Source organism: Streptococcus sp. V869 (genome assembly GCF_054353515.1).
Genome location: NZ_JBTHHW010000003.1, coordinates 1 through 57,671, shown reverse-complemented (window position 1 = coordinate 57,671; position 57,671 = coordinate 1). Strand labels below are relative to the sequence as shown.

Genomic DNA, 57,671 nt, shown 5'->3' with positions numbered 1-57,671 from the left:
TTTGAATTTGCATGAGCAAATATTGCAATGGATACAAGTTGTCACTCTTGATGTAAAGTAGAGCATTAAACCAGTCGTTCCAGAATCCAAGTGCTGTCAAAAGTGTGATAGTCGCAATCCCTGGAAGAGAAAGTGGTAAACAGATTTGGAAGAAGATCCGAGCCTCACTAGCCCCGTCGATACGAGCTGATTCGAGGATTGCTTCTGGGATGGTCTTCTTGAAGAAGGAACGCATCAACATGATGTTGAATGGTGATAGAAGCATTGGAACAATCAAGGCCCAAATGGTATCACCAAGGTGAAGCAACTGAGTTACCACAATGTAGCCTGGTACCAAACCAGCATTGAACAACATACTGAGAAGAGCGAAGACTGTAAAGAATTTACGATACTTAAATGTTGAACGTGAGATGGCATAAGCGTATGTTGTTGTGATGAATACGTTTGTCAATGTACCGACAACTGTCACAAAGGCTGAAATAAAGAGCGCTTGTAAAATTTTGTCTTTAAACTGAGCCAAGAATTGGAACCCATCTACACCAAACTTCGATGGGAAGAAACTATAACCATATTGAACAATACTTTTTTCGTCTGTAATTGAGATAATGATTACAAAGATGAAAGGCAAGATACAAGAGAAGGCCAGCAAACCAGATATGATACTAAAGAAGATATCTGCTTTTTTGCTGAAGGAGTGTATGCCAACATTATCAATTTTTTCTTTTTGAATTTTTTTTGCCATATGCTCCTCCTTTCTAGAACAGTGCTGAGTTAGGATCAACACGTCTTGCAAGTAAGTTTGATAGGATAACGAGAATCAAACCGACGACTGACTGATAGAGACCGGCTGCTGAAGCCATACCGATATCTGCTGTCTGAGTCAATCCGTTAAAGACATAGACGTCCAATACGTTTGTTACACTATAGAGCTGACCAGCATTGTGAGGGATTTGGTAGAAAAGACCGAAGTCTGCACGGAAGATATTTCCGACTGCAAGGATGGTCAATACTGTCACAAGCGGTGTCAACTGAGGGATGGTTACATTACGGATACGTTGCCATTTGCTGGCACCATCCACTGTCGCTGCTTCGTAGTAAGTTGGGTCAATACCCATGATCGTTGCGTAGTACATCACACTACTATATCCAAAGCCTTTCCAGATACCTAGGAAGAGGAGGAGGTAAGGCCAGATACTGACATCAGCGTAGAAGTTAATACCCTTCATCCCTAGAGCTTCTAAGGTATGGTTGATAAGCCCTTTATCGATATTTAGGAATGCATCTGTAAAGAAACTGATGATAACCCAAGATAGGAAGTAAGGGAACAACATAGATGTTTGGTAGATTTTAACCATTTGCTTAGAGCGAAGTTCACTAAGGATAATGGCGATACCAACTGACACAATCAAACCGATAAAAATAAATCCAAGGTTGTAAAGAACAGTGTTTCGAGTGATGACAAAGGCATCTTTCGAACTAAACAAGAATTTAAAGTTATCTAGTCCGACCCATTTACTATTTATAATACTGTGGACGAATCCTTCACCAGTCATATGGTAGTCTTTGAAGGCAACCACATTCCCAAAAACTGGAATGTAGAAGAATAAAATCAACCAAATTGTTCCTGGTAAAACCATTAAGAGAAAAATCCAATTATCTCTTAAAGTTTTTGAAAACTTATTCATAATTTCCTCCCTTTTTATTTTTCTAAAGCTTCATAATCTCACATTTTTGCATTTGATAACGTTTACAAAAATAGTATACTCTTATTTTTAGGACAGTTTAAACTACAAATTATAGAAAAAACTCCACAAATTATTTTATGTGGAGAACTTTTTTATATGAGAAGTGTGTTTCACGGGAAACTTTCTTCCTGAATAGAGTTTTTCTAGGTCGTATAAATAGTCGAAGCTGTCGCAATGGTATGCCACTGGTTGGCCGTTGTAGCTGCGAAGTCCTTATCCCCGTAGAAATCGTTAAATGGCAAGATCTCTACTTCTAGTTCGTCGATACGAGAAATTGAACCAGCTAGATAGTCTTCAATGCGGCTTTCCGCTCTCTTGATCCGTTGCAAGAGTCCTCCCATACGGATGTCTACGGTATCCAAGCCAAAGACCTTGTTTTCTTTCAACCATTGCTGACTAAAGAGCTTGTGGAAGGTTTCAATCTGGCTTCTGAGTTTTGGTAATTCTTCCCTAGCGATTTGTTGCAAGCTCTCTTTATCATCTGCTTGATAGGCTTGACGGATACGTCGTCCCACATCAACCTTGACACTTAAAATAGCATTCAACTGGGCCTGAGTTTCAAAGAGATAAGCATAGTTTCCTGCTTTTTCTTTAATAGCAACAAGAGTCTCAGCTGACTGGGCAAAGTGAGGTTTGTCCTGTTCAGGAGTCATGTGCTTATCAAGAATTGGGCAAAGGACATCTTGATAAAAGACATAACGGTTGGGATTGATACCACTTAGATTTCCTGGTAGATCTGGCAAGAGGTTGGCTAGGTCGATTTGCATGAAGTCCTCAACCGATAGACCGGTATTGATCTTGAAATGAGCAGATAAACGGTCTAAATCATTGCGGTAGCTAAGTTCTGCCCAGATTTGCAAGCTTGGTAGGATGGAAAACTGGGCTGTTTCACCACCATTGTCCCCCCAGCCAGTCACAATAACTTCCTTAATCTGATTGGCACGGCAAGCCTTATTGGCTTCTACTGCAATGAGACGGCTGAAATGGTTGTGGGGCGTAAAACCAATCCACTTCCAAGCACCACCTGCAAAGGCGATATCCTGGCTAATCTTATGGTGGTTACTGAAGTTGCGGTTGTATTTTTCTTCGCTATCTTGGTAATAATCCCAGTAAACCAAGGTGACACGGTCTTTGAGACGGTCAAGGTAAACACGAGTCTCCTCTGGAATCTCCACATCACGGTCGTACTGGCCATCTGCTGACATAAGCTTGAAGAACATATCGCTCCACATCTGGCAGTGGAAACCATATTTGTCTGCAATATCCAGCACGCGCTCCAAGTGTTGGCACATGAGGAGACTACGATCAACCACACCGTTCAGGATAAGGTAACGTCCCAAACCAACTAGGTGAGCTTCGTCCATTCCGATATTGACCTTGCGAGTTTGTAGTTTAGATAACGTCGCAAACATACCGTCAATCAGGTCGTAGACTTTTTCTTCACCGATGAGAAGAATGTCTTCTACATCGCGGAGTTGCTGGACTTCTTTGACACCCCATTTGACAAAGGCTGATAAGTGGGCCAGGGTTTGGATACATGGGACAAAGGTCATGTCAAACTGCTGGGCGTATGCTTCGATTTCCTGTAATTCCTCAGTTGAATAAGCCCCACGGAAATAACCAAAGTAAGGTTGTCCTTCAATTTGATAAGTGTCTTCCATGTAGAGCTCAAAGGTTGAATAACCCATCAGAGCTAAGACTTCAATCATCTGCTTGGCAGATGCGACATTGAGCACGGCATTGCGCGAACAGTCAGCCATATAGGCTAAATCTTCGTAAGCAGCCTGTTCTTCAATCTCTACTTTGTCTCCTTCTGTTAAAGCTGTTGCTAGCACAGACAAGGCACGGTAGAGTTGATGAGGTTTACGGTAGGTCAGTTGATACTGCCCATTCTCACCCTTGATAGAGATAGAAGCTTGGTCAGACTGAGCAACTGCCACTTCTACATCCGGTAGAGAAATGTGATTTTTTAAGACTTCGATAGCTTGGGCTTGTTTGGGACTAAGTCCTGTAAAACTTACCATTGGTTTTCCTCCTGTAACCAGTTGACAAGGGCACCGTAGAGATTGGCATCTGCATGATAGGTGCAAGCTTGAATGACTGGAGCGATAGTATATTCTTCATATCTTTCCACAAAGGCGTCTACTGCTTTTTGAACGCCTTTGATAAAATCTGGGTTTTGACTGATAGAACCTCCCAGACTAATGACATCTGGGTCAATGAGATACTGGATATTGAGCAGGCCTTGAGCTAGGTTACGATTCATGCGCTCAATGGCTTCCTGGCAAAGAGCATTGCCGGCTGCCGCTTCTTGATAAACCTTGCGTCCGTCCCAATCAGACTGACCAGATTTTTCAATGACGTAGCGAACCATGTTTCCTGTAGAAGCTAGTAGCGACCAGTTATTGAGTCTTTCTGCGGGCTCGATGGTTGTCATGTAGCCAAACTCACCGCCCAAACCATGACGACCACGGTGAAGCTTGCCATTGATAATCATAGCGCCACCAATTCCTGTACCAATCACGACACAGGCTGCATTTTCAATCTCAGGGTGAGCCAGTAATTCGCTGAGTCCAACACAGTTGGCATCATTTTCTAAATGAACAGGTAGTTTGTGATGAGCAAGGGCCTCATACCAAGAAAAACCATGGATGTAAGGAATGGCGCTAATTCCCTCAATCACCCCGGTTTCTTGATTAACGGCACCTGGCACACTCATAGCAATCCCACGATAGTCTTGTTCTGACAAACGTTGGTCCAACCAAGCAAGCAACTCTTCTAGAGTCTCTGGCGTCGGTGTGCTGATCTTATCTAAAATCTTTCCATCAGGAGTTAGACTAGCAAACTTAATGCCAGTTCCTCCAATATCAATGGTTGCAAGGGTCATGGCTTTCACCTGTAAAAAGGAGCGAATCAGCAGTTGGTTCTTACTTTTTCGCTCCTCCTTTCTGTTTATGTTATCTTTTCGAAATTAAATTTCTTCTTTTTTGATCAATTCTGTACGAATTTCCTGTGGTGCCAATAGTCCTGAATGAACTGGATATGGGCGTTCCAATAAGTCAAGAATGGTTTGTTGTTTGTCAGACACGCGAACATTTTCTTGACTCATATTGTAGTAACGAAGGACATAACCTTCTTCATTCTCAGCCACCTTAAAGGCTGTTGGGCATACTTGTGGCAAGTTCAGAGCCGGATGGTTAAAGAGGCTACCCGTTGCTGCAACGCTACCCTCTTGTTTTGCAACTTGAAGAGCTGTAAATGGCACCTGGAAGGCTTTGGCACGACGGAAAGCTGAGAAGCGTTCCCCTGCTTGGTGACATTCTACTGCAAATTCAACTTCGATATCACGCAAGCACTGAGCTTCCGGCGTTGGGAAGTAACCCCAGTCACCAAGTTCGCCTGAAGCACGAAGAAGGGTTACAGCCATGGTGTCGTCTCCAAGGATTTCGTATTCATGCAATCCTTTATTGGATACGGTTACTCCTTTTACGTCATCATACAAGCTTACAAAGGCTTGTTGGTGTTGTGGATTTTCAGGATTTTCCCAAGAAGCTGCTGGTTTATTTGGTCTTGTCACAACTTCATAGATGCTTTCAGAATCATTGCTTGGACGAGTGTTATGAGTTTTCACCAAGAGACGGATGCGGTGATCCTTGGCTGTGTTGGTAAAGCGAGTCTTGAAGCGAATCTGTGGATTGTCCACAAAGACAGTCATTTCTGTTTCAAGAGGAATGGTTGTCAACTCTTCTGAACGACCTGCATCTCGTTTCATGAACTCGATGATACCTCTTTGTTCTGCATCCAATTTTTCATCTGCACTGACTGGAATAGTCAACTCATGTTTGAGCAATACCTTAGCATAGCGAGCATTGTTTTCTAGGACATCGTATCCCTTCAATTGAGCATAGATTGGATCAGTTCCTTTTGGTTGGAAGTAAATGTACTCGTTACCAATATCTCCACGGTCCTCGAATTGGATGAAATCTTCGTAAGCTTCGTTTGTAGTCTTGTCATAGACTGTGATTCCTTCATCTACACTCACTGTTACGAATGGTGTATCAATGACTCCATTTTGGTAAATACCATCACGGTGATCTACTTGACCTTCGACCAATTGGAAGCTTGCCCAAGAAAGCGGTGCAAGGTGGACTGGGATTGTCACGCGCACTTGGCGTGCAATATACGGTTGGCGGAATTTATCCTTAGGCAAAGTATAGCCAAAACTTGCTCCCAAGTCTTCAATCTTGGCTTCAAGGACATGGCCATCCAAATCTTCAACATGGTAATCTGGCAAGATCACGGCTGCCATCTTCTTGTAACCTTCAGTCGGATGCAATTCTTTAAAATCACAAGTCACAACATCCACTACAACACTGACTGTATCAACCTTGTCATGTAAGGCTGTGTTGACAACGGTAAAGAGGTGGTCGCTTTGCGCATTTTGAGTAGCTAATTTCCCCTTCCATTCATTAAGAAGATTACTCTTAACAAAATTCCCAACTTGATTAACCTTGGCAAAACGAGTTTCCATTTCACGGTGAACTTCGTCAATACTACAACCACAGATACTATCGTGCGGTGCATTTTGCAGAAGTACTTTCCAAGCATAGGTCAATTGATCCTTGTGGTTGTGTCCACCAGTGATAATGGTTAATGGTTCCACGACCTGCTCTAACAAGTTGCTATTTTCTTGGAAGGCTTGTTTGAGGTAAACACGTGAAGAAGAGGTATTGGCAAGGGTGTACCAGCCATCCGTTTCCTGGCTAGTCAACTCACCTGTGACCGTTGATAATTGTTCAGGAAGGGCACTTTCCAGTGCTTGGACATATTCGTCAAATGAGCTATGAATAAAGGTCACGTCAGGGAAGAGCTCGTTTGCCACACGAATGGCTTCGCTCAGATTTCTCTGAACAGGCTGGTGGTCACAACCGTTCATCATCAACCATTGGTTGGTCGATGCATAATCACGGACGTCTGCTAATTTTTGCTTCCAGAAAGCCAAAGCCTCGTCTTTATCCACTGGAATTTCATTCCCGTTACTGTACCAATTAGCAAAAAGAATACCGAGTACACGGCTGCCATCAGCCCCCTGCCAATACATCTCAGAAAATTGAGAGGTAAACTGTTCATCTTCAAGGACTTGATTGTCAAATCCGATTGGCTTGACACCGCGACCAAAGGCTGCGACGTGAATACCTGATTTTTGAAGGATTTGAGGAGCCTGCCCCATATTTCCAAAGGTATCTGGGAAATAACCAATTTGAGTAGATTTGCCCCATTTAGCACATTCCGCTTGTCCAATCAAGGTATTGCGGACGTTAGCTTCACTGGAAATCAAGTAATCATCCTGCAAGATATAAAAAGGACCAATCTTGAGCTTGCCTTCGTCGATATAACGCTGCACCTTGTCACGGTTTTCAGGGCGAATTTCTAAATAGTCATCGAGGACAATGGTTTGTCCATCTAGGTGGAAGCTCTTGAACTCAGGATCATTTTCAAAAAGATCAAAAAGATTGTCAAAAAGTTCCACCAATTGCATACGGTGACTTTCAAAAGGTAGATACCACTCACGATCCCAGTGACTGTGAGAGATGATATGTACAACAACATTTTCCATGAGTAAAACCTCATTCTAACTTAAATTTTTAATGTTTTAAATATAAACTTGTAATTCTAACAAGAATCAGTGAAGCTAAAGCGTGCTCCTTATACTCAATGAAAATCAAAGAGCAAACTAGGAAGCTAACTGCAGATTGCTCAAAGCACTGCTTTGAGGTTGTAGATAGAACTGACGAAGTCAGTAACATATATACGGCAAGGCGAAGCTGACGTGGTTTAAATTTGATTTTCGAAGAGTATTAGCGAATATCCAAGTAATCCAAGACTAATTCGCAGAACATCATGTTGGCCCATGAGAACCATTCGCGTGAGTAGAGTGTCGGATCGTCTACGTGGAAGCTTTCGTGCATCACACCTGTTCCGCCATCACAGGCAACCAACTGATCTAGCAAGAATTTCTTCTCTGCCTTATCCGTTGTTGTCAATCCTTGGATAGAAAGGGCAATCGGCCAGATATAGCGGTAGAAGGTATGAGAACTTCCAAGTCCACTTGCGTACTCTCCTTGGTAGAAGTATGGATTTTCAGGGCTCAGGATAGTGCGACGAGTAGCTTGATACACTTCATCGTTAACATCACAGTAACCCAGATATGGAGCAGCCAACAAACTTGGTACGTTCGGATCATCCATGATGCTAGCATTTCCTAGACCGTCTACCTCAAAGGCATAGATCTTCTCGCCCTTACTATTTGTAGTGTAGGCGTAATTTTCGATTCCTTCTTGAATCTCAGCTTGGAGTCGTTTGGCATCAGCAATAATGCTCTCGCTATCGGCTAGTTTCAATTCTGCAAAAATTTCCTGGACATAACCCAAGACAACCACTGCAAACATATTTGACGGAATTAAGTAGCTATACTGACAGCAGTCATCACTTGGACGAAAGGCTGACCAGGTCATCCCTGTCACAGCAAAGTCAGGTCCAAAACCATCATTGACCAGCGTATCTTCCTTACGATCGGTATCGCGAACAAAGCGATACGGTGAATTCTTGTGGTCTTGTTCAACTGTCCAGAGATGAAGAATTTCCTTGGTCGCTGTGACAAAAGTTTCATCAAACTGGCTAGTCTCACCAGTTTCTTTCCACAGAAGATAAGCCAACTGCAAAGGGTAGCAAAGCGAATCAACTTCATACTTGCGCTCCCAAATCCAGCCATTCAAATCGGTGTGATCAGTCTCGTGATGGCCCTTCCAGTTCTCCTCAATATTGAAAGAGTTAGCATAGGGATCCTTGAGAATCAAAGTCATCTGTCGTTTGACCAAACCAGCAATGGTCTGACGCAAACGAGGGTCTCTTTTAGCCACATGAAGATAAGGTCTCAGCTGAGCAGTTGAGTCACGAAGCCACATAGCTGGGATATCTCCAGTCAGTACAAAGGTCGAGCCGTCGTCTAAGATTTCAACTGTATTGTCTAAAGTGTCTGTATAGCAACGTTCAAAAATATCTACCCATTCCGGATGATCTTTAGCACGCTCCGCTACCTCATCTAGCCACTCTCTGACAATTTCTTTTGAATAAACCATAAACTGTTTTGCCTCTTTCAAACAAATTTTCATTTTCAGTATAAGAAAAAATAGGTCCAAAAGATATACACAAACTAAAGTCGTTTTGAAACAAACTTATGAAAAAAAGTTGGGAAAGCCCAACTTTTTATTCACTTTTCTTATTGTCTTTTTTATTATCGAATTCTTTATATCCGTTCGTCAACAATTCTGATTTCAAACCTTCATAGTCTTCAGTTCCCCAACTGTCAGACACTTTCGAAGCCGTATTGAGATCCAAGTTTCCGTCCTTCAATAGGAAGGCATCATAACCGAAGTATTTGTAGCGGACAGTTGTTGAGTTTGAAAATCCAGAGCTTGTCTTTGTGACTTTGTAGACAGTGATTAAGGAGATTTTCGCACTTGAATTTTTGTCTTCGCCAGGAATCACTTTCAAGTAGCTTCCTTGTGACTCTAAAGTATACGTAGTATATGAATCATTCTTGTGTTCTGACTTGCTGTAGTCTTCATTCTTCTTCAACAAATCAGCAAAGTTCTTCACATCTTTCAAGTCTTTAAGTCCTTCGACAGTCACTTCGACAGTCTTAGAATCTACCATTTTACCAGATGATTTCAAAGAATTAATATAAGCATCATTCACTTTCAAAGTAACTTTATCGCCGTTTTTCAAATTCTTTGGACGTTCACCATTTTCAAAATCGAAGTAAGTTTCATTCTTAGAATTTTTAGCGATTGAAACAGTACCATAGCCGTTAAGTCCAGCGAATGTTACAGGTGTTTCAGTCAACAAATCAGAAGCTGAAACTTTTTCATATTCTTTAAGATTTTCAACTTTGAAGGTTTTCTTTTCAGCCTTAACCGGTGCACTCTTTGAAGTAGTCACAACGCTGAAAGTAACCTCATCTCCATTTTTTAGGTCACTTGTTTTATCAAAGCTAAATTGGACACTTCTAATCAAAGCATCTGCCTTGCTATATTTTGACGCTAGTTTTGGATCTCTGGTAACTTCTGAAAAAGTAACTGGATCTTTTTGTGCCAGTCCTTCTGCTTGTTTGGCACTAAATCCAGCTTTTTTATAAGCTATTTCTTGAAGCTTAGCTGTAACTTCATCACTATTGTAAGTCAATGTTCCAGATTCATCGTATCCTGAAAATTGTACATGAACAACATCTAACAAGCTCTTTGGTTGAGAATCATATACCTTGAAACCAACAAGCGCAACAATTAGTACAGCAACTGCTGCAAGAACACCAATAACAGCAATTTTTCTCTTTTGGAATAAATCTTTTGCTTTTTCCACAAGTTCATTGACATCAAAACCTTTAGTAGCTGTAGGTGTAGCCACTGCCTCTTTAGATGACTCCTCTGTCGCAGGCTTTGGAGTTCCCGTAGAAGATGGTGCTTCTTCTTTCTCAACTGTAGGTTCTGCTGTCTCTGAAGAAGGTGTTTTTTCTTTCACATCCTCTTCTGTTGCTTCCACAGATTGCAACTCCTCTTTTTCTACTAACTCTTCATTAGTAGAGTGTTCATCAATATTACTCATAATAATCTCCTTTCTTACCCTCATTCTAGCAAAAAAGATTATATTTGTAAATTTTAAATATATATATTTATACATTCTTTTACTTCTATATGCTTTTTTTATTTTTGTGTTATACTGAATACAAAACTTCTACAGAAGGAAATCACTATGAAACCTATACTTGAAACCATTGATACGCGTTTTGGAACAGCCAGTAAACATGCATTTTCACGAGGAAACACCCTACCATACACTGGGGTTCCTTTTGGCATGAATTACTTTGTCCCCCAAACCAGTGATCAAGAAGGGGCATGGTTTTTTGATCCCCATCTTCCTATCTTTCAGGGTATTCGACTAACCCACCAACCTAGCCCTTGGATTGAGGATTACTCCTGGCTCTTACTGACACCAGTAACAGGAGAAATCAGCGGCGACTCGCTCTTCCATCGTCAGTCTTCCTATAATCCTGAGCGTGCTATTTTCAATCCTCATTATCTCAGAATTTTTTCTGAGCGTTATCAGATTGAAACTCAGTTAAGTCCCACTTGCTATGGAGCTTCTATTCAACTAAGACAAACACAAGGCAAGAACCTCTCACTCTATGTTCATGCAGCTGATGAACTAACAGTCGAACAAGTCGATAAGCGAACTCTTGCCCTGAGACAAGAAGGAGAAACTGAAACCAATAAAAGTCCTCTCGTCATGTTTACTGCTCTCGCATTCTCTACGGATATTCTATCTATCAATCAAGAGGGACAGGACTGGCGAATTGACTTGGCTGGAGCAGAAGCTCAGGTTCAACTAGCAACTTCCTTTATTTCTAAAGAACAGACCCTCTTTAATCTTCCTAAACAGGATTTTGAAGAAACGAAAACAAACGCTAAAGTGAGTTGGGAAGACCTCCTAGGTCGCTTTGATGTTGTGGAAACTGGGCCAGTAGACAGAACATTTTTTGACCACTGCCTCTACAGACTTTTCCTTTTCCCGCAAACCTTTTATGAGGTAAATGAGCAAGGCGAAAACATCCATATGGATCTAGCTGCAGGAACTATCAAGCCTGGTCTACTCTATACCAACAATGGCTTTTGGGATACCTTCCGTACTTCATTCCCACTCTTTGCCTTAATTATTCCGGAATACTATCGCCAATTTCTTGAGGGCTTCCTCAATAGCTATCGTGATACTGGATATCTGCCTAAGTGGCTTGCCCCTGACGAAAGGGGAATGATGCCTGGAACCCTGATTGATGGTCTTATTGCAGATAGTGCTTGTAAAGATATGGCGCCTGATCTTGAAGAAGAATTTCTCAAAGCTATGCTTGAAACTGCGACCAAGGCAGATCCAAAATCTATCAACGGGCGACACGGTCTGGCACAATACCAAGAGTTAGGCTATCTATCAACAGACTATCACGAAAGTGTCAGTCATACACTGGACTATGCCTACAGTGATTTTTGCATCTCTACTTGTGCAGCAAAATTAGAGCAAGAAGATCTAGCAAAAACCTATGCTCACTATTCTAAAAACTATCAGAATCTATTTGATCCTGAAACAGGATATATGAGGGCGCGTGATGTAGATGGTAACTTCCGTCCTGACTTTTCTCCTTATAGTTGGGGACGGGACTACGCCGAATGCTCAGCTATTCAAGCCAGTCTCGGTGTTTTACATGATATTTCTGGCCTTAGTCAACTTATGGGTGGAAAAGAAGCCTTTAGCAACTATCTCTTAAAAGCTTGTCAAAGTCTCCCACTCTTTGAAACGACGGGTTATGGATATGAAATTCACGAGATGAGCGAAATGGCAACAGCGCCATTTGGTCAACTAGCCATTTCAAACCAACCAAGTTTCCACATCCCTTATCTTTTTCGATATAGTAATTATCCTCAATATACCAGTCTCCTAATCAAGACCCTTCGTCAAAAAGCCTTTCGATCTGGCTGGGATGCTTATCCAGGAGATGAGGATAACGGTAGTCTATCAGCTTGGTATGTCTGGTCTGCTCTTGGACTTTACCCGACCTGCCCAGGAAAAGCAAACTATGACCTTGGAATTCCACTCTTTGACCACCTTCGTGTCTATCTGGCAGAAAAAGAACAGTGGTTGGATATTCGTACTCAGCAAAATCATGAACACTTCCACTTTGTCCAAGACTGTCGATTGGACGGGAAAGAAAAACAAACCATCAGTCATCAGGAACTGCTTAATGCTCAAACCCTTGACTTTACACTCAGCTGGTTACCAAACCATCAATAAACTAAGCCCCTTTGTCACGTGCAAAGGGGTTTCCTATTCATACAAAGTTATCCACAAGTTGTGAATAACCTTCAAACTTTCTTCGGAAAATATTTTCAAGATTTTCCAAAATATCTTTCTAATTCCATTCTCTATGATTTAGAATAAAAAACAGCCAACAAACTGTGCTACATCAAGCATTATACTGGTTTTTTATCTGATGTTACTCCTAAATTTCTTCTATTTCTCCTGAACCAAAACTATTAAAATATTTCGAATCTGTAGGTATTGACTTTTCCACAAATTGTGGATAACTTATTCTCAACGAAGGAGTTCTAGCTCCTATTTGTTAGCTGTCCTCTACTTTTTTATAGGAAATTTCGAATTTTGTTATGCGCTTTCAAAAAAAACATGATATACTGAAATTAATAGAAAAGGAGACATTATGAAAAAAGATCAACACCAACTTAATTGGCTGATGGTTTCTCTGATTGCCTTCAACATGGTCTGGGGGCTAGGAAACGTCGTCAATAACTATTCTCAACAGGGAATTTCAGTCGTCGTATCTTGGATTTTGATCCTCGCACTCTACTTTATTCCATACTCCCTCATCGTCGGGCAACTAGGTTCTACCTTTAAGGAGAGCGGAAGTGGTGTTAGTGACTGGGTTGAAAAAACATCAACAAAACGCCTCGCCTACTTTGCAGCTTGGACCTACTGGGTGGTGCATATCCCTTATCTGGCACAAAAACCTCAAGGAATTCTAATTCCACTTGGATGGGCCTTACAAGGTAACGGACAATTTCTTAAACAAATTGACTTCCACTGGATTGTTATTCTCAGCTTACTAATCTTTGGACTTTTCCTCTACCTTTCTACAAAGGGATTGGCAACTCTAAAAGTTATCGGTAGCTTGGCGGGAAGTGCTATGTTGATTATGTCTCTACTCTTTGTGCTTTTGGCTGTCGGTCTGCCTTTCATCAAGCCTGATATTCAGTTTGCGACACCACACATGGATCAGCTGAGCACCTACATTCCAAACTTTGATTTTTCTTATTTTACAACGATTTCACTGCTAGTATTTGCAGTTGGTGGTTGTGAAAAAATTTCCCCTTACGTGAATCAAACCCGCAACCCTGCGAAAGAATTTCCTAAAGGTATGATTGTGATGGCCATCATGGTCGGTCTCTCTGCTATCCTCGGTTCTGTTGCCATGGGAATGCTATTTGATGGCAATAATATCCCTGAAGACCTCATGCGTAATGGTGCTTATCAAGCCTTCCAAATGTTAGGAAATTATTGGGGCGTTGGAAACCTCTTTGTCGTAATCTATGCTCTTACAAACATGGTCGGACAAATCGCAGCACTTGCCTTCTCCATTGACGCACCATTACAAATCCTTCTCAATAACGCAGATGAAAACTTTATCCCAAGTTGGCTTCGCAAACGTACTAAAAAAGGCGTACTCATTAATGGTTATCTCCTTACGGGCGTCCTCGTCAGCCTCATCATCATCCTTCCAATTTTTGGTATCCAGGAAATTGACGGACTTGTAAAATGGATGACCAACCTTAATTCTATCGTGATGCCGATGCGTTATCTCTGGGTATTCCTTGCCTACATGATGCTTAATCGCGCTTGGAAAACATACAAAAATGCCGAATACAAGTTTGTGAACAATCCTAAGCTTGGCTTTATTATCGGTACTTGGTGCTTCCTCTTTACTGCCTTTGCTTGTATCCTTGGTATGGTTCCAAAAATTAACTATGCTGAGAATCCAACTGCTTGGCAATTCTCTCTACTTACAAATATCTTAACACCAATTATTCTGATTGGTTTGGGTGTTATTCTACCAATACTTGCTAAAAGAGAACAAAAGAAAGACATTAAATAATGCTACTACCAGCTAGATAACATCACTTTTATCTTTGCTTGCAAAATTTTCTCAACAAAAATCCCCTTGAACAATACTATTCAAAGGGGATTTCTTTTTGTCTGCTAATTCATTTTTTACTTGGCTTCATACCAAGTCACGCCTTCATTCTCATCAGCAATCAATGGAACACTCAGTTGAATTGCTTCTTCCATGGTTTGTTTGACGAGTTTTTTGATAGCAGCTAATTCTGACTTAGGCACTTCAAGAACAATTTCATCGTGTACTTGTAACAGCATCTTGGTCTGATAACCACCTGCAACTAAGGCTTTATCCAGCTGAATCATAGCGATTTTGAGAATATCTGCAGCCGATCCTTGGATAGGTGAATTGATCGCTGTACGTTCTGCAAAACCACGAATGTTAAAGTTACGTGAATTGATATCTGGCAACTCACGGCGACGTTTGAAGAGGGTCTCTACATAACCCTTATCACGTGCCTCACGTACCACTTCATCCATGTAGTTTTTGATACCTGGGAAGCGTTCAAAGTAGGTATCAATGTAAGCCTTAGCCTCTTTACGGCTGATGCCCAGATTATTCGATAAACCAAAATCTGAAATTCCGTAGACCACTCCAAAGTTAACAGCCTTGGCATTACGACGATCATTTGGAGTCACATCCTCAGGGCGTTCAATTCCAAAAACCCGCATAGCTGTTGAGGTATGGATGTCAGCCCCCTCTTGAAAGGCCTTGATTAAGTGCTCATCTTTAGAGATATGGGCTAAAACTCGCAACTCAATCTGTGAATAGTCCGAGCTGAGAAGGACACTATCTTCCCACTCTGGTACAAAAGCCTTACGAATGAGGCGACCTTGTTCCAACCGAACAGGAATATTTTGCAAGTTTGGATCGACACTAGACAAACGCCCTGTCTGAGTCAAATCCTGTACATAGCGCGTGTGAATCTTGCCATCAGCTAAAATCCAGTCCTGTAAACCAATCACATAAGTAGATTGAATCTTAGCAATCTGACGGTAATCAAGAATTTTCTTGACAATTGGTGCAATAGGAGCTAGACGCTCCAAGACATCTACTGCTGTCGAGTAACCGGTCTTGGTTTTCTTAGTATATTCTAGAGGAAGACCTAACTTTTCAAAGAGTAGTTCTCCTAATTGCTTGGGTGAATTGATATTAAACTCTTCACCAGCCAGCTCATAAATTTCTTGCGTCAGTTTTTCAATGACCCGCTCATTTTCAGCTTGCATCTCCATTAAGGTTTCTTTTTTAACCTTAATCCCAGCGATTTCCATCTTAGCAAGGACAAAGGCCAGAGGTTGCTCCATGTCATAGAGGAGGTCTAGTTGCCCGTTTTCACTTAATTTCTCAAGTAAGACAGGCTCCGTCTCAACCAATACAGCAACCTTACGAGCCAAGTGTTCCAAGAATTTCTCTCGCTCTGGGATAGCTTTTTTGACACCTTTACCGTAGAAGGTTTCATCATCGACTAGGTAAGTTTGGCCATAAAGACTAGCAATGGTTGAAATTTCATTATTCTCTACTGTCGATAGAAGATATTTGGCTAAACGACTGTCAAAAGCAGGGGCCTGCAAAGTCAAACTAAAACGATTTAAGAGAACTTTTGCTTTCTTAAAATCATACACTTTTAGAGGTGTTTTTTCTAGAAAATCTTTAAAAATCGGATTCTGCAGCAGTTCCAACTTATCTGTAGCGTAGAGCTGATCCCCACATGACCATGCAAAACCAATCAATTCATCTGTATGGTAGTTTTCCCCAAAGAGCTCAAAGTGAAAAATGGAGTCGGCGCTAAGCATATCTTCGCTCACTTTATCAACCATAGTAAAGTTCAATGCTTCAGTTTGATTGGTCTGAGAAGCATTCAAGGCCTGTTTCAGTTGTTTGAAGCCCATCTCATCGTAGAATTTACCAAGGTTTTCCACATCTGGACCGCTATAAACCAAATCATCCAGTCCAATCTCAATCGGTGCTTTCGTATCGATAGTTGCTAGTGTTTTAGATAGGAAGGCTTGTTCCTTGTCATTGACAAGATTTTCCTTCATCTTAGAAGCCTTCATACTATCGATATTTTCATAAATCCCTTCAAGTGAGCCATGTTCAAGCAAAAGCTTAATACCTGTCTTTTCACCAATCTTAGTTACGCCAGGGATATTATCCGACTTATCTCCCATGAGAGCCTTAAGATCGATAAATTGAGTTGGTGTGATGCCCATCTTTTCCATGAGATAATCCGGTGTAAATGCCTCAAACTCAGCTACACCTTTCTTGGAAATCTCAACCACCGTATGTTCATCCGTCAACTGAATTAAATCCTTGTCTCCACTGACGATAGTTACATCAAAAGATTCCTTTTCAGCCAAGCGACCCAGGGTACCAATGATATCATCTGCTTCATACTGGGCCAACTCATAATGGCGAATCCCCAGATGGTCTAGCAACTCACGGATAAAAGGAAATTGCTCCCGAAACTCATCCGGAGTCTTGGCACGACCACCCTTATAATCTGCATACATCTCTGTACGGAAAGTCGTCTTCCCCGCATCAAAAGCAACCAAGATATGACTCGGTTGAATACGCTCCAACAGATGATTTAGCATCAGGTGAAAACCGTAGATTGCATTGGTATGAAGTCCATTGTCATTTTTAAAACGATCCAGTTGCTGATAAAGCGCAAAGAATGCTCTGAAAGCAACTGAAGAACCGTCAATTAGTAATAATTTTTTCTTGTCCATACACCCATTATAAAGGAAAGCAGGGAAAAATACCATTGCTAAGAGTTAGATTATAGGAGAAGGCTTATTGAGTTGATTTTTCTACTCGCGCACCGTTACTGTCGACTTGGAAACCATCTATTGTCGTATCTACTGCCAATTCTCCAGATGCGTTTACGTAATAATATTTCCCTGAAACCTGGAACCACTGACTAGACTTCATAGCACCTGAGCTTTCGAGGTAATACCAAATGCCCTTATCCTTTAACCATCCCGTCTGCATTTCTCCAGATGATTTCAAGTAGTACCACTTAGATCCGTCTTTTAGCCATCCTGTTCTCATGGCACCACTTGTTTGGAAATAGTACCAACTTCCGTCTATTTTTTTCCAACCAAGAGCCACTTTGTCATTTTCATAGTAGTACCAGATTGTCCCCTGTTTTTCCCATCCATTCTTAGAGGTTGCCGTTTTAATTAACGGGATATAACGTCTATTCCCACTTCGTGACATATAACTAATCCATCTATAACCATCCTTTTCAAGAGTTTGATCATAATGAACACTCATTCCAGGTTCGTAGTAGTCGATGATAGTAGATGTCAATGATGGCTGATTCATAATAGCTGCTTTTTCTGTAAAATAATGTGTTCCACTAGAGGCTAGTACAGATTGATAATTTCCTACACTAGCATTCCCTACATCTTTAAAATGAATGAATCCAGTCATAGAACTTGCTTTTACTGTCCTACGATGATACGTTTCTGTATAGTCGTAATTGTACTCCTCGATTTCAATCATGTCTCCAATCACGTTAGAAACCCAAGCTACATGACCATGCGTTCCCCTCGTGCTCCAAGCAATAGCCCCAATCGCTGGTCTCTGATCTACATGATATCCTTCTTTTTGAGCTCGATAGCCCCATTCTTTCGCATGCCCATAAGCAGCTGGTAGTTCAAATCCATTAACACTACTTAATCGAAAAGCTGCAAAAGATGTGCACTGTCTTGAGTATAGGCGCCATTTATCAATATTTTGATTTCCATTTTTATAATAATAGGGATAATCATCTCCACGTGCCTTTGAGCCATTGTTTACCTGATTGGCATGAACAGTTCCTCCACCAAACAAAAAAGCACCTGCTAGCAATAATGATGCTGTACCCACCGTCGTTCTCTTTAGAAAAGTTCCCTTTTTACTATATGTCATTCATTCTCCTTCGAATAGATAAATTTTTGAGGTTAACCTCATTTATATCATTCGAAAGAAAAAGAAAAAAGTGAGAATACTCTCACTTTCAACCTTAATCCAAATAGTGAATCAAATTCTTTTCCGTTAAAATATCTGAATAGGTGAAGGATTCAACATAGACATTGGCCTGTTTGTCCCCTTCAACATTTCCAAATTCAACGATAAAGAGCGATGGATAAACTTCAATGAGTCTTCCTAAGCGATTCTTTTGGCGTTTACGACCATTTTCTAAGGTCATTTCCACTACTTGTCCTTCATGCGCCTTGATTTCCTCTTTGATTTTTTTCATCTTGGCTACATCTGTAAATGCATCTGTCATCTTTGTTCCTCTCTCTTCGAAATGCTTGAAAACTTGTTATACTCTTTTTGGAAAATCAATTCTACCGTTCCACGTGCACCGCTACGGTTTTTCTCGATAATAACTTCTACTTTGTTATTAGGAAGACCTTCCTCTTCTTCGCCACCACGCTCATAATAGTCGTCACGATAAAGAAAGGCTACAATATCCGCATCCTGCTCGATAGATCCAGACTCACGAATATCTGATAATACCGGTCTTTTATCTTGACGTTGTTCAACACTACGCGACAACTGACTCAGCGCGATAACGGGAACCTTCAATTCCTTGGCCAAAATCTTCAACTGACGTGAAATCTCTGACACCTCTTGTTGACGGTTTTCTCTGCCTGTTCCTGTGATTAGCTGCAGGTAGTCAATCAAGATTAATCCAAGATTGCCTGTTCCCTGAGACAATTTTCTAGCGCGTGACCGAATTTCAGTAATCCGGATTCCGGGTGTGTCATCGATATAGATGCTTGCTTTAGCAAGATTCCCTTGAGCAATGGTGTACTTACGCCATTCTTCCTCAGTCAGTTGTCCTGTACGAATTGAGTGAGACTCTACTAGCCCTTCGGCAGCCAACATACGGTCGACCAAACTCTCGGCCCCCATCTCGAGAGAGAAAATTGCAACGGTCTTGTCAAGCTTAGTTCCAATGTTTTGAGCAATATTTAAAGCAAAGGCCGTCTTACCAACAGCAGGACGAGCTGCTATAATAATCAACTCTTCCTCGTGTAAACCTGTAGTCATATGATCCAAATCTTGATAACCAGTAGCAATTCCTGTAATATCAGATGTTTGTTGTGAGCGAGTTTCCAAATTTCCAAAGTTTAGGTTTAGGATATCACGAATATTTCTAAACCCACTACGATTGGCATTTTCGCTAACATCAATCAAGCCCTTTTCTGCCTGAGCAATAATTTCATCCACAGGACTAGACGCTTCATAAGCTTGATTGACAGATTCTGTCAACTTAGCAATCAGGCGACGAAGCATAGCCTTCTCTGCTACAATCTTTGCATAATACTCAGCGTTAGCAGAGGTCGGTACAGAGTTGATAATTTCAACAAGGTAGGATAGCCCACCAATATTTTGCAAGTCACCTTGATTGTCTAAAATCGTACGAACAGTTGTTGCATCAATAGCTTCGCCACGATCTGACAAATCAACCATGGCCTGAAAAATCAAACGGTGAGCATACTTAAAGAAGTCTCGAGAGTCAATATATTCTCGAACAAACACGAGTTTACTCTCATCGATAAATATAGCTCCCAATACTGATTGTTCTGCCAAGATATCCTGGGGCTGAACTCGTAGTTCCTCTACTTCTGCCATCAGATTTCCCTTCCTTTTACAACATAATTACTCAAATCTAGATTAGCCTTCTTTTACACGAAGATTGATGACACCAGTTACATCCTGATAAATTTTTACAGGAACATCAATCAAGCCAACCGCACGAATTGGAGATTGGACTTGAATATGGCGTTTATCAATTTTAATTCCAAATTGTTTTTGAAGCTCTTCCGCAATTTTCTTGCTAGTAATTGAACCAAAAGTTCTTCCATCTGGACCAACTTTTTCAACAAACTCAACAATTGTTTCTTCAGCTTCAAGTTTTGCCTTAATTTCTTGTGCTTCTGCAAGAAGTTGAGCATGTGCTTTTTCTTCAGATTTTTGCTTACCACGCAACTCGCCAATTGCTTGGGAAGTCGCTTCTTTAGCAAGATTTTTCTTAATCAAAAAGTTTTGTGCATAACCTGTTGGAACTTCCTTGATTTCGCCTTTTTTTCCTTTTCCTTTTACATCTGCTAAAAAGATTACTTTCATTCCTCTGTCTCCTTTTCACTAAGTTCATTAGAAATAATGGTTTTCAATTTATCACCTGCTTCTTGCAGACTCATATCTGTAAGTCGAGCAGCTGCCAGGTTGAAGTGGCCTCCACCACCCAATTCTTCCATAATCCGTTGCACATTAATCTTACTACGACTTCGTGCAGAAATGGAAATATCCCCTTGGCGGTTTTTTGCAATGACAAAACTAGCTTCAATACCTGACATGGCCAGCATCGTATCGGCTGCCTTACTAATCACTACAGTATCATATTCCTTAGTATCCTTGGCCTGAGCGACAAGAATAGAAGGTTGTACAGCCTGTCCTTGTAAGATGAGTTCATTCACCAATCGATACTCTTCAAAGTCAGTCGCCGCAAGTTCCTGAATTACAACACTATCACTTCCACGTGTTCTTAGATAGCTCGCTACGTCAAATGTTCGGCTAGTCACACGAGAGGTGAAATTCTTGGTATCTAGCATCATACCGCCCATCAGAACACTTGCTTGAATACGACTCAATCGTGATTTCTTAGAGTTTTGGAATTGGATTAACTCTGTTACAAGCTCACTCGCGCTACTTGCTCCACTCTCTATATAGGTAATAACCGCATTATCTGGGAAATCTTGATCTCGTCTATGGTGGTCAATAACAATCGTTTGTGTGAACAAATCATAAAACTCTTTTGACAAGGTCAAGGCCGTCTTAGAATGGTCTACCATTACAAGCAAAGAACGATTAGTGACCATTTCCATAGCCTGATCTAGAGTAAGGAGTTTTGTTACTCCCTCATTCTCTAAAAATTGAATGGCTCGATGAATATCAGGAGACATTTGTTCAGCATCATAGACTACATAACTTTCATCCAAGACATTACTAGAGAACAATTGCATCCCAACCGCAGAACCCAAAGCATCCATGTCTAAGTTTTTATGGCCAACAACGAAAACATGATCAACACTCTTCAATTTTTCAGAGATTGCCGTCATCATCGCTCTTGTACGTGTTCTTGTTCGCTTAATAGAAGCTGCTGTTCCACCACCAAAATAAATTGGATTCTTCGTTTCATCATTTTCTTTGACAACAACTTGGTCTCCACCACGAACTTCTGCAAGATTGAGATTTGATAAAGCAACTTTACCAATGCCCTCATGATCGCCATCACCGTATGATAAGCCCATACTCATAGTCAATGGTAAATCTCTCTGTTTGGCTTCTTCACGAAAAGTATCAATTACAGAAAATTTATCCTGCATCAATTGTTCTAAAACCGTATAATCAGTAAACAAGTAGAAACGATCCATGGCCACTCTACGAGAGAACATTTGATGTTTTCCAGTAAATTCTGCAACAAAATTCGCAACAAAACTATTAATATGGCTGATATCAGATTCAGATGTTTCATTCTCTAAATCATCATAATTATCTACCGAAATAACACCAATAACAGGACGACTCGTCACCAATTCCACTGTGGCTTCGTATTCTCCAGAAACGTCAAAAAAGTAGAGTACACCAGAGTTTCTATCTAGATGCACTGCATAACGCTTTTCTCCCACATTGGCATAAATTCCAGGCGAAGATATGGCTGTTTTTATAATTTCTTGAACTTGAGAATGGTCAATTTCTCCATCTTCCGTTGTCAGCATTAGCTCAGCGTAGGGATTGAACCACTCAATCTCACTACTTTCCATGTTTAGTTTGACAACTCCAACAGGCATCTGTTCTAATAGTGAACTTAAACTATCTTCTGCCTGATGGTTTACGTACTGGATTTGTTCAATTTCAGTTTTCTGATAAGATTTCTTCTGAAAATAAAATAGCAAAAGAAATGCTACCATCAAGAAAAGTAAACATACTATTGTGACTAGATTATTTTGAAGAAAAACAACCAATACGGTCATGATTATAAAGGAAATCCCAACAAATAAGTAAACAAATAAGGGATTCATTTCATTTTTTTTCATTACAAACCTCTTGCGCATTATTATACCATAAATATAGGCAAAAAGCGAACTTAAGGAAGTTTACAAGGATATTAGACAAGTGTTTTGTAAAGGTTTTTAAAGAACAAAAGAGGGCGATTAAATCGCCCTCCTATAGATATACTTTTATATTTGCCTTAAGAATCTACTCTGTTGGATAGATTATTCGCCTACTGAAATTTCAACGTGTTTAAGACGTTCTTGTGCTTCTGCCACGATTGTTTCGATGATTTCTTTACATGGTTTAATTTCTTTTACCATACCTGCAATTTGTCCACTCATCATTGAACCGTGTACAGTATCACCTTCGTAAACAGCTTTAGAAAGTGAACCGATAGTAATTTCCTCAAGCTCTTCACGGTTTGTACCTTTTTGTTCTAATTCGATGTAGTGGTCTGTCATTTCATTGCGAATACAACGAACAGGAGCTCCTGTGATACGTCCAGTAACAGCAGTTGCTGTATCATTTGCTGCAAGGACAGCTTCTTTATAAGCATCAGCAATTGGACATTCGTTTGAAGCCAAGAAGATAGTACCCATTTGTACACCTTGAGCTCCAAGTGTAAAGGCAGCAGCCAATCCACGACCGTCAGCAATACCACCCGCAGCGATAACAGGGATGTCAACTGCATCCACGATTTGTGGAATCAAAGCCATTGTGTTAGTTTCTCCGATGTGTCCACCAGCTTCTGAACCCTCAGCAACAACTGCATCAACCCCTAATTCTTGCATCTTTTGAGCATGTTTTACACTAGCAACAACAGGAATAACTTTAACACCAGCTTCTTTCAAGTATGGCATGATGTGTTTTGGAGTTCCTGCACCAGTAGTAACAACTGGAACTTTTTCTTCGATAATAACTGTTACGATATCTTTAATGTTTTTCATCATCAACATGATGTTAACACCAAAAGGTTTGTCAGTTAATTTTCTCAATTCACGAATTTCTTCGCGAAGTTGTTCACCAGTCATGCCACCAGAAGCGATGATTCCAAGACCTCCAGCTTCTGATACAGCAGCAGCTAGTTGATAGTGAGAAATTTGAGCCATAGCCCCTTGGAAAATAGGGTATTTGATTTGTAAAAGTTTAGTAATAGACATATGTTTACTCCTTTATTTTTATGTCAGCTGGTGTTTGAAATGTAGCAGGCATTATTTACCTGTACCTGACAAACAAGAGAATTTAGTCATTTGTCTCCTTATACATAACTATTATAAAAAGTCTGGTCTACGATCTTGCTGTTCAGTAAATGGAATCACTGGTGGACGTGAACGCAATACATAGTTTACAAATTCTTTTCCTTCCTTATCAAACTCTGCAACTGCAAAGAACTGATCGTGATAGAAGAAGAATTTATAGTTGTTTTCAAAGGCCTGGCGAAGCCACTTATCTTTAGCTGAAATAGATTTCATAGGGTAATCATCTACAGCTGGAACCCAAAGTGGATTGCGGTGAACGTGTGTTAGCATGAGGTCCCCCATATGGATCATTGTGTCTTCACCCTGTTTAAGCAATATGATACAATGCCCATTACTATGACCGCTAGTATGAATCATTTGAATTTCTGGAATGATATCAATCGAATCTGAGAAGGTTGTAACTTGATCTTGAATCGGTTCCCAATTCTCTTTGAGGTAAGTTCCGCGAGTACGATTATTAGGATTTCTCATCTCGTACCATTCTATATCATTAACAATAATCTTTGCATTTGGAAACTTAGAAACAAGATTGCCCTCAGAATTAACGCGTGTCAGGCCACCTGAATGGTCATGGTGCATATGTGTCATCAGTACATAATCAATCTTCTCTGGAGACAAGCCTAAAAGCTCTAAACTCTCTTCGATTTTACTTTCAGATAAAATTCCTAGATTGCGTCTTTGTTTCTCAGACAATTTTGCCGTATCGAAACTCGCATCCATCAGGTAATTCTTCCCTTTGTATTGAATCAAGATGGGATCTGTCAACTCAGACATCATATTGTCTTCATTTGTTGGATAGTATCGAGACCACACAACTTTTGGAACAGGACCAAATAATGTCCCTGCATCAGTTAATTTATCAGCTCCTCGTAGCCATGTCAATTTCATATCGTGAAATTGATACTCTTGCAACTTGAGTTCTGTCATTTTATTACTCCTTTAGCCACTGGTGTGCTATTCTTTTTCGAATTGAGTCTCCAGATTTCCCGTAACTTTCAATAGTTTTAGCATCTTTTAAATAACGATCAATCGGGCTTTTATCCTGTGCTTGTAGCGGACCTATTAATCTGATAATCTCTTCAGAAATTTCAATAGCTACTTTTGTAGTAAATAATTTAATCTGTGAAACATACAAAGAATCATCTAACATTTGATTTTTATATGAATTGAAATACGCTTCTGCTGCACATAGTTTTGTATATAAATCAGCAAATTGATGTTGATAAATCGTCGCATCAATCAACCTCTTACCAAAACCACGTTTCACCTTTAGAAAAGATAAACCTTTTTCAAAAGCTCCTTCGGAAATTCCAATAGAAACTGCGCTTAAACCTAATTGAAGCTTTCGAACAAAGTCATTTAACTGTTCTTGACCAGCTAAAGTCATCCCTAATAAACTATCCTCTGATAATTCAATATTATCAAAAGTAACTGAACTGATTGGTAAACCTTTTAGTCCTTGTTTAGGGATATCTTCTCCAAAGTAAACACCTGGGGCCTTAGTGTCTACGATAAAAAATCCAAACGACGGTTTCTTTTCATCATTTTCTACTTTGGCAAATATAAAAAGTATGTCCGTAAAACGGCAATTTGAAACAATCGATTTCTTACCTGAAAGACGCCACCCATTACTCGTTTTAGTCGCAGTTGTATTCACTAATTCTAGATTTTCGCCAAGATACCCCTCAGAAAAACCTAGACCAGCCAATATCTCTCCTTTAATTAATTTTTCAAGATATAGACTTTTTTGTTTAGAACTACCGTATCGATTAATAGGATAAATCCCATAGCAAGCCTGGGTTAATAAAACTGTCGAAAAAGCAGCAAATTCTTTTGAGATTAAACGAATAAAAGTCATGAATTCTTCGCTTAAAATCGAATCTTCATCCCTTACGATGGATGAAAATATATCAAAAGATTCAATAAACTTATCGAACAATTCTCTTGGAAATTGATTTTTATCTGTTCTATGCTCAAAAAAGCTTGCAATTAGACTGCTTATCTCTGCATTATACCTTTTAGCAAGGTTATCATTGTAGACCATTACTCTTCACCCCAAGCTAATTCTCAGACAAGGGTTGATAATACCCTTTTAACAATTCTTCATACACATAGGATTCGACCTCGTTGTAGGAATCCTTGTACGGTCTACAGAACCAAACATTAAAAGGAATCGGGTCATTAAATCGAACAGTTTGGAAGCGACTACTATCTACAAGAGTTTCAACAGATTTTGGTAAAATTGTAATCAAATCTGTTTGATAAGTAGACTCAATTAAAAAGTCCCAAGTAGATGATAAATAAGCAAATTTAGTATTTATGCGTTGTGAACGAAGTTTCTCAACCACCAAATCATAAGTCGTAAATGTTTTATTAAAGATTGCTAAATCATAATCAGCAAGATCAGACCAATCTAGCGCTTCTTTCTGTGCTAATGGATGATGTTTATCCATATAAGCAACATACTCGTCTAAATGAATAATATGTTGTTCAAATTTTTGTGCATCTAAGTTCGTTGGCTCAATTAAAAATGCTAGGTTTAAATCACCGTCACTCATTTTTTGGTGAATTTCTTTCCCTCCACCCTCTATAACTTGAATATAGATGTGAGGATTGTTTCGCAAAAAATGCGGAAGAGCGTTTGAGAAGAACGTTCTTAATATCAAAGAAGGGATCCCAAGATTAATAGTCCCTCTCTGCTTTTGTGACTCAATATGAATCATTGAAAGCATCTCTTCGTGACGATTAACAATTTCTGTGGCAAAGCGATAAATCTTTCGTCCTGCCTCAGTCAAACTTTCCAATCTACCATTTTTTCGATTGAATAATTGGATTCCTTCAGCTGCTTCAAAATTTGTTACAAATTGACTTAAGGCTGACTGACTAATATGGATCTTCTTTGCTGCAATCGAAAGATTGCAACCACATTCGACTATATTAATGAAATAGTTCATTTGTATAATATCCACTTAGCTATCACCTTACTTCCATTTATTTTTACATTTAGATACCAATTGATACTACCGCCTAAAAAGACGATAGTATCGTTTACATATATAATATCATGCTCAGAAGAAAATAGCCAGCATTAGCCTAGATAGGCATTGTCTTCACATCTTCTGCAACAATAACGTCACCGGCTGTTTTTTCAAGAACTTCTTCTACAGTTACACCTGGTGCTACTTCTTTCAACAAGAATTTACCATCTTTGAATCCAAAAACAGCTAGTTCTGTAATGACAAGATCTAATACTCCTTTAGCTGATAGAGGCAATGTGCACTCTTTCAAAAGTTTAGATTCGCCACCTGTAGTATGTTGGATTGCTCCAATTACGCGTTTAGCACCTACCAAAAGGTCCATTGCTCCACCCATACCTGGTGCAAATTTTCCTGGGATAAGCCAGTTTGCAATACTTCCGTCTTGGCTTACTTCAAGAGCTCCAAGAACAGTCGCATCAACGTGACCACCACGAATAATCGCAAATGATGTTTGCAAATCAAACAAAGCAGCTCCTGGAAGGAGAGTGATTGGGGCACCACCTGAGTTTGCTAGGTTAGGATTGTAAGTATCTTTAGTTGGTGTTTCACCAAAGCGAAGGGCACCATTTTCAGCTTGAAGAATTACGTTAACACCTTCTGGGATGAAGTCTGCAGAAGCATTTGGAATACCAAATCCAAGGTTTACAACATCACCATCTTTAAATTCAAGAGCAACACGTCTTGCAATAATTTCTTTTGGTTTCATATTATTTTACCCCCGCTAATTTATTAGTCTCTGTCCAGAGTTCACCCATCATCTTGTGGTGTTCTTCTGGAGTTAAGCCTTGGACTACATAGTCAACAAGGATACCCGGAATATAAACGTCATCCGGTTTAATTTCACCAACTTCAACAATTTCATTTGTTTCAACGATAACTGTATCTGCTGCAAGAGCTAGTTGCAATGAAATGTTCTTAGTTGTACCATCAATGTACAAGTTCCCGTACTTATCTGCTTTTGTAGCTTTAATCAATGCTACATCAAGTTTTAGAGGATCATAAAGGAGGTACTCGCGACCATTGCGAACAACTTTTTCATGGTCATTTTCTAAAATAGTACCAACTCCAGTTGGTGTCAAAACTCCTCCAAGACCTGCTCCAGCAGCGTGAAGGCGTTCAACAACTGTTCCCATTGGAGTGAATTCTACTTCCATTTCTCCACTAAAGTATGCTTTTTGAGCAGCAGGAGATGTACCAATGTGGGCAGCAACATATTTCTTAACTTGGTGGTTTTCACAAAGACGACCAACACCCACTTCTTTACCTGGATGAGAAGTAACAACTGAAACCAAAGTCAAATCTTGTTGATTTTGTCTAACCAATTCTTCGATCAATTCCAAAGGTTCACCAACTGCAAGGAACCCTGAAATCCCTACAACATCACCTGGTTGTACTTTAGAAATAGCTTCTTGTAATGATAAAACAGCTTTCATACTAACACCTCAACTTTTATTTACGATTGAATACGGCTTTACGTTTTTCAACAAATGCGCGCATTCCTTCAACTTTATCTTCTGTAGAGAAGAGAAGAGCTTCTGCTTCTGTCTCCAAACGAATTGCATTCTTAAGAGGAAGTTCTGAACCAACTTGAATGACATGCTTAGCTTTTTCAACAGCCAATGGAGCATTTTTCATGATGCTTTTAGCTAGTTCTTCAGCAGATGACAATAATTCCTCAGCTGGAACAAGTTTGTTCAATATACCTAGGTCATAGGCTTCATTTCCTTTGACGATTCTAGCAGTGTAAATCAATTCTTTTGTCTTGCTAGTACCGATCAAACGAGACATTCTTTGTGTTCCTGCGAAACCAGGAATGATACCCAAGCCAACTTCAGGGAATCCTACCATTGTCTTTTCAAAGCCAATTCTAATATCTGTTGAGAGTGCAAGCTCCAAACCGCCTCCCAATGCATATCCATTAAGAACTGCAATAGTCGGTTGAGTAAGATCAGACAGACGGGTAAATGTATCATTGGCATATGTCATATATTCGAAGGCTTGGATTGGAGACATTTGGTCCATTTCCTTAATGTCAGCTCCTGCAACAAATGCTTTATCACCTTGGCCACTAACAATAACAACACGGATGTCTTCATGTTTTTCTACTTCATCCAAAACAAGATTTAAATCCGTCAAAACCTCTGAACTCAATGCGTTCAAAGCTGCTGGGCGGTTAATGGTGATATAACCGATACCATCTTTAACCTCTAATAAAACTGTATTACTCATTATTCTCCTCCTACTTTAAGTTATTTTGAGTATAGAGTACTGCGTCAACAAGTACTGATAATAATGTAAGTGCTTACATTATAATGATACCTTATTTATTAACAACCGTCCACTTAGTATTTATGCTTGAAACTATAAGTTCATCTTATAGGAAAGCGCTTTTATTTTGATACTTTAGTCTTCTAATTATTTAGAATAAAAAATATCTTACCCGAAATTCTCCGAGGAGATTTCAGGTAAGATATAATACATTTTAGTCAATCGAATAAAGTAGGAATTAACGTTCTACGATAACTGAAGTACCCATTCCTCCACCGATACAAAGTGTAGCAAGACCACGTTTTACATCACGTTTTTCCATTTCGTGAAGAAGAGTAACTAAGATACGGCATCCTGAAGCACCGATTGGGTGTCCAAGAGCGATAGCTCCACCGTTAACGTTTACTTTTTCTGGATCAAGACCTAGTTCTTTAACAACTGCACATGATTGAGACGCAAATGCTTCGTTTGATTCCACCAAGTCAAGATCCGCAACTGTAAATCCACCTTTTTCAAGTGCTTTTCGAGATGCATAGATTGGACCGCAACCCATAATTTTTGGATCAAGACCAGCGCTTGCGTAAGATTTGATAGTTGCCAATACTGGAACTCCCAATTCTTTAGCTTTGTCAGCACTCATAACTACAACTGCTGCAGCACCATCATTGATACCTGAAGAGTTACCAGCTGTTACAGTACCATCTTTCTTGAATACTGGACGAAGTTTAGAAAGTCCTTCAAATGAAGCGTCTTTTCTTGGGAACTCATCTGTATCAAATACAATAGGCTCCCCACGACGTTGTGGAATTTCAACTGGAACGATTTCTTCTTTAAAGCGACCAGCTTCAATAGCTGCAACTGCACGTTGTTGTGATTGAACAGCAAAGTTATCTTGGTCTTCACGAGTGATTCCATATTGTTCAGCAACGTTTTCTGCTGTAATACCCATGTGGAAACCTCCGAAAGCATCTGTCAAACCGTCACGAAGCATAGAATCTACTACTTTAGAGTCTCCCATACGAGATCCCCAACGTTGGTTTTGAACAACGTAAGGAGCTTGACTCATGTTTTCTGCACCACCAGCTACAACAATATCTGCGTCTCCGCACAATACTGCTTGAGCTGCCAACTGGACTGCTTTCAAACCAGATCCACAAACTTTGTTAATAGTGAATGCTGGAGAAGTAACTGGGATACCCGCATTAACGCTCATTTGACGTGCAACGTTTTGTCCTAGACCTGCACCAAGAACATTACCCATGATAACTTCATCAACTTGTTCTGGTTTCAAGTTAGCTCTTTCGATAGCACTCTTGATAACTAAACTTCCCAAATCAACAGCAGGAACATCTTTCAAACTTCCACCGAAGGCACCTAGAGGTGTACGAACCGCTGCAACAATAACTGCTTCTTTCATTATTTTCTCCTTATAATCTTAGTATTTAAAGAATCCTTCTTTAGTCTTACGGCCTAGTTTACCAGCTTCAACCATTTTCTTCAATAGTGGTGCTGGACGGTACTTAGGATCACCGAAGCCGTTATTCAATACTCCCATGATTGCCAAACATACATCCAATCCGATCAAGTCAGCAAGTGCCAATGGGCCAATTGGATGGTTTGCACCCAATTTCATAGCTTCATCAATTTCTTCTGCAGAAGCAACACCTTCACCAAGGATAAAGATAGCTTCATTGATCATTGGGATCAACACACGGTTAACAACAAATCCATAAGAATCTTTAACGTCAACTGCAGTTTTACCAATTTTTTCAGTCAATTCGCGAACTGCTTTTACAACTTCATCTGAAGTTTGAAGAGCACGAATCACTTCAACTAACTTCATAACTGGTGCTGGGTTGAAGAAGTGCATACCAATTACACGTTCTTGATGAACTGTAGCCGCAGCAATATCCGTAATAGAAAGAGATGATGTGTTAGAAGCCAAAATTGTTTCAGGAGCAGTAATTTCATCCAATTGTTTAAAGATGCTGAGTTTGATATCTCTGTTTTCTGTAGCAGCTTCAATAACCAATTGAACGTTTTTAGCATCTTCGTAAGAAGTTGAAGGAATCAAGTTACCCAAGATTTTTCCTTTTTCTTCTTCTGACATACGTCCTTTTTCTACTGAACGAGCCAATTGTTTAGTGATATTATCAATCCCTCTTTGTACAAATTCTTCTTTAATGTCATTAAGGTATACTGTAAAACCAGATTGAGCGAATACTTGCGCGATTCCGCTACCCATTTGACCAGAACCAATGATCATTACTTTAGAAATACTCATTTTTTTCTCCTATTCATTTTAATATATAAAGTTTATAAAGAAAGAATCGGAACGGTCTTTCAGCAAATGCTAAGCAACCGTTCCAAATTCATTATTATACGAATGCACCGACACCAGTGAGTTCACGACCAACAATCAATGCGTTCACCTCGTGAGAACCTTCATAAGTGTAGATTGCTTCAGCATCTGCGAAGAAGCGAGCTACGTCAGTTTCAAGAGTGATTCCGTTACCACCACATGTTTCACGTGCAAGGGCAACTGTTTCACGCATTACCAATGAGTTATGCATTTTAGCAAGTGCAGAGTTAAGCATCAATTCGTTACCAGCTTCTTGCATTTCTGCGATACGAGCTGAGTAAGCAAGTGCTGCTACTGCGTTAGCTTGCATTCTAGCCAATTTTTCTTGAACGATCTGGAATGAAGCGATTGGACGTTTGAATTGTTGACGGTCTTTAGCATATTTAAGAGCTGCAACGAATGATCCGCAAGTGATAGCAGTTGCAATGTGAGCAACGTCAGCACGAGTGAATGTCAAGATGCGAGCTACGTCGCCAAATCCGTTGATGTTTACCAAACGGTCTGAATCTGGAACTTCAACATTCTTCATAGTAATGTGACCATTACGTACGCAACGAAGAGAAACTTTGTGAGGGATTGGCTCAGCGTGGTATCCTGGAGCACCTTTACGAACGATGAAACATTTCACGCGTCCATCTTCAACGTCGCGAGCGAATACTGGAACAACGTCAGCTGTGTCTGATCCACCGATCCAACGTTTTTCACCGTTCAAGATCCATTTGTCTCCAACGCGCTCAGCTGTTGTAGCAAGACCACCAGCGATGTCAGAACCTGACAATGGCTCAGTCAAAGCGAAACATCCTTGCCAGTCAAATGCAGCCAATTTAGGAAGGAATTCTTTTTGTTGACGCTCATCACCACCAAGCAAGATTGTGTTGTAGCAAAGTCCACCGTGAACTGTGAAGAATGTTGCAATAGAAGCATCGAAACGACCTAATTCAAGGTACAAGAATGCGATGTAAAGTTCTGATGGTTTGTAGTTTCCTTCTCGTCCTTCGAACAATTTAGGGTTGTTCATGATTTGTGCGCCTTTTGCTACAGCGTAAAATTGTTCGAATGGGAAATCAGGTGCTTCCCAATATTCATTAATTACAGGACGAAGGTGTTTTTCAATCAAACGACGAGTTTCTTGTAAAACTTCTGCTTCTCCCAATGTTAAACCATCTGCATAGTGGAATAGATCCTCTGGATATAATTCGCGCAAGATTTCTTCTTTAGTTGCCATCTGTGGACTCCTTTGTAATAAATTAATTTTAGAGCGCTTACATTTTTACGCTCAATATTTGTTGACATGACTATTTTAACTTAAAGCGCTTTCTTTTGTCTACTTAATTAAAGTAAATAGCCCTATAAGTTGGGTTAATACTCCAACTTATATCTTTGTAAAATCAAATAAGTGAGCTGTTTTCAACAGCCCACTTATATATTAAACGACAATATCTTATGATTCTTTTGCTTCAAGAAGGCCAATGTCTCCATCTTCACGACGGTAAATTACATTAGTTGTTTCGTCCTCAACATCGATGTAAATGAAGAAGTCATGACCCAATAAATCCATTTGAAGAAGTGCTTCTTCAAGGTCCATTGGTTTTAAATCAATATGTTTTGAACGAACAACTTTAGCTTGAGCAACATCTGAATCTTCAACTAAAGCATCTGTAAATAATTGGCTAGTAGAAACTTTGTTTCTGTTCTTACGTTCAATTTTTGTTTTATTTTTACGAATTTGACGTTCAATCTTATCTGTTACCAAATCAATGGATCCATACATATCTTGAGAAACATCTTCTGCACGAAGAGTAATAGATCCAAGTGGAATTGTTACTTCTACCTTAGCAGTCTTTTCACGATACACTTTCAAATTTACACGTGCATCTAGTTCTTGATCTGCTTGGAAGTATTTTTCGATCTTTTCGAGTTTAGAAACTACATAATCACGAATTGCTTCTGTTACTTCTAGGTTTTCACCACGGATACTATATTTAATCATATAAGTACCTTCTTTCTAAACATATTTGTTTTTCTATATTTATTATAACGCTTTCAAAAAATTATTGCAATCTTTTTCCTCATCTTACGAGGGAAAATGTTCTAACCTCTTCTGCTCCTGCATTCTCTAGCATACTCTTGACACGATTAACAGTCGCACCTGTCGTATAAATATCATCAATTAATAAAATTTTCTTTGGGATCGTAACGCCGTTTTTAATAAAAAATGGGAGTTCTGTGGCTAAACGTTCTGAACGATTTTTTGAAGAGCTTGCTTTCACTTCACTTTTTCCTAATAAATCCAGATAGGATAAACCTGTAGTTTCTATTAAGCCCTCAACCTGATTAAATCCCCTTTTAGAGAATCTCTCTGGACTCAAGGGAATGAGAAGGATTTGAAACTCTTTATACTTTCGCAGTTTATCTTTTAAAATTGAAGCAAAAATCTTTCTAAGAATATAATCTCCATCAAACTTGTAGCGGCTAAAGTAATCCTTCATTGCTTGATTATAAGTAAAAATCGCTTCATGACTGACATCAATCCCTTCTTTACACCAAAGTTGACAATCTTGACACGAGGTTGACACTCCTGCTTTATAGCAGGTTGGACAATGTTCTTCTCCTATTTTTTCGAAACTTGAGGAGCACGTAAAACAGAGCGAATCTGCCTCCTTTTTTAAAAAAAGAAGATTTCTAAAGGTTAAATTACTTCCCAAGTGTTGTCCACATAGTAAGCAAGTCATAAACCCGCCTCCTTATTCATCAACTTAATTTCTTTTATGGCATTTTTAATCGAACGATTTAATCCATCATGAAAGAAAATTAAATCTCCAGTTGGTCTATCCATGCTGCGTCCAACTCGTCCTCCAATTTGAATTAAACTCGATTTTGTAAAGAGGCGATGATTTGCTTCGACAACCATTACGTCTACACATGGAAAGGTAACTCCACGTTCCAATATTGTTGTACTTATCAAGATGGTTAATTCTCTATCTCTAAATGCTTGAACTTGTTCTAATCGATCTTCTGTAACAGACGATACGAAGCCTATTTTCTCATTTGGAAACTGCAGCTGCAAGATTTCCTTTAACTTCTCTCCTTTTTTAATCTCTGAAGCGAAAATGAGTAATGGATAGGCTGATTTTCGTTGTTTTTCTATATAGCTTTTTAATTTGGGTGGTAGACGATGTTTGTCTAAGTAATTGTCCAATTCAGATAGCCAGACTGGTTTGGGAATTATTAAGGGGTTACCATGAAACCGCCTTGGTAAACTTAACCTTTTCAACTCTCCTAAGCGAACCTTTTTATCCAATTCATCTGTAGAGGTGGCTGTAAGGAAAATGCTGAATCCGTTTTCCTTTACACAATTCTTTACAGCTTTGTAAAGCATCTTGTTGTCAACATAGGGAAAAGCATCAACTTCATCAACTATTAGTAAATCAAAAGCTTGATAGAATTTTAATAACTGGTGAGTCGTTCCAACAACTAGAGGTGTCCGAAAATATGGTTCAGATTCCCCATGTAACAACGCGATTTTACAGGCAAAATCATTTTGTAGTCGTTTATATAACTCCAAACAAACATCTATCCGGGGGCTCGCTAAACAAACTGCCCCACCATCATTAATGACTTTTGCCACAACTTCATAAATCATCTCTGTTTTCCCAGCGCCAGTCACGGCATGAACTAAAGTTGGCTGCTGACTTTCTACAGCTTTAAGTAATCCTTTTGATACTTTCTCTTGAAATGGAGTCAATTGTCCCTGCCATTTAAGAACCTCTTGTTTTGGAAATTCTTCCTGAGGGAAATAATATAAACCTTGATCACTCCTAACTCGCTTCATCAACAGACATTCTCGACAGTAGTATGCATCAATGGGCAATAACCATTCTTCTTGAATCACACTATCACATCGTTGACAAACTAGTTTTCCCTTCTCTTTTCGCATACTTGGGAGTTTCACTGCTAACTCACGCTCTGCTACACTTAATTCCTCTCCAGTAAAAAGACGTCCTAGATAATTTGGATCTATTTTCATACTTCTTTATTCGTAAAATCTAGAACTTTATCCTATTTTTTAGTACAATAACATTATGGAATGTAGAACAATTAAAGAGGACGGACAAGTCCAAGAAGAAATCAAAAAATCACGCTTTATTTGCCATGCAAAGCGCGTCTATAGTGAAGAAGAAGCTCGAGCTTTCATCACTGCTATTAAGAAAGAACACTATAAAGCGACCCACAACTGCTCTGCTTTTATTATCGGTGAGCGGAGTGAAATTAAACGAACTAGTGACGATGGAGAACCAAGCGGAACTGCTGGAGTACCAATGCTTGGAGTGTTAGAAAATCATAATTTAACCAATGTCTGTGTAGTTGTTACCAGATATTTTGGTGGTATTAAGCTAGGTGCTGGGGGGCTCATTCGCGCTTATGCTAGTAGTGTCGCTTTAGCTGTTAAAGAGATTGGAATTGTAGAAATTAAAGAACAAGCAGGGATTCAGATTCAAATGAGTTATGCTCAATATCAAGAATATGGCAATTTTCTTAAAGAACATAATCTCATGGAACTTGAAACAAATTTCACTGATCAGGTCGAAACAATCATCTTTGTTGATAAGGAAGATAAAGAAACTATCAAAGCTTCTCTCATAGAATTTTTCAATGGGAAAGTCACCTTAACGGATCAAGGTTTACGAGAAGTCGAGGTTCCTATAAACTTAGGATAAAATAACGGAAATACTACCTTATCATCTAAATTTCCTCATTTATATCTGATATAAAAAAATCCTATCGCTTCGATAGGATTTCTATATTTTACAAAAGGTAAAGTTAGCGTTATACTAGTAGCATCTTATATATAGAGGTGCTAATATGGCGATTTATAACAATATCACTGAACTTGTCGGTAGAACACCGATTGTTAAATTGAACAACATCGTACCTGAGGGTGCAGCAGATGTTTACGTAAAACTAGAAGCCTTTAACCCAGGGTCATCCGTTAAAGACCGCATTGCTCTAAGCATGATTGAAAAAGCTGAACAAGAAGGCAAACTTAAACCTGGTTCTACTATTGTAGAGGCAACAAGCGGAAACACTGGTATCGGTCTTTCATGGGTTGGTGCTGCTAGAGGCTACAAAGTTGTCATCGTTATGCCTGAGACAATGAGTGTGGAACGTCGTAAAATCATCCAAGCATATGGTGCTGAACTTGTTCTAACTCCAGGAAGTGAAGGTATGAAAGGCGCTATTGCTAAAGCTGAAGAAATCGCTGCTGAACGTGATGGTTTCCTACCTTTGCAATTTATCAACCAAGCTAACCCAGAAGTTCACGAAAGAACAACAGGAGCTGAAATTCTAGCTGATTTCGGAGCTGACGGTTTAAATGCCTTTGTTGCCGGTGTTGGTACTGGAGGAACTATTTCAGGTGTTTCTCATGCTCTTAAAGCTGCGAATTCAAACATTCAAGTTTTTGCAGTTGAGGCAGACGAATCAGCTATCTTATCAGGTGAAAAACCTGGACCTCATAAAATTCAAGGTATCTCTGCTGGATTCATCCCAGAAACACTTGACACAAAAGCTTACGATGGTATCGTTCGCGTAACATCAGACAATGCTCTTGCACTTGGTCGTGAAATCGGTGGAAAAGAAGGGTTCTTAGTAGGTATTTCTTCTGCTGCAGCTATCTATGCAGCAATTGAAGTCGCTAAAAAACTTGGAGCAGGTAAAAAAGTCCTTGCACTTGCACCAGATAACGGAGAACGTTACCTATCTACAGCACTCTATGAATTTGAAGTGTAGTCTCCTAAATACACCAATAAGAAAAAGCAACATGCTAGGCATGTTGCTTTTTCTTATATTCTATTTTTAATGATTGCTAATACGTCTGCGACACTTTGGAGGTTGTCAATTTCTTCATCATCGATTTCGATTCCAAATTCATCCTCAATGGTTAGGACAAATTCCATCAAATCTACTGAATCAGCATCCAAATCATCCTTTAAGCTCAAGTTTTCGGTTACGACAAAGTCTTCTCCTTGACGCTCTTGAATGATGGTTACGATACGGTCAAAAATTTGTTGGTCTGTCATATTGTTCTCCTTATTCCTCTGAAAATTCACGCGCAGTTTGGGCAACTACATCTGTCTCAAGCATGGTACGAATTTGGCGTATTGTGCTATAGACAGCCTTGGCATCACTTGAGCCATGAGTCTTAACTACTGGTGCCTTAACACCAAACAGAACCGCGCCTCCAACATCTGAATAGTTGAGCTGTTTTTTCAAACCTCTGAGGTTATCCTTAAGAAGGAAAGCCCCTAGCTTGGCTCTAAGACCGCCACCTACAATAGCATTTTTGAGCAAGCCCATGATACCCATAGCGGTACCTTCAATAGCTTTGAGCACAGCGTTTCCCGTGAAACCATCTGTTACAACTACATCAGCGACTCCATCCATCAAATCACGCGCTTCCACATTACCGATAAAGTTCAAACTCTCATCAGCTGCTAGCAAGTCATAAGCTTCCTTGCGTAGTGGATCTCCCTTACTGCTTTCTGTACCGTTGTTCAGAAGGCCAATGCGAGGATTTGCAATACCACGAACATTCTTGGCGTAGAAAGAACCTAGAATTGCGTATTGATAAAGGTGATGGGCTGTATTTTCTGCATTGGCACCAAGGTCAAGCATATCAAAGCCTTTCCCATCAACTGTTGGTAAGGTTGACATAAGACCTGGTCGATCGATATTTTTAATACGGCCAACGATGAAGAATCCTGCGGCTAGCAAAGCGCCTGTATTTCCTGCCGAGAGAACAGCGTCTGCCTCTCCATCTTTGACAGCCTTGGCTGCTAATACCATACTGGCATTTTTCTTCTTACGGATAGCTTTTGTAGGCTCGTCATCAGAATTTATTTTTTCATCTGTATGGATAATGCTCACACGTTCTTGAGCTGTGAGATATTGCTTGATTTTACTTTCGTCTCCGTAAAGTTGAATCTCAATATCTGAAAAGTCAGCAAGGGCTTGATTGACACCTTCAACGATGGCTTGTGGTGCGTAATCGCCACCCATTGCGTCTACTGCGATTTTTTTCATTTGTCTTCCTCTTTTAGTAATTGTCCCCAGTCGGCTAGGGAATCAATAAATTTCTTTGATTTTAGGTGAATACCGACATATTCTTCGTAGATTTGGTCTATAAACTTACGCAAATCTTGCTTGATTTCAGACTTGAGCGAGATAGTCTCCAAAGTCTCAAAATCAATGGCCTGAAATTGATTGAGCAGATAAGGAATATTCGGATTCAAATGGCATCGTTTTTCATCTTCATGATAATGATCTGGGCAAAGGCAGGCACCGTACTTGAAAGAAAAATCAAAGGCCTGCCCAACACGATGGCAGAAAGTACACTCATTAAAGTTAAGACTAATCCCAAAACGTGTCAAAATTTGAATTTCAAAAATATTGGTCAAAACCTGATAGTCTAAGCCCTCTTCCATCAACTCCAAAGTCTTTTGCAAAAAAGCAAATAAGGGTGCGTCCTGCTGATTATCCTGCAAACTAGCATCTGCCAAGGCTGCAACATAGGTTGCATATGCCATAACAAAGAGGTCGCTATTGATTTTTGGAAAAGTCTTTACCTCATGGTAATCCTCGATATAGCTGAGTCCATCATCGTTGACCTTTAAGAGAAAACGAGACAGCACCAAGGGTTGAATGACTGGAGCAAGTTTAGATTTGCTAGCATGTTTCACAAAAAACATCCGTTTCCCAGCTTGCTCTGTAAAGATTTTGACCAGCTTATCATCCTCACGAAAGTTACGATTGTAGAGCACCAGGCCTTGACTCGTAATAGACTGAATCATGCTTCCTTCATATACTCCTCAAGTCGTTTCATGGCTTCTTTAATCGTTTCCATGCTAGCTGCATAAGATAAGCGAACATATCCTTCTCCATACTGGCCAAAGGCAGCACCTGGGATAAAGGCAACAGCTTTCTTATGGGCAAAATCTTTTAGAAAAGCAAAAGAATCTTGATTGTAACCTGCTGGAATCTTAGCAAAAATGTAAAAAGCGCCATCTGGTTTGATAATCTCAAAGCCAAGGTCCGTCATCTTCTCGATAATGTAGTCCCGACGTTGAATATACTCTTTCTTCATAGGTTCTGCATCGTCTTTGCCAGCTGTCAAAGCTTCCACTGCAGCATGTTGCGCCATGGTATTGGCAGCAGTAACCAAGTATTGGTGACTCTTGATGAGTTGAGCTGTGAAGTTTGCTGGTGCAAAGATAAAACCTAAACGCCATCCTGTCATAGCATGAGATTTAGATAGACCGTTAATGATAATGGCTTGATCTCTCAGCATCGTTCCCAAAGATACATGATTTTCTCCTGTATAGGTCAATTCTGAGTAGACCTCATCACAGACGACGAAAATCTCATACTTACGTAGAACGTCTGCCAAAGCTTCTAATTGCTCGCGACTATAAGTGATACCAGTTGGGTTAGCTGGATAGTTGAGAATGACAGCCTTAAGCTTGTCACCTTGCTCTAGTATGGCCTTCTCCAGCATTTCAGAAGTCAAGACAAAGCCATTTTCAGTTGTATCAATCTCGACAATCTCTGCCCCCACTAGATTGACAATCGGCTCATAGCCAGGATAGGCAGGAGCTGGCAAGAGAACCTTGTCTCCCTCTTCTAGGATAGCTGTTAGGGTAGCTGACAAAGCCTCTGTCGCACCAATTGTGACCAAGATTTCATTTTCAGGATTATAGTCTAGCTGGTATTTTTCTTTTACAAAATCACTCGCCGCCTGACGCAAGGTCAGTAAACCGCTCATCCCTGTATAGTAGGATTGGTTCTGGTCAATAGCTCGCTTTGCAGCCTCCTTGACATGATCTGGTGTTGTAAAATCCGGTTCTCCCAATGTCAGACGTAACACTCCAGGAATCTCTGAAATAGCCTGGTCAAACTGACGAATCAAGGAAACTTGAATCTTATCTAATTGTTTATTAAATCGTTTGGTTAGGTCCATAGATATCCTCCTTGATTAAAGAACATATATCTATTATACTACAAAAGCTCCTTGACCGCAAAAATCCATTTAGTCACAGCCTATTCCCACTTTCTATTTTACTTTTTTGATAGACAAGCTTATAATAAGAAGTGCTTATTTTCGGAGGTTTTTATGTCATTTCTATCAAAAAATGGGACCGGACTTCTAGTCTGTCTTATCATTTCTATCATCTCTTGGGTTTTAGGAGGCTTCTTACCTGTTGTAGGAGCGCCAGTTTTTGCTATCTTTATCGGAATGATTCTCCACCCCTTTCTCACTTCCTATAAACAACTGGATGCTGGTTTGACTTATAGCTCTAAAAAATTACTCCAGTACGCTGTCATCTTGCTTGGATTTGGACTCAATATCTCTCAAGTTTTCGCAGTTGGAAAATCTTCCCTCCCTGTCATTCTTTCTACTATTTCTATAGCTTTAATTGTAGCCTATCTCTTCCAACGCTTTTTTGACCTCGATACAAAGCTGGCTACCTTAATTGGAGTAGGTTCTTCTATCTGTGGAGGCTCTGCCATTGCGGCAACCGCTCCTGTCATCCATGCTAAGGAAAAAGAAGTCGCTCAAGCCATATCTGTTATCTTTTTCTTCAATGTCATAGCTGCGCTTATCTTCCCAACCCTAGGAGGCTGGCTTCACCTATCAAACGAAGGTTTTTCTCTCTTTGCAGGGACAGCAGTCAACGATACTTCCTCTGTAACAGCTACAGCTAGCGCCTGGGATAGTCTTTATCACACCAACACTCTTGAGTCAGCAACCATTGTCAAACTGACCCGTACCCTAGCTATTATCCCTATTACACTCTTCCTCTCCTACTGGCAAAGTCGTCAACAAGGAAATAGCCAAGGGGTAAAACTTAAAAAAATCTTCCCTGTTTTCATTCTCTACTTTATCCTAGCTTCTCTGCTAACTACCATTCTCACTTCATTCGGTGTCAGCAACAGCTTTTTTGCACCTCTCAAACAACTCTCTAAATTCCTCATTATCATGGCCATGAGCGCTATCGGTCTCAAAACCAATCTCATCACCATGATCAAGTCCAGCGGTAAATCTATTCTCCTTGGAGCCCTCTGCTGGATTGCCATTATCCTGACTAGTCTTGGCATGCAAATACTCATCGGTATTATCTAAGACAAAAGGTAGCCTAAAGGCTACCTTTTTATTGTTCAAGAATCAATCGTGTATGTTCTTTCTTAATACAACGATTCATCACAATATCTTCACATCCGCCAGCTCGGAGAATTTCTTCTGCCTCTTTATTTTCAAGACCAAGTTGGGCCCAGAAAATCTGTGCATCTGCTTGTAGAAAGTCACGTGCAACATCTGGTAAAAACTCACTGCGACGGAAAACATCCACAATATCTACATGAAAAGGAATCTCAGCAAGACTTGCATAAGCCTTTTCTCCAAGAATTTCCTGGCCTGCTAATTTCGGATTGACTGGAATGATTCTATATCCTCGAGACTGCATCTCCTTGGATACACGATTACTAGTTGTTTCCTCGCGATCCGACAGACCTACTACAGCTACCGTTTTGCTAGTTGTTAAATACTGACGTATTACGCCATCACTAGGGTTTTTGAATAGTTCGCTCATGCAAAACCTCCTTTTTCAACCAGTATAGCATATTTTGAAAAGGCTTGCAGGAATTTGCTATGAAAATAAAAAATCCTCCCAAAATTAAACTATTCATTTAATTTTAAGAGGATTTATAAAGATTTTATTAAAGATTATTCTCTTGTTGGTTTATACTGAAGGCTTTCTCCGTGTTGTTTGACAAAGTCACTCATCTCTGAGTCAGGAATTTGTCGAAGGTAGAGATTGGCACGAATTGTATCATCTTCTTCACGACAAGTAGAAAGCACAAGATATTTATCCTTAGCTGATACCTTGACATTTGGTTTCTTAACTTCTGCAGTATCATAAATAGTAGTTAGCTGTTTCTCAAAATCCGCATCATCATCAAAAGAAGTACGGTAAAAAGCTGTTTCTTCTGGAACAATAATCATGGCAACAGCTTCATAATAATACTTTCTCTCTGGAGTTTCAATGACAACATAAGGGTGTGCATCAAAATATTCTTGGCGACTGAAATAGTTCACATCTTTAAACATACGATGATCAGGCACTTTACTACCACGGGCATGACCAAATAACCAAGTCAAGCGGTCGCTAAAGTCCTTCTTGTTATCAGCGTCCATAAAGACTGTCCCCATTAAAGGCTCGTTAACTCCATCAAAGCGCTTATCTAAATAAGTCGCATTATCCGTTGTTTGAACGACTGGTTCATCTAACTGTGTACCCGGAATATATACATACCCCACAGTTTCAGAGTTTGTTGCAAGTAAACCTTTAAATTTATTAGAGAGATATTCTTTTTCTTCCTTACTAGCAGTATAAGTTTGCTTTGGCGCTTCCTGGGTAACGGTAGTCTCAGTCGGCTTATTCTCACTTGATGCTGAGAAGCTGTTATTATATATAAACAAGGCTCCCAAAGCAACGATAACTACTGCAGCGATAGAAGCAATTATTTTAGTAATTGGTGTTTTCTTTGTTCTAGAGTGTCCACTCATTTTTCTACCTCGTTATTTACTAAAAAAATCACTGAAACAAAGTTTCAGTGATAGTATACTTCACCAAATAAATAAATTATTTAGCAGCGTGTGTTTTTGGAAGAGCTTTTTTAGCTGCTTTTGCAGAAGCTCCAGCTTTTTTAGCAGCTGCATCTGCTTTTTTAGCTTGGTCTACAGCACCTGGTTTACCATCTTCTGGTTTAGTTGCTGCTTGGTCAGCTGCTGCTTGATCTGCAGATGCTTGAGCAGATAGACCATGTTCTTTCAAGTAACGAGCATTTGCTTGTTCTGGAGTTTCGTTCAAGATGTAGTATCTACCTTCTTTTTTGTTAGCAGTATTGTATGTGTTTTGAGATTCTTGGATCTTAGCGTTACGAACTGCATTACGAGCATCGTTCAAAGCGTTTTCGTAAGCAGCTTTCTTTTCACCGTAAAGGTGTGATCCACCTTCAACAGCGTCGAATGCTTTTTTAGCTTCAACTACTGCTGGGTCTTGTGATGCAATAGCATCAACGTTATCTTGGTGACCACCAACATACTCGTTAGCTTTACGACCATTTACAAATTCAGTTTGTGCGTTGTAAGCATCGTTTACTCCACCACCAGTTACTGGTTGGTCGTATGCACCTGGAGTGTTAGCTCCACCGTTGATATCTGCAAATGCTGGAGCTGCTACAGAAAATACTGCAAGAGCTGCTACTGATGATAATAAAACTTTCTTCATTGTTTTATCTCCTCTTTAATTTTAAAATTTAATTTATAAGGACAACCCTTATTACATCAAATTATATCATATAAATCTAAGTTGTCAAGCTTTTTTTAAAATAAATTTATTTTTTTCTGGTAAAAAATAAGTAAAATTCATTCTAATTTAAAAAATCAAATAATATTCTTGAAACAATTGATACAAAAATATTTAAACTCCGAACAATACGGACTTCTGTGAGCGATAGGGTTCTGAATTTATAAGCGTTTTTTATTTCCTCAACTGTAAATTTAAATAGTCTTCTCAATACTAAACAATGGAGAAAGAGGACGTTTTTCGTGGATACGGATGATTGCATCGCCTAAAAGATGAGCGATAGAGATTTGCTCAATCTTATCAATCAAACGTTCCTCTGGTAGGTAGATAGTATCCAAAACAACCAATTTTTTAATAGCTGATTTCTGGATGTTGTCCATAGCTGGCCCTGAAAGAACTGGGTGCGTACAGCTTGCGTATACTTCAACAGCTCCTGCCTCAGCAAGGGCATCTGCTGCGTGACAAATAGTTCCAGCTGTATCAATCATATCGTCAATCAAGATACAAGTTTTACCTTCAACCTTACCAATGATATTCATCACTTCGCTAGTGTTCATTTTGTCTACGCTACGGCGTTTATCGATAATGGCAATTGGAGTTTTCAAGAACTCTGCTAATTTACGAGCACGAGTGACACCACCATGGTCTGGACTGACAACAACATAGTCAGAACCAACCATACCACGACGCTCAAAATAATCCGCAATCAAAGGAGCACCCATCAAGTGATCAACAGGAATATCAAAGAATCCTTGAATCTGTGCAGCGTGCAAATCAATCGTCAACAAACGATCCACTCCAGCTACTTCAAGCATATTTGCCACGAGTTTTGCAGTGATTGGTTCACGCGCTCTAGCCTTTCTATCCTGACGCGCATAACCATAGTAAGGCATTACAACGTTGACAGATTCTGCACTGGCACGTTTCAAAGCATCAACCATAATCAAAATCTCTAGTAGATTGTCATTTACAGGTGAGCTAGTTGATTGTAAGATAAAGACATGTTTCCCACGGATAGATTCTTCGATGTTAACTTGAATTTCTCCATCTGAAAATTGACGAACAGTCGATTTTCCCAATTCTATCCCAATCTCTTGTGCCACACGCTCTGCCAATTCTTTATTTGAAGAAAGGGCAAACAGCTTTAAATCAGAAAAAGACATGATTTCCTCCAGTATTTATGTATCACTTGTGTTTTTTTACAATATTTTCCATCTACCATTGTAGCGCTTTTTTCTCGATTTTTCAATAAAAAATAAGACAAGAGTAGACATTTATCCCCTTGTCTTATGCTATTTTATATTAGTGATAGTAAAGCAAAAATTTACCACCTCATCACCGTATGATATACGCTTTCAAATCAAAAAATTAATATACTTCAATCATTCTTCCTGTGTCTACATCGTAAACAGCTCCTGAAATAATGACATCATCTGGAATTAATGGGCATTCTCGAAGCAATTTCATATCCTCACGCACACTCTCCTCGACATCTTGGAAAGGGAGAAAGTCTTTGCCAGATACATCAACTCCCAATTCACGTTTTAAATGCTCTTGGAAGTCCTCATTATTGAAGGTTTGGGCACCACAGTCTGTATGGTGAAGAACCACGATTTCTCTTGTCCCCATCTGCTGCTGGGAAATGACCAATGAGCGAATCATATCCTCTGTCACTCGACCACCCGCATTCCGCAAGATATGAGCATCTCCCAGAGCCAAGCCCAGAGCTGGCGCAACATGGAGACGCGAATCCATACAAGTTACGATTGCAACCTTGGTCTTGGGTTTAATGGATAAATGCAAATCTCCATGTAGTTCTACATAAGCTTGATTGGCTTTTAAAAAATTTTCAAAATAGGACATGACAACTCACTTTCTGGTCTGCCAGATAATTTGAACACCAAATTATTTATCTCCTATCTTACCATCTTTTCTTTGTCTTGTCAGTTTTCAACTTTCCTATAAAAAACTATCACAGAGACATCCAGCATCTAGCTTGAGTTTCTGTCCTAGTTTTTTTATTGTTATGAACCTTTTTGGATATACTTATTGAGGGAGCCTGCAAAGCTTTGAAGATTGAGACTTTGTACATAAACCTCACCAGTACCTCGGAAAGTATTAACAACTCCTTCACCTGTACCGATAGATTGCCAAAAACCATTTTCTAAGTGAATATTATAGTCTAAAGACTGACTCCAAGCCACCACATGGGCATTGTCAATCGTCACTTCTTGGTTTTGGAGTTCAATTTTCTTAATCGAACCAAAAGCATTTGCCAAAAGCGTTCCCTGACCTTGAGTAGTCATCACGAAAAGACCACCTTGACCGCCGAAAAGTGCTTTACCAATAGATTGGTGCTCCATTGTATAGAAAGCCGTTCCATCAAGAGCCAGAAAAGCCCCATCATTCAAGCGATACTGCTTTTCGCCAAGTTCAAGAGCAATCACTTGACCAGGAGTATCTGGTGCTAAAGCAAGATGTCCGTTGTCAGACTCTGCAATAGCTTGAGTAATGAAGGTACTTTCACCAGAAACCATGGAACGTCCTACAGCTTTGACAAAACGTCCCAAGCCAGAACCGCTAGCATTGAGCTGGGTATTGAGGCTTACATTGGGTGTATGGTAGACCATGCTACCGCGCTGAATAAAGACCGTTTCTCCTTGATTGAGTGACAACTCTACCAAAGGAAATTGCATATGACTGTCCATAGAAAATTTCATCAGAAATTCCTCCTTGTTTTAATAATTGTTAGCAATAAAATAATTAGTAATCTAAACCTGAGTACAACTATTAGGAGAATACTTTTTTCAAGACTTCCTGAATAGTCGTCACCCCAATCACCTGAATTTCCTTAGGTGGCTTGATTCCAGTTAAAGAATTCTTTGGTACATAGATTTTTGTAAATCCAAGTTTCGCTGCTTCATTGATCCGTTGTTCGATACGATTTACACGCCGAATCTCTCCAGTCAAGCCCAATTCTCCTACAAAACATTCCTGAGGGTTGGTTGGTTTATCCTTGTAACTCGAAGCAATGGCAACCGCAACAGCCAAGTCAATGGCAGGCTCATCCAATTTGACACCACCAGCTGATTTGAGATAGGCATCCTGATTTTGCAAGAGAAGCCCTGCACGTTTTTCCAAAACAGCCATAATCAGACTAGCACGATTGAAATCAAGCCCTGTTGTCGTGCGCTTGGCATTTCCAAACATAGTCGGTGTCACCAAGGCCTGAACTTCAGCAAGAATTGGACGCGTCCCTTCCATAGTTACAACAATTGACGAACCAGTCGCCCCATCCAAGCGTTCTTCCAGAAATACCTCACTTGGATTGAGAACCTCAACCAATCCACCCGACTGCATCTCAAAGATTCCAATCTCATTTGTCGAGCCAAAACGATTTTTGACTGCTCTCAAGATACGGAAGGTATGGTGTCGTTCCCCTTCAAAGTAAAGCACTGTATCCACCATATGTTCCAACATACGAGGTCCAGCCAAGGTTCCTTCCTTTGTAACATGCCCTACGATAAAGATAGCAATGTTATTGGTCTTAGCCAGCTGCATGAGTTCAGCGGTTACTTCACGTACCTGGGAAACTGACCCCTGCACCCCTGAAATCTCAGGAGACATAATGGTCTGAATCGAATCGATGATAAGGAAATCCGGCTGGATACGTTCGACTTCTGCACGAACGCTCTGCATATTGGTCTCAGCATAGAGATAAAACTCACTGTCGATATCACCCAAGCGCTCTGCACGGAGTTTGATCTGTTGAGCAGACTCCTCCCCACTAACATAGAGAACTGTTCCTACTTGAGACAACTGGGTTGATACTTGTAAGAGAAGGGTTGATTTCCCAATACCGGGATCCCCACCGATGAGGACGAGACTTCCTGGTACCACACCGCCACCAAGCACTCGGTTAAATTCCTCCATCTCAGTCTTAGTTCGATTGACATTGATAGAAGTCACTTCAGTCAATTTCATGGGTTTGGTTTTTTCACCTGTCAAAGACACACGCGCATTTTTGACTTCTGCAACCTCAACTTCCTCCACAAAAGAAGACCAGGCTCCACAGTTTGGACAGCGTCCTAAATACTTGGGTGAATTATATTCACAATTTTGACACACAAATGTCGCTTTTTTCTTAGCTATAATTCTAATCCTCTCATTATAAAATCTCTTATTCTTTTCATGTCAGCAACTATCTTGTTTCAGAATAGTAAGGCCACCATCATCCGCATGGACATAATACCGACCATCAGGACTAAATCCAAAAATATAAGGTAAATAACCTTTATAAATTTGGCTTTTAGCTTCCTCATCTTTCCCCCAATAAATAGTTAAAATTGGATATTCTTCAGATTGGTCTTTATCCATTGTCACTCTGATGTCTCTGCCATTATCCAAAGGGAGATTTCCACCATATTGACCAGCGATAGGGATAGGTGAATCATAGCCCTCGCACATGGCTACTAACTCTATCTCATCGTAATCTCCGTCTATCGGTGTTACTTGCTCATTTTCGCTGTCAATGATTGACATGTAGTCTGAAGAAATACACAGAATTTTATGATAGGCATCAGGGAGAAATGCTAGGTAAAGAAATCCTCCAATACTAATCTCAAAAATCTTCTTATACCCTCGACAATTCTCGGCGGTAAAAGCTTGAAAATCCTTATAGCTCATTACATTGTACTTCTTTCTATATCTCTATCTCACACTCAATCACTTGGCAAAAATCAATCTTCTCGTCTGATACAAATTGGCGCATGAGCATTCGATGAGTGACAACAACGACTGTCTGATAGTTTCGATACTTGCGCATAGATTTTAGAAACCGAGACCTCATTTCCTCAGCTGTCTCATATTGAATAGGACTATTAGGAGGTAAGGATCCATTATTTTCTAGAAACAGAGTACGAGCTTTTTCAAAATTCTCTACGCCACTTTTTTCATAGACTTGCCATTCATGCAATAATGGCTCCACTCTCAAAGGAAATCCAATAGCACTAGCAAGATAAGAAGCCGTTTCTAAAGCTCGTGTCACTGAAGAAGCTACTAGCATATCAGCTGATTGGAACAAGGGATTTTGGCAAAGGTCCTGAGCCTGTTTCCTTCCCTTCTCAGATAAGGGAGCTAGATCCATTCCAAATCCGGAATAAGCATGCTCCTCTAACACACGATAATCTGGCTCCCCGTGACGTACAAAGATAATCTTCATCTTAGTGCCCAGTTGATCCAAACCCACCAGTACGAACTCCGTCTGCCTCATCTCCATCTGCAATTAAAAATGGAGCAAAGACAGCCTGAACTACACGTTCTCCAACTTCGAGAATCACTTCTTGGTCGGTAATGTTTTTCATCTGAGCAAAGATATGACCTTCATTTCCTGGATTGCCATAGTAGTCTCCATCAATGACCCCCACAGAGTTGATCAAGACCAAGCCCTTCTTACGAGGATTTGATGAACGGTCATAGAGATAGAGCACTTCTGTCGGTTGCATATAGGCCTTAACACCCGTTGGGACGAGGACAATCTCTCCTGGAGCGATAACCGTACGCACCGCAACCTTTAAGTCGTAGCCAGCTGCATGCGCTGTCTCACGCTTGGGTAGCAAAGTTTCATCTGTAAAACTAGAAACTAATTCAAAACCACGAATTTTCATATTATTCCTCTTTTTAATCTTTTATTCTAGGCTATTTTATCTTATTTATTCGAAAAAAGCACGAAAAAAGAGCACACAATTCACACTCGCTTAGGGCTGCTGGATTCCTCCCCTGACCCGCTTCACGCAGAACTGTTGCTCCACTAGTTATTATACCACATTCCCTTCTGTTTTTAAAGAGAAATTATTTTTTACGTCGATTTCGGAAAAAGTCTTGCATAATCCCTGCACAATCACTCTCTAAAATGCCTGTCTCAACGTCCACACGATGATTGAGCCGCTCGTCCGTCAAGATATCGTACAAGCTTCCAGCAGCGCCAAATTTCTGATTTTTAGCCCCGTAGACCACGTTTGGAATCCGTGCGAGCCCAATTGCCCCACTACACATGACACAAGGCTCAATGGTCACAAAAAGCGTACAATCAAGCAAGCGCCAACTCTCTTCGCTCAAATTAGCATTCTCTATGGCCATAATTTCCGCATGCATGACTGCCCGTTGCAACTCCTCTCGCGCATTGTGGCCTCTCCCGATGATTTTCCCGTCCTTGACAATTACACAACCAATCGGGATTTCATCATGCTCTAAGGCGATTTCTGCCTCCTTTAAGGCCTCTCTCATAAAAGCTTCTTTTTCTTCAAGTGTATAATCCATCTCTTCTCTCTTCCTAGCTATCAATTCTATCATTATATCACGTTTTTGAAGACAAAAAAAGCCACCGAATGCGGTGGCTTTATAGGGAGATTATTATGAAAAAGAAAAGTTTAGGAAATTTGTTACAACAAGTTAGGAGGTCTTCTTGTAACTATCTATAGTATATCCGACCTGTCTTAAACAAATCTTAAAAAATCTCCTATGACCAGACACTTTCTAAAATATTTGTCTGTTCACGACCAGGACCTACTGAGAATGTTGAAATACGAACACCCACCAATTCGCTAACACGGCGAACATAGTTACGTGCATTTTCAGGAAGGTCTTCCAAAGTACGTACTCCAGTGATATCTTCAGACCAACCAGGCAATTCTTCATAGATTGGTTTACAACGTTTCAATTGTTCGAGACTAGCAGGGTAGTAATCAATTCGTTGACCATCAAGATCATAAGCCACACAGATTTTTACTGTATCCAATCCACTCAAAACATCGATTGAGTTCAAAGAGAGATTTGTGATACCAGAAACACGACGGCTATGACGCATAACAACTGAGTCGAACCAACCTACACGGCGAGGACGCCCAGTAGTTGTCCCATACTCATGCCCCACTTCACGGATACGATTTCCAACTTCATCAAATAATTCTGTTGGGAAAGGACCATCTCCTACACGACTTGTATAGGCCTTACATACACCGACAACCTTGTCAATTTTGCTTGGACCAACACCAGAACCGATTGTCACACCACCAGCCACAGGGTTTGATGAAGTAACAAACGGATAAGTACCTTGGTCAATATCCAGCATGACACCTTGTGCACCTTCAAAGAGAACCCGTTTACCATTATCAAGCGCGTCGTTCAAGATAACAGAAGTATCAGTCACATATTGCTTGATTTGTTGCCCGTATTCATAATATTCTTCAAAAATATCATCAAATGAAATAGGTTCACTATCATACAATTTTACAAATTGACGATTTTTCTCAGCAAGATTGCGTTCTAAACGTTCACGGAAAATCTCTTTATCCAAAAGATCTGCGATACGAATTCCAACACGAGCTGCCTTATCCATATAGGCTGGACCAATTCCTTTAATTGTAGTCCCAATCTTGTTATCACCTTTAGCTTCTTCTTGAAGACGGTCTAACTCAATGTGATAAGGCAAGATAACATGTGCACGATCAGAAATTCGAAGATTATCTGTTGTAACACCTTCTTCATGCAGATAAGACAATTCTTTCACAAGAGATTTAGGGTTTACAACCATCCCATTACCAATTACAGAGATTTTTTCTGGGAAGAAAATACCTGAAGGAATCAAGTGCAATTTAAATTTTTTTCCATCAATCACAATTGTGTGACCTGCATTGTCACCACCTTGGTAACGAGCAATCACTTCCGCATTAGCTGAAAGAAAATCTGTAATTTTCCCTTTACCTTCATCACCCCATTGGGTACCTACAACAACTACTGAAGTCATAATAAAATTTCGTCTGAGCCAAAAGGCTCGTCCTTTCTCATATACATGGTGGGAATCTCACCCACAATTATATCTTACAATTTATTATAAGAAAAAAACACTATTTTATCAAGGATAAACACTAGAAAAGATTAGGATTTTCGCTAGATTTTAAAATAAAAAAAGAAAAATTTAAGATTATTCTATATATTCTTTATTAACAACAAAATAACGTTCGTAATAAATGAAAATGACTATATCTACTAACAATAATTGAATGTTTGTCCAAGTAAATGATTAAGATAGATACGATAAGCAGCCCTAAAATGACAGAGAAGAAAATCCTTCTCATCTTTTATCCTAAAACGAACTAAGTAATAAAGTAAAAATCTTAAATGAAGCGACTCCCAATCATCACTAGATTGAACTAAAAATGAATATTCTTTTTCAACTTGTTTTAGAAAAAGAAAACAATAATCATAATACTTTTGGAGCATATTAAAAACCTTTCTTATTGATAAAATAAGTTTATCAGAAAGGTTAACTAAAAAGAAAAATATCTCTGTAAAGTTAAAATTTTAAGCTAAACAAACTTAAAACAAAAAAATAAGTAAAAACAGATCAGAAAAATGATACAAAAATATTAAATTTATATAAACAAAATAAAAAACGTTCCTTAGAACGTTTACTACTCCGCCAGTAGGACTCGAACCTACGACATCATGATTAACAGTCATGCGCTACTACCAACTGAGCTATGGCGGATAACAGCTAAGCGACTTCCATATCTCACAGGGGGCAACCCCCAACTACTTCCGGCGTTCTAGGGCTTAACTTCTGTGTTCGGCATGGGTACAGGTGTATCTCCTAGGCTATCGTCACTTAACTCTGAGTAATACCTACTCAAAATTGAATATCTATCAAATTCCAAGAAAACCTTCGCTTTCATATTCTCAGTTACTTTGGATAAGTCCTCGAGCTATTAGTATTAGTCCGCTACATGTGTCGCCACACTTCCACTTCTAACCTATCTACCTGATCATCTCTCAGGGCTCTTACTGATATAAAATCATGGGAAATCTCATCTTGAGGTGGGTTTCACACTTAGATGCTTTCAGCGTTTATCCCTTCCCTACATAGCTACCCAGCGATGCCTTTGGCAAGACAACTGGTACACCAGCGGTAAGTCCACTCTGGTCCTCTCGTACTAGGAGCAGATCCTCTCAAATTTCCTACGCCCGCGACGGATAGGGACCGAACTGTCTCACGACGTTCTGAACCCAGCTCGCGTGCCGCTTTAATGGGCGAACAGCCCAACCCTTGGGACCGACTACAGCCCCAGGATGCGACGAGCCGACATCGAGGTGCCAAACCTCCCCGTCGATGTGAACTCTTGGGGGAGATAAGCCTGTTATCCCCAGGGTAGCTTTTATCCGTTGAGCGATGGCCCTTCCATACGGAACCACCGGATCACTAAGCCCGACTTTCGTCCCTGCTCGAGTTGTAGCTCTCGCAGTCAAGCTCCCTTATACCTTTACACTCTGCGAATGATTTCCAACCATTCTGAGGGAACCTTTGGGCGCCTCCGTTACCTTTTAGGAGGCGACCGCCCCAGTCAAACTGCCCGTCAGACACTGTCTCCGATAGGGATCACCTATCCGGGTTAGAGTGGCCATAACACAAGGGTAGTATCCCAACAACGTCTCCTTCGAAACTGGCGTCCCGATCTCATAGACTCCTACCTATCCTGTACATGTGGTACAGACACTCAATATCAAACTGCAGTAAAGCTCCATGGGGTCTTTCCGTCCTGTCGCGGGTAACCTGCATCTTCACAGGTACTAAAATTTCACCGAGTCTCTCGTTGAGACAGTGCCCAAATCATTACGCCTTTCGTGCGGGTCGGAACTTACCCGACAAGGAATTTCGCTACCTTAGGACCGTTATAGTTACGGCCGCCGTTTACTGGGGCTTCAATTCATACCTTCGGATTACTCCTAAGCACTCCTCTTAACCTTCCAGCACCGGGCAGGCGTCACCCCCTATACATCATCTTACGATTTAGCAGAGAGCTGTGTTTTTGATAAACAGTTGCTTGGGCCTATTCACTGCGGCTGACTTAAAGTCAGCACCCCTTCTCCCGAAGTTACGGGGTCATTTTGCCGAGTTCCTTAACGAGAGTTCTCTCGCTCACCTGAGGCTACTCGCCTCGACTACCTGTGTCGGTTTGCGGTACGGGTAGAGTATGTTTAACGCTAGAAGCTTTTCTTGGCAGTGTGACGTCACTAACTTCGCTACTAAACTTCGCTCCCCATCACAGCTCAATGTTATAGAACTAAGCATTTGACTCAGTTCACACCTCACTGCTTAGACAGACACTTCCAATCGTCTGCTTTAGTTAGCCTACTGCGTCCCTCCATCACTACATACTCTAGTACAGGAATATCAACCTGTTGTCCATCGGATACACCTTTCGGTCTCTCCTTAGGTCCCGACTAACCCAGGGCGGACGAGCCTTCCCCTGGAAACCTTAGTCTTACGGTGGACAGGATTCTCACCTGTCTTTCGCTACTCATACCGGCATTCTCACTTCTATGCGTTCCAGCGCTCCTCACGGTACACCTTCGCCACACATAGAACGCTCTCCTACCATACCTATAAAGGTATCCACAGCTTCGGTAAATTGTTTTAGCCCCGGTACATTTTCGGCGCAGGGTCACTCGACTAGTGAGCTATTACGCACTCTTTGAATGAATAGCTGCTTCTAAGCTAACATCCTAGTTGTCTGTGCAACCCCACATCCTTTTCCACTTAACAATTATTTTGGGACCTTAGCTGGTGGTCTGGGCTGTTTCCCTTTCGACTACGGATCTTAGCACTCGCAGTCTGACTGCCGACCATAATTCATTGGCATTCGGAGTTTATCTGAGATTGGTAATCCGGGATGGACCCCTCACCCAAACAGTGCTCTACCTCCAAGAATCTTAATGTCGACGCTAGCCCTAAAGCTATTTCGGAGAGAACCAGCTATCTCCAAGTTCGTTTGGAATTTCTCCGCTACCCACAAGTCATCCAAGCACTTTTCAACGTGCCCTGGTTCGGTCCTCCAGTGCGTCTTACCGCACCTTCAACCTGCTCATGGGTAGGTCACATGGTTTCGGGTCTACGACATGATACTAAGGCGCCCTATTCAGACTCGGTTTCCCTACGGCTCCGTCTCTTCAACTTAACCTCGCATCATATCGTAACTCGCCGGTTCATTCTACAAAAGGCACGCTCTCACCCATTAACGGGCTCGAACTTGTTGTAGGCACACGGTTTCAGGTTCTATTTCACTCCCCTCCCGGGGTGCTTTTCACCTTTCCCTCACGGTACTGGTTCACTATCGGTCACTAGGGAGTATTTAGGGTTGGGAGATGGTCCTCCCAGATTCCGACGGGATTTCACGTGTCCCGCCGTACTCAGGATACTGCTAGGTACAAAGACTATTTAAAATACGAGGCTCTCACTCTCTTTGGCTGATCTTCCCATATCATTCTTCTATAATCTTTGAGTCCACATTGCAGTCCTACAACCCCGAAGAGTAAACTCTTCGGTTTGCCCTTCTGCCGTTTCGCTCGCCGCTACTAAGGCAATCGCTTTTGCTTTCTCTTCCTGCAGCTACTTAGATGTTTCAGTTCACTGCGTCTTCCTCCTCATATCCTTAACAGATATGGGTAACAGGTAGTACCTGTTGGGTTCCCCCATTCGGAAATCCCTGGATCATCGCTTACTTACAGCTACCCAAGGCATATCGTCGTTTGTCACGTCCTTCTTCGGCTCCTAGTGCCAAGGCATCCACCGTGCGCCCTTATTAACTTAACCTTACTTTTTGACCTTTCAGTCATAAACTCTTATTAATACTACAGCGTTTTCGGTTTATTTTCTTGTTACTATTTGATATAGATATTCAATTTTCAATGTGCATTACTTGGTGATCTCTCACCAATGGAGCCTAGCGGGATCGAACCGCTGACCTCCTGCGTGCAAAGCAGGCGCTCTCCCAGCTGAGCTAAGGCCCCACAAGACCTCTCAAGACTAAACAAGACCAATGTGCTTTCCTTATCCTTAGAAAGGAGGTGATCCAGCCGCACCTTCCGATACGGCTACCTTGTTACGACTTCACCCCAATCATCTATCCCACCTTAGGCGGCTGGCTCCAAATGGTTACCTCACCGACTTCGGGTGTTACAAACTCTCGTGGTGTGACGGGCGGTGTGTACAAGGCCCGGGAACGTATTCACCGCGGCGTGCTGATCCGCGATTACTAGCGATTCCGACTTCATGTAGGCGAGTTGCAGCCTACAATCCGAACTGAGACTGGCTTTAAGAGATTAGCTTGCCGTCACCGACTTGCGACTCGTTGTACCAGCCATTGTAGCACGTGTGTAGCCCAGGTCATAAGGGGCATGATGATTTGACGTCATCCCCACCTTCCTCCGGTTTATTACCGGCAGTCTCGCTAGAGTGCCCAACTGAATGATGGCAACTAACAATAGGGGTTGCGCTCGTTGCGGGACTTAACCCAACATCTCACGACACGAGCTGACGACAACCATGCACCACCTGTCACCTCTGTCCCGAAGGAAATCTCTATCTCTAGAGCGGTCAGAGGGATGTCAAGACCTGGTAAGGTTCTTCGCGTTGCTTCGAATTAAACCACATGCTCCACCGCTTGTGCGGGCCCCCGTCAATTCCTTTGAGTTTCAACCTTGCGGTCGTACTCCCCAGGCGGAGTGCTTAATGCGTTAGCTACGGCACTAAACCCCGGAAAGGGTCTAACACCTAGCACTCATCGTTTACGGCGTGGACTACCAGGGTATCTAATCCTGTTTGCTCCCCACGCTTTCGAGCCTCAGCGTCAGTTACAAGCCAGAGAGCCGCTTTCGCCACCGGTGTTCCTCCATATATCTACGCATTTCACCGCTACACATGGAATTCCACTCTCCCCTCTTGCACTCAAGTTAAACAGTTTCCAAAGCGTACTATGGTTAAGCCACAGCCTTTAACTTCAGACTTATCTAACCGCCTGCGCTCGCTTTACGCCCAATAAATCCGGATAACGCTCGGGACCTACGTATTACCGCGGCTGCTGGCACGTAGTTAGCCGTCCCTTTCTGGTAAGATACCGTCACAGTGTGAACTTTCCACTCTCACACTCGTTCTTCTCTTACAACAGAGCTTTACGATCCGAAAACCTTCTTCACTCACGCGGCGTTGCTCGGTCAGACTTCCGTCCATTGCCGAAGATTCCCTACTGCTGCCTCCCGTAGGAGTCTGGGCCGTGTCTCAGTCCCAGTGTGGCCGATCACCCTCTCAGGTCGGCTATGTATCGTCGCCTTGGTGAGCCGTTACCTCACCAACTAGCTAATACAACGCAGGTCCATCTGGTAGTGGAGCAGTTGCCCCTTTTAAACAGTTATCATGCAATAACTGTTGTCATGCGGTATTAGCTATCGTTTCCAATAGTTATCCCCCGCTACCAGGCAGGTTACCTACGCGTTACTCACCCGTTCGCAACTCATCCAGAAGAGCAAGCTCCTCCTTCAGCGTTCTACTTGCATGTATTAGGCACGCCGCCAGCGTTCATCCTGAGCCAGGATCAAACTCTCATTAAAAGTTTGAGTTCTCACTCATTTCTGTCACTGACAGATTTATTGTTTTTTCATTGTTCAGTACTATAACTTCCGTTATAGTGCCCTGCACATTGGTTCGTCTTGTTCAGTTTTCAAAGGTCTTTGTCGCGCTTGCGACAACTATATTAGTATATCACAGTCATTTTTCTCTGTCAACAGGTTTTTTTAACTTTTTTAAAATCCTATCAACCTTAACCGCGATACACCCATAGTCCGTACGGGATTCGAACCCGTGTTACCGCCGTGAAAAGGCGGTGTCTTAACCCCTTGA

The 57,671-nt window shown here is 40.7% G+C and carries 48 protein-coding genes, 2 tRNA genes, 3 rRNA genes and 1 other RNA gene (1 of these 54 running past the window's edge); 5 read left to right on the top strand and 49 right to left on the bottom strand.

Annotated elements, in window-relative coordinates; all coding sequences use genetic code 11:
* The 7 genes from ACXYSN_RS07495 to ACXYSN_RS07465 form a co-directional block, all read right to left on the bottom strand.
* On the bottom strand, positions 1-742 hold the 5' portion of the coding sequence (locus ACXYSN_RS07495) for a carbohydrate ABC transporter permease (protein ID WP_458636649.1). Its footprint begins 179 nt before the window's first position; 742 of the gene's 921 nt are visible here — the first part of the coding sequence; the start codon lies at positions 740-742; its stop codon lies beyond the left edge, outside the window.
* A gap of 13 nt (positions 743-755) precedes the next feature.
* Positions 756-1,685, bottom strand: coding sequence for an ABC transporter permease (locus ACXYSN_RS07490; protein ID WP_178895598.1), 930 nt, complete (start codon positions 1,683-1,685; stop codon positions 756-758).
* A 203-nt stretch (positions 1,686-1,888) separates the two neighbouring features.
* Positions 1,889-3,769: a beta-N-acetylhexosaminidase gene (locus tag ACXYSN_RS07485; protein ID WP_458636648.1), complete on the bottom strand. Its 1,881-nt coding sequence runs from the start codon at positions 3,767-3,769 to the stop codon at positions 1,889-1,891.
* Positions 3,763-4,632 (bottom strand): ROK family protein, encoded by an 870-nt coding sequence (locus ACXYSN_RS07480; RefSeq protein ID WP_458636647.1) that lies wholly within the window; start codon positions 4,630-4,632, stop codon positions 3,763-3,765. The genes ACXYSN_RS07485 and ACXYSN_RS07480 overlap by 7 nt, the downstream gene beginning before the upstream one ends.
* Before the next feature lie 84 nt (positions 4,633-4,716).
* A complete protein-coding gene (locus tag ACXYSN_RS07475; protein WP_458636646.1) occupies positions 4,717-7,362 on the bottom strand; it encodes an alpha-mannosidase in 2,646 nt (881 codons plus the stop codon).
* A gap of 241 nt (positions 7,363-7,603) precedes the next feature.
* Entirely contained in the window at positions 7,604-8,884 is a 1,281-nt protein-coding gene (locus tag ACXYSN_RS07470; protein WP_458636645.1) for a glycoside hydrolase family 125 protein, read from the bottom strand.
* Between the two features lie 127 nt (positions 8,885-9,011).
* Positions 9,012-10,406: a hypothetical protein gene (locus ACXYSN_RS07465; RefSeq protein ID WP_458636644.1), complete on the bottom strand. Its 1,395-nt coding sequence runs from the start codon at positions 10,404-10,406 to the stop codon at positions 9,012-9,014.
* Positions 10,407-10,553: 147 nt separating this feature from the next.
* Here ACXYSN_RS07465 and ACXYSN_RS07460 point away from each other — a divergent pair, with 147 nt between their 5' ends.
* Entirely contained in the window at positions 10,554-12,641 is a 2,088-nt protein-coding gene (locus ACXYSN_RS07460; RefSeq protein WP_458636643.1) for a GH92 family glycosyl hydrolase, read from the top strand.
* A gap of 424 nt (positions 12,642-13,065) precedes the next feature.
* A complete protein-coding gene (locus tag ACXYSN_RS07455; protein ID WP_458636642.1) occupies positions 13,066-14,514 on the top strand; it encodes an APC family permease in 1,449 nt (482 codons plus the stop codon).
* Between the two features lie 116 nt (positions 14,515-14,630).
* On the opposite strand, the gene polA is transcribed toward ACXYSN_RS07455, so the two are convergent.
* From polA to ACXYSN_RS07360, 19 genes are all read right to left on the bottom strand, one after another.
* Entirely contained in the window at positions 14,631-17,264 is a 2,634-nt protein-coding gene (gene polA, locus ACXYSN_RS07450; RefSeq protein WP_235083616.1) for a DNA polymerase I, read from the bottom strand.
* A gap of 64 nt (positions 17,265-17,328) precedes the next feature.
* Positions 17,329-18,450 (bottom strand): N-acetylmuramoyl-L-alanine amidase family protein, encoded by a 1,122-nt coding sequence (locus ACXYSN_RS07445; RefSeq protein WP_441348666.1) that lies wholly within the window; start codon positions 18,448-18,450, stop codon positions 17,329-17,331.
* 94 nt (positions 18,451-18,544) lie between these two features.
* Positions 18,545-18,811 (bottom strand): Veg family protein, encoded by a 267-nt coding sequence (locus tag ACXYSN_RS07440; protein ID WP_006154753.1) that lies wholly within the window; start codon positions 18,809-18,811, stop codon positions 18,545-18,547.
* Positions 18,808-20,166 (bottom strand): replicative DNA helicase, encoded by a 1,359-nt coding sequence (gene dnaB, locus ACXYSN_RS07435; protein ID WP_458636641.1) that lies wholly within the window; start codon positions 20,164-20,166, stop codon positions 18,808-18,810. The genes ACXYSN_RS07440 and dnaB overlap by 4 nt, the downstream gene beginning before the upstream one ends.
* 42 nt (positions 20,167-20,208) lie before the next feature.
* Positions 20,209-20,661 (bottom strand): 50S ribosomal protein L9, encoded by a 453-nt coding sequence (gene rplI / locus ACXYSN_RS07430; protein ID WP_016466507.1) that lies wholly within the window; start codon positions 20,659-20,661, stop codon positions 20,209-20,211.
* Positions 20,658-22,631: a GGDEF domain-containing protein gene (locus ACXYSN_RS07425; protein WP_458636640.1), complete on the bottom strand. Its 1,974-nt coding sequence runs from the start codon at positions 22,629-22,631 to the stop codon at positions 20,658-20,660. The genes rplI and ACXYSN_RS07425 overlap by 4 nt, the downstream gene beginning before the upstream one ends.
* A 180-nt stretch (positions 22,632-22,811) precedes the next feature.
* Complete coding sequence (locus ACXYSN_RS07420; protein ID WP_441348670.1) at positions 22,812-23,750, bottom strand: DUF561 domain-containing protein; 939 nt, start codon at positions 23,748-23,750, stop codon at positions 22,812-22,814.
* Positions 23,751-23,861: 111 nt separating this feature from the next.
* Complete coding sequence (locus tag ACXYSN_RS07415) at positions 23,862-24,776, bottom strand: MBL fold metallo-hydrolase (RefSeq protein WP_006150515.1); 915 nt, start codon at positions 24,774-24,776, stop codon at positions 23,862-23,864.
* A gap of 4 nt (positions 24,777-24,780) precedes the next feature.
* Complete coding sequence (locus ACXYSN_RS07410) at positions 24,781-25,893, bottom strand: acyl-CoA dehydrogenase (RefSeq protein ID WP_458636639.1); 1,113 nt, start codon at positions 25,891-25,893, stop codon at positions 24,781-24,783.
* Between the two features lie 16 nt (positions 25,894-25,909).
* Positions 25,910-26,818 (bottom strand): LysR family transcriptional regulator, encoded by a 909-nt coding sequence (locus ACXYSN_RS07405; protein ID WP_269797867.1) that lies wholly within the window; start codon positions 26,816-26,818, stop codon positions 25,910-25,912.
* 124 nt (positions 26,819-26,942) lie between these two features.
* Positions 26,943-27,593, bottom strand: a complete 651-nt coding sequence (locus ACXYSN_RS07400) for a 3-oxoacid CoA-transferase subunit B (protein ID WP_006150518.1) — start codon at positions 27,591-27,593, stop codon at positions 26,943-26,945.
* A gap of 1 nt (position 27,594) precedes the next feature.
* Complete coding sequence (locus tag ACXYSN_RS07395; RefSeq protein WP_458636638.1) at positions 27,595-28,320, bottom strand: CoA transferase subunit A; 726 nt, start codon at positions 28,318-28,320, stop codon at positions 27,595-27,597.
* Positions 28,321-28,336: 16 nt separating this feature from the next.
* Positions 28,337-29,116 (bottom strand): enoyl-CoA hydratase/isomerase family protein, encoded by a 780-nt coding sequence (locus tag ACXYSN_RS07390; RefSeq protein ID WP_006150502.1) that lies wholly within the window; start codon positions 29,114-29,116, stop codon positions 28,337-28,339.
* 277 nt (positions 29,117-29,393) lie between these two features.
* Positions 29,394-30,572, bottom strand: coding sequence for an acetyl-CoA C-acetyltransferase (locus ACXYSN_RS07385; protein WP_458636637.1), 1,179 nt, complete (start codon positions 30,570-30,572; stop codon positions 29,394-29,396).
* A gap of 18 nt (positions 30,573-30,590) precedes the next feature.
* Positions 30,591-31,439, bottom strand: coding sequence for a 3-hydroxybutyryl-CoA dehydrogenase (locus ACXYSN_RS07380; protein ID WP_006150532.1), 849 nt, complete (start codon positions 31,437-31,439; stop codon positions 30,591-30,593).
* Between the two features lie 94 nt (positions 31,440-31,533).
* Entirely contained in the window at positions 31,534-32,742 is a 1,209-nt protein-coding gene (fadE, locus tag ACXYSN_RS07375; protein ID WP_458636636.1) for an acyl-CoA dehydrogenase FadE, read from the bottom strand.
* 216 nt (positions 32,743-32,958) lie between these two features.
* Positions 32,959-33,507 carry a ribosome hibernation-promoting factor, HPF/YfiA family gene (gene hpf / locus ACXYSN_RS07370; RefSeq protein ID WP_006150510.1) on the bottom strand — a complete coding sequence of 183 codons (549 nt, stop codon included), beginning with the start codon at positions 33,505-33,507 and terminating at the stop codon, positions 32,959-32,961.
* Positions 33,508-33,586: 79 nt separating this feature from the next.
* A complete protein-coding gene (locus tag ACXYSN_RS07365) occupies positions 33,587-34,249 on the bottom strand; it encodes a ComF family protein (protein ID WP_458636635.1) in 663 nt (220 codons plus the stop codon).
* Positions 34,246-35,544, bottom strand: coding sequence for a DEAD/DEAH box helicase (locus ACXYSN_RS07360; protein WP_458636634.1), 1,299 nt, complete (start codon positions 35,542-35,544; stop codon positions 34,246-34,248). The genes ACXYSN_RS07365 and ACXYSN_RS07360 overlap by 4 nt, the downstream gene beginning before the upstream one ends.
* A gap of 55 nt (positions 35,545-35,599) precedes the next feature.
* Here ACXYSN_RS07360 and ACXYSN_RS07355 point away from each other — a divergent pair, with 55 nt between their 5' ends.
* Together ACXYSN_RS07355 and cysK are read left to right on the top strand one after the other, a co-directional pair.
* Complete coding sequence (locus ACXYSN_RS07355; protein ID WP_458636633.1) at positions 35,600-36,235, top strand: YigZ family protein; 636 nt, start codon at positions 35,600-35,602, stop codon at positions 36,233-36,235.
* Between the two features lie 145 nt (positions 36,236-36,380).
* On the top strand, positions 36,381-37,307 hold the full coding sequence (gene cysK, locus ACXYSN_RS07350) for a cysteine synthase A (protein ID WP_458636632.1): 927 nt from the start codon (positions 36,381-36,383) through the stop codon (positions 37,305-37,307).
* A gap of 53 nt (positions 37,308-37,360) precedes the next feature.
* On the opposite strand, the gene ACXYSN_RS07345 is transcribed toward cysK, so the two are convergent.
* From ACXYSN_RS07345 to ACXYSN_RS07330, 4 genes are read right to left on the bottom strand one after another with little or no spacing between them, the layout of a single operon-like run.
* The gene (locus ACXYSN_RS07345) at positions 37,361-37,597 is read right to left on the bottom strand and encodes an acyl carrier protein (protein ID WP_458636631.1); all 237 of its coding nucleotides are present in this window, start codon (positions 37,595-37,597) and stop codon (positions 37,361-37,363) included.
* Between the two features lie 10 nt (positions 37,598-37,607).
* Entirely contained in the window at positions 37,608-38,600 is a 993-nt protein-coding gene (plsX, locus tag ACXYSN_RS07340) for a phosphate acyltransferase PlsX (protein ID WP_458636630.1), read from the bottom strand.
* Complete coding sequence (recO, locus tag ACXYSN_RS07335; RefSeq protein ID WP_458636629.1) at positions 38,597-39,367, bottom strand: DNA repair protein RecO; 771 nt, start codon at positions 39,365-39,367, stop codon at positions 38,597-38,599. The genes plsX and recO overlap by 4 nt, the downstream gene beginning before the upstream one ends.
* Entirely contained in the window at positions 39,364-40,533 is a 1,170-nt protein-coding gene (locus tag ACXYSN_RS07330) for a pyridoxal phosphate-dependent aminotransferase (protein WP_458636628.1), read from the bottom strand. The genes recO and ACXYSN_RS07330 overlap by 4 nt, the downstream gene beginning before the upstream one ends.
* A 153-nt stretch (positions 40,534-40,686) precedes the next feature.
* Here ACXYSN_RS07330 and ACXYSN_RS07325 point away from each other — a divergent pair, with 153 nt between their 5' ends.
* Positions 40,687-41,697, top strand: a complete 1,011-nt coding sequence (locus ACXYSN_RS07325; protein WP_458636627.1) for a YeiH family protein — start codon at positions 40,687-40,689, stop codon at positions 41,695-41,697.
* A 28-nt stretch (positions 41,698-41,725) separates the two neighbouring features.
* Here ACXYSN_RS07325 and ACXYSN_RS07320 read toward each other — a convergent pair whose 3' ends face one another.
* The 19 genes from ACXYSN_RS07320 to ACXYSN_RS07230 all read right to left on the bottom strand — a co-directional run bounded on the left by ACXYSN_RS07320 (position 41,726) and on the right by ACXYSN_RS07230 (position 57,382).
* Complete coding sequence (locus ACXYSN_RS07320) at positions 41,726-42,163, bottom strand: CoA-binding protein (RefSeq protein ID WP_458636626.1); 438 nt, start codon at positions 42,161-42,163, stop codon at positions 41,726-41,728.
* 134 nt (positions 42,164-42,297) lie between these two features.
* Positions 42,298-43,140: a class B sortase, LPKTxAVK-specific gene (gene srtB / locus ACXYSN_RS07315; RefSeq protein ID WP_458636625.1), complete on the bottom strand. Its 843-nt coding sequence runs from the start codon at positions 43,138-43,140 to the stop codon at positions 42,298-42,300.
* Between the two features lie 76 nt (positions 43,141-43,216).
* Positions 43,217-43,864 (bottom strand): amylase-binding adhesin AbpA, encoded by a 648-nt coding sequence (gene abpA, locus ACXYSN_RS07310; RefSeq protein WP_458636624.1) that lies wholly within the window; start codon positions 43,862-43,864, stop codon positions 43,217-43,219.
* Positions 43,865-44,136: 272 nt separating this feature from the next.
* Entirely contained in the window at positions 44,137-45,105 is a 969-nt protein-coding gene (locus ACXYSN_RS07305; protein ID WP_006150516.1) for a ribose-phosphate diphosphokinase, read from the bottom strand.
* Between the two features lie 205 nt (positions 45,106-45,310).
* Positions 45,311-45,805, bottom strand: a complete 495-nt coding sequence (locus ACXYSN_RS07300) for a beta-class carbonic anhydrase (RefSeq protein ID WP_458636623.1) — start codon at positions 45,803-45,805, stop codon at positions 45,311-45,313.
* A 161-nt stretch (positions 45,806-45,966) separates the two neighbouring features.
* On the bottom strand, positions 45,967-46,662 hold the full coding sequence (locus ACXYSN_RS07295; RefSeq protein ID WP_458636622.1) for a TIGR00266 family protein: 696 nt from the start codon (positions 46,660-46,662) through the stop codon (positions 45,967-45,969).
* Between the two features lie 70 nt (positions 46,663-46,732).
* Positions 46,733-48,097, bottom strand: a complete 1,365-nt coding sequence (gene radA, locus ACXYSN_RS07290) for a DNA repair protein RadA (RefSeq protein WP_458636680.1) — start codon at positions 48,095-48,097, stop codon at positions 46,733-46,735.
* A 39-nt stretch (positions 48,098-48,136) separates the two neighbouring features.
* On the bottom strand, positions 48,137-48,628 hold the full coding sequence (locus tag ACXYSN_RS07285) for a hypothetical protein (protein ID WP_458636621.1): 492 nt from the start codon (positions 48,626-48,628) through the stop codon (positions 48,137-48,139).
* 16 nt (positions 48,629-48,644) lie between these two features.
* Positions 48,645-49,214: a histidine phosphatase family protein gene (locus tag ACXYSN_RS07280; protein WP_458636620.1), complete on the bottom strand. Its 570-nt coding sequence runs from the start codon at positions 49,212-49,214 to the stop codon at positions 48,645-48,647.
* Positions 49,165-49,608: a dUTP diphosphatase gene (locus ACXYSN_RS07275; protein WP_458636619.1), complete on the bottom strand. Its 444-nt coding sequence runs from the start codon at positions 49,606-49,608 to the stop codon at positions 49,165-49,167. The genes ACXYSN_RS07280 and ACXYSN_RS07275 overlap by 50 nt, the downstream gene beginning before the upstream one ends.
* Positions 49,609-49,661: 53 nt before the next feature.
* Positions 49,662-49,760: signal recognition particle sRNA small type (gene ffs, locus ACXYSN_RS07270), an RNA gene on the bottom strand.
* Between the two features lie 32 nt (positions 49,761-49,792).
* Positions 49,793-50,260, bottom strand: coding sequence for a tRNA adenosine(34) deaminase TadA (tadA, locus tag ACXYSN_RS07265; RefSeq protein WP_016466442.1), 468 nt, complete (start codon positions 50,258-50,260; stop codon positions 49,793-49,795).
* Between the two features lie 199 nt (positions 50,261-50,459).
* A complete protein-coding gene (locus ACXYSN_RS07260; RefSeq protein WP_254727160.1) occupies positions 50,460-51,746 on the bottom strand; it encodes an adenylosuccinate synthase in 1,287 nt (428 codons plus the stop codon).
* Between the two features lie 242 nt (positions 51,747-51,988).
* A complete protein-coding gene (gene comW, locus ACXYSN_RS07255) occupies positions 51,989-52,222 on the bottom strand; it encodes a sigma(X)-activator ComW (RefSeq protein WP_025170007.1) in 234 nt (77 codons plus the stop codon).
* Between the two features lie 194 nt (positions 52,223-52,416).
* Positions 52,417-52,490 (bottom strand) — tRNA-Asn (locus ACXYSN_RS07250).
* 5 nt (positions 52,491-52,495) lie between these two features.
* Positions 52,496-52,611: ribosomal RNA gene (rrf, locus tag ACXYSN_RS07245) — 5S ribosomal RNA — on the bottom strand.
* A 76-nt stretch (positions 52,612-52,687) separates the two neighbouring features.
* Positions 52,688-55,589 (bottom strand): 23S ribosomal RNA (locus ACXYSN_RS07240).
* Between the two features lie 124 nt (positions 55,590-55,713).
* Positions 55,714-55,786, bottom strand: a tRNA-Ala gene (locus tag ACXYSN_RS07235).
* 50 nt (positions 55,787-55,836) lie between these two features.
* A 16S ribosomal RNA gene (locus ACXYSN_RS07230) occupies positions 55,837-57,382 on the bottom strand.
* Together the 16S, 23S and 5S rRNA genes with 2 tRNA genes alongside form the textbook arrangement of a ribosomal RNA operon.
* Positions 57,383-57,671 lie beyond the last annotated feature (289 nt).

Bases quoted from the DNA above. Each gene is read 5' to 3' on its own strand.
- ACXYSN_RS07490 (WP_178895598.1), bottom strand. From the start codon at position 1,685: ATGAATAAGTTTTCAAAAACTTTAAGAGATAATTGGATTTTTCTCTTA.
- ACXYSN_RS07485 (WP_458636648.1), bottom strand. From the start codon at position 3,769: ATGGTAAGTTTTACAGGACTTAGTCCCAAACAAGCCCAAGCTATCGAA.
- ACXYSN_RS07480 (WP_458636647.1), bottom strand. From the start codon at position 4,632: ATGACCCTTGCAACCATTGATATTGGAGGAACTGGCATTAAGTTTGCT.
- ACXYSN_RS07475 (WP_458636646.1), bottom strand. From the start codon at position 7,362: ATGGAAAATGTTGTTGTACATATCATCTCTCACAGTCACTGGGATCGT.
- ACXYSN_RS07470 (WP_458636645.1), bottom strand. From the start codon at position 8,884: ATGGTTTATTCAAAAGAAATTGTCAGAGAGTGGCTAGATGAGGTAGCG.
- ACXYSN_RS07465 (WP_458636644.1), bottom strand. From the start codon at position 10,406: ATGAGTAATATTGATGAACACTCTACTAATGAAGAGTTAGTAGAAAAA.
- ACXYSN_RS07460 (WP_458636643.1), top strand. From the start codon at position 10,554: ATGAAACCTATACTTGAAACCATTGATACGCGTTTTGGAACAGCCAGT.
- ACXYSN_RS07455 (WP_458636642.1), top strand. From the start codon at position 13,066: ATGAAAAAAGATCAACACCAACTTAATTGGCTGATGGTTTCTCTGATT.
- polA (WP_235083616.1), bottom strand. From the start codon at position 17,264: ATGGACAAGAAAAAATTATTACTAATTGACGGTTCTTCAGTTGCTTTC.
- ACXYSN_RS07445 (WP_441348666.1), bottom strand. From the start codon at position 18,450: ATGACATATAGTAAAAAGGGAACTTTTCTAAAGAGAACGACGGTGGGT.
- ACXYSN_RS07440 (WP_006154753.1), bottom strand. From the start codon at position 18,811: ATGACAGATGCATTTACAGATGTAGCCAAGATGAAAAAAATCAAAGAG.
- dnaB (WP_458636641.1), bottom strand. From the start codon at position 20,166: ATGGCAGAAGTAGAGGAACTACGAGTTCAGCCCCAGGATATCTTGGCA.
- rplI (WP_016466507.1), bottom strand. From the start codon at position 20,661: ATGAAAGTAATCTTTTTAGCAGATGTAAAAGGAAAAGGAAAAAAAGGC.
- ACXYSN_RS07425 (WP_458636640.1), bottom strand. From the start codon at position 22,631: ATGAAAAAAAATGAAATGAATCCCTTATTTGTTTACTTATTTGTTGGG.
- ACXYSN_RS07420 (WP_441348670.1), bottom strand. From the start codon at position 23,750: ATGTCTATTACTAAACTTTTACAAATCAAATACCCTATTTTCCAAGGG.
- ACXYSN_RS07415 (WP_006150515.1), bottom strand. From the start codon at position 24,776: ATGACAGAACTCAAGTTGCAAGAGTATCAATTTCACGATATGAAATTG.
- ACXYSN_RS07410 (WP_458636639.1), bottom strand. From the start codon at position 25,893: ATGGTCTACAATGATAACCTTGCTAAAAGGTATAATGCAGAGATAAGC.
- ACXYSN_RS07400 (WP_006150518.1), bottom strand. From the start codon at position 27,593: ATGAAACCAAAAGAAATTATTGCAAGACGTGTTGCTCTTGAATTTAAA.
- ACXYSN_RS07395 (WP_458636638.1), bottom strand. From the start codon at position 28,320: ATGAAAGCTGTTTTATCATTACAAGAAGCTATTTCTAAAGTACAACCA.
- ACXYSN_RS07390 (WP_006150502.1), bottom strand. From the start codon at position 29,116: ATGAGTAATACAGTTTTATTAGAGGTTAAAGATGGTATCGGTTATATC.
- ACXYSN_RS07385 (WP_458636637.1), bottom strand. From the start codon at position 30,572: ATGAAAGAAGCAGTTATTGTTGCAGCGGTTCGTACACCTCTAGGTGCC.
- ACXYSN_RS07380 (WP_006150532.1), bottom strand. From the start codon at position 31,439: ATGAGTATTTCTAAAGTAATGATCATTGGTTCTGGTCAAATGGGTAGC.
- fadE (WP_458636636.1), bottom strand. From the start codon at position 32,742: ATGGCAACTAAAGAAGAAATCTTGCGCGAATTATATCCAGAGGATCTA.
- hpf (WP_006150510.1), bottom strand. From the start codon at position 33,507: ATGATTAAATATAGTATCCGTGGTGAAAACCTAGAAGTAACAGAAGCA.
- ACXYSN_RS07365 (WP_458636635.1), bottom strand. From the start codon at position 34,249: ATGACTTGCTTACTATGTGGACAACACTTGGGAAGTAATTTAACCTTT.
- ACXYSN_RS07360 (WP_458636634.1), bottom strand. From the start codon at position 35,544: ATGAAAATAGATCCAAATTATCTAGGACGTCTTTTTACTGGAGAGGAA.
- ACXYSN_RS07355 (WP_458636633.1), top strand. From the start codon at position 35,600: ATGGAATGTAGAACAATTAAAGAGGACGGACAAGTCCAAGAAGAAATC.
- cysK (WP_458636632.1), top strand. From the start codon at position 36,381: ATGGCGATTTATAACAATATCACTGAACTTGTCGGTAGAACACCGATT.
- ACXYSN_RS07345 (WP_458636631.1), bottom strand. From the start codon at position 37,597: ATGACAGACCAACAAATTTTTGACCGTATCGTAACCATCATTCAAGAG.
- plsX (WP_458636630.1), bottom strand. From the start codon at position 38,600: ATGAAAAAAATCGCAGTAGACGCAATGGGTGGCGATTACGCACCACAA.
- recO (WP_458636629.1), bottom strand. From the start codon at position 39,367: ATGATTCAGTCTATTACGAGTCAAGGCCTGGTGCTCTACAATCGTAAC.
- ACXYSN_RS07330 (WP_458636628.1), bottom strand. From the start codon at position 40,533: ATGGACCTAACCAAACGATTTAATAAACAATTAGATAAGATTCAAGTT.
- ACXYSN_RS07325 (WP_458636627.1), top strand. From the start codon at position 40,687: ATGTCATTTCTATCAAAAAATGGGACCGGACTTCTAGTCTGTCTTATC.
- ACXYSN_RS07320 (WP_458636626.1), bottom strand. From the start codon at position 42,163: ATGAGCGAACTATTCAAAAACCCTAGTGATGGCGTAATACGTCAGTAT.
- srtB (WP_458636625.1), bottom strand. From the start codon at position 43,140: ATGAGTGGACACTCTAGAACAAAGAAAACACCAATTACTAAAATAATT.
- abpA (WP_458636624.1), bottom strand. From the start codon at position 43,864: ATGAAGAAAGTTTTATTATCATCAGTAGCAGCTCTTGCAGTATTTTCT.
- ACXYSN_RS07305 (WP_006150516.1), bottom strand. From the start codon at position 45,105: ATGTCTTTTTCTGATTTAAAGCTGTTTGCCCTTTCTTCAAATAAAGAA.
- ACXYSN_RS07300 (WP_458636623.1), bottom strand. From the start codon at position 45,805: ATGTCCTATTTTGAAAATTTTTTAAAAGCCAATCAAGCTTATGTAGAA.
- ACXYSN_RS07295 (WP_458636622.1), bottom strand. From the start codon at position 46,662: ATGAAATTTTCTATGGACAGTCATATGCAATTTCCTTTGGTAGAGTTG.
- ACXYSN_RS07285 (WP_458636621.1), bottom strand. From the start codon at position 48,628: ATGAGCTATAAGGATTTTCAAGCTTTTACCGCCGAGAATTGTCGAGGG.
- ACXYSN_RS07280 (WP_458636620.1), bottom strand. From the start codon at position 49,214: ATGAGGCAGACGGAGTTCGTACTGGTGGGTTTGGATCAACTGGGCACT.
- ACXYSN_RS07275 (WP_458636619.1), bottom strand. From the start codon at position 49,608: ATGAAAATTCGTGGTTTTGAATTAGTTTCTAGTTTTACAGATGAAACT.
- tadA (WP_016466442.1), bottom strand. From the start codon at position 50,260: ATGGATTATACACTTGAAGAAAAAGAAGCTTTTATGAGAGAGGCCTTA.
- ACXYSN_RS07260 (WP_254727160.1), bottom strand. From the start codon at position 51,746: ATGACTTCAGTAGTTGTTGTAGGTACCCAATGGGGTGATGAAGGTAAA.
- comW (WP_025170007.1), bottom strand. From the start codon at position 52,222: ATGCTCCAAAAGTATTATGATTATTGTTTTCTTTTTCTAAAACAAGTT.